Below are 56,393 nucleotides of genomic sequence, written 5' to 3' on the forward strand. Positions count from 1 at the left end.
CGGAGCGCCAACAGGCAGCGCGCAGTTATGGCCGGGTTCGCCGTGCGGCGGGTTCAGGGCAACGGCTTGCCCCGGGGCCTGCGCTGGCTGTGCCTGGTTTACACCGGCGGCGGGAGTGGCCGCTGTGGCAGCGTTCTCTTGTTCGTTGCTGGAGCATCCTGCCAGCAAAAGGGCCGAGGCTATAAGAAAAGTAGAAAGTGCGGTCTTCATGGTCTATAGTAATGGAGGTATGATTGCCTGAACATGGATTAATCCCACTTAAGTTTCCACGCAGGGCAGAAACAGCGTTTGGTTGTACTAGTTATACATTCCGCAGCTAAAGTGCAACATTTATACCTTGCTTCTGCCGAAGGACTTATCCGCCGGTGCTACTTTTCTGCTCAAAAATTTACGACCTTTGCATAAACTATAGACACAGAGTTTTATGCAAAGACCGCTGAGACTTGTACTGCTGGCAGGCCTGGCGCTGGTTGTTTTTTACTTCCTGCAGGATGCCATTTTTAACGACGACAACTACATAAAGCCGCTGCTGCAGGAGCGGGAGGAGAAAGACCTCTCGTTCAGGAGCCGCACCAACAGCCCCTTTGATGATGCCGGGCGCCGCGCCTTTAAGAACCTGGTGTACTACGAGCCCAACCTCGACTACCGCGTGAACGCCCGTGTGGAGAAACTGGCCAAGCAGGACACACTGCTCATGCCCCTGACCAACGGGAGCTATGAACCATACCTGCGCTATGGCACGGCTACCTTTAAATTGGAAGGGGAGGAGCTCCAACTGATGCTCTACCGGAAGCTAAGCGGGGAGAAAGAGCAGCTTTTCGTGCCCTTCACCGACAAGACCAACGGGTTCGAGACCTATGGCGGCGGCCGTTTTATGGATGTGCCCTTTGAGGAAGGCGATGAAAAAGTAGTGCTGGACTTTAACAGGGCCTACAGCCCTTTCTGTGCCTACAACCCGGATTACGTGTGCCCGCTGCCGCCTAAGGAAAACCGGCTGAGCATTGCGGTGCCGGCAGGGGAGAAGACCTACGAAGCTCACGAGTAAAGCGCAGGAGGCAAACCAAGGCTGTAAAGTATAATTGTTAGGTTAACTTTTGCCTTTAGCCATTCGTCTTTCCTCCCGTATCATAATTATCCTTAATTTTGGAAAAGATTGGTTTCCGGATCGGGAACCGAGAGAACACAACAACGAATAACATGCTGATTTCATTCGACTGGCTGAAACAACTCATACATACTGATAAAACCGCTGAAGAGATAGGAGTGCTGCTGACCGGCTCCGGACTGGAGGTGGAGGGAATCCATACGTTTGATGTGGTGCAGGGAGGACTGGAAGGCATCGTGATCGGAGAGGTGCTCACCTGTGAGCGCCACCCGGATGCCGACAAACTGAGCCTGACAACGGTGGATATTGGCACCGGCGAGCCGAGCCAGATCGTGTGCGGTGCGCCTAACGTGGCCGCTGGGCAGAAAGTGGTGGTCGCCACGGTAAACAGCACGCTGTACCCCACCGGGGGCGAGCCTTTCAAGATCAAGAAGTCCAAGATCCGCGGAGCTGTGTCGGAGGGGATGATTTGTGCCGAGGATGAGATCGGCATTGGGCAATCGCATGCCGGCATCATGGTGCTGGACACTGATCTGCCGAACGGAACGCCAGCCGCTGAGTTCTTCGGCCTGGGCTCCGACAAGGTATTCGAGATTGGCCTGACGCCGAACCGCGCCGATGCCGCCTCGCATTACGGCGTAGCCCGCGACCTGCAGGCGCTGCTGGATGCCAGGGCGCAGCTGCCAAGTATAGACGATTTCAAAGTAGACAACACCTCCCGCCCCATTGCGGTAGAGGTAGAAAACTCGGATGCTTGCCCGCGCTATGCCGGGGTAACGGTATCGGGTATAAAAGTAGGTCCGTCGCCGGAGTGGATGCAGAAACGCCTGCGCGCCATTGGCCTCTCGCCTATCAACAACGTGGTGGACGTGACCAACTATGTGCTGCATGAGCTGGGCCAGCCGCTGCACGCCTTTGATGCCGATAAGATTAAAGGCGATAAAATTGTGGTGAAGAATGCGGAAGCAGGCACTACTTTCAAAACGCTGGACGGCGTTGAGCGCAAGCTGAACCCAACCGATTTGATGATCTGCAACGCAGAGGAGCCCATGGCGATTGGCGGCATTTTTGGGGGCGAGGAATCCGGCGTGACAGACGCAACCACCAGCATCTTTATCGAGAGCGCCTACTTCTCAGCTAACTCTATCCGCCGCACAGGTATGGCGCATGGTTTAAAGACCGATGCCTCGTTCCGCTTTGAGCGCGGCACTGACCCGAACATGGTGCTAACGGCGCTGAAGCGGGCGGCCCTGCTGGTGCAGGAGGTAGCCGGAGGCGAGGTAAGCTCCAGAATCGTAGATGTGTACCCGCTGCCCATTCAAAATAACGAGGTGAAGCTGAATATTGAGCGTGCCCATACGTTGATCGGCCAGCACATCGGGGTGGAGCGCATCAAAACTATACTTACCGATCTGGGTATTGAGATCACCAACGAAACGGAGACGGACCTGACGCTGTCGGTGCCGCCGTTTAAGGTGGACGTGACCCGCGAGGCCGATGTGGTGGAGGAGATCCTGCGCATCTACGGTTTCAACAACATTGAGATGAGCGAGAACCTGGCCACCTCCTACCTGGCCAAGTTCCCGAACCCCTACGCCGAGGACGTGACGGAGACGATCATGAGCTACATCGCAGCCAACGGCTTCCATGAGATCATCACCAACTCCATTACCAACTCCAACTACTACAAACCGGCCGGTGAGGCGGAGGTAGCCACGCTGGTGAATGTGGTAAACTATAACTCCGAGGACCTGGACGTGCTGCGCAAGAGCATGGTGTTCTCTGGCCTGGAGGTGCTGCGCCGCAACATCAACCGCCGCCAGCGCGACCTGAAGCTGTTCGAGCTGGGCAAGGTATACGAGCTGCAGGACGGTGACTACCAAGAGAGCCGCCGCCTGTCGCTGTACATGACAGGCAACGGAACGGCCGAAAGCTGGAAGCAGCCAAGTATAAAAACCGCCTTTCACGATTTGGCTGGCGTGGTGCAGAACGTGCTGCGCAAGCTGAACGCCGGGGACTTTGAGGTGCAGAACCTGGAGGCAAACCCTTATATGCGCCAAGGCATCGCCTATGTGAAGAATGGCACCGTAGTGGCCGAGCTGGGTGTGCTGGATGCGGGCGTAACGCGCTTTATGGAGGTGAAGGAGCAGGTATGGTACGCCGAGCTGAACTGGGATTACCTCCTGAAGAAGTACAAAGACAAACTGGTGGCCGGGGAGCTGCCCAAGTTCCCGGAAGTGCGCCGCGACCTGTCGCTGGTGCTGGACAAGCATGTGACCTTCGACGAAGTGAAGAAGGTAGCCTTTAGAGTGGAGCGCAAGCTGCTGCAGGATGTGAATGTGTTTGACGTGTACGAGGGCGATAAGATCGAGGCGGGCAAGAAGGCTTACGCCCTGAGCTTTACCCTGCAGGACAGGCAGCAGACCCTGACCGATAAGGTGATCGACAGTACCATGAGCCGCCTGATGCAGCAATTTGAGAAACAACTGGGAGCTTTTATCCGCAAATAACGTTATGCCAAAGGAAAAGCAAGTACAACAACTCCGGCATATTGAAGATAAGCTGCGAAAATTAATCCAGCGCCATACCGAGGTGCAGCAACGGCTTGTGCGGGCGCAGGAGCAGGTAAAGCAGCTTGAGGGCCTGCTGGACGAGAAAGACCAGCAGATAAAAAATTTTCAAAATCAGGAGAATATTGTTAAAATTGTAGACGCGATAGCAGGAAACGCTGCAAATTCGACAGAGTTGAAGCTCAAGCTAAACGAATATATCAGGGAAATTGATAAGTGCATCGCTTACCTACAAGACTAAGTATGAGCCTGTAAGCAGCTCGGAAAGGCCGGTAAGCATGACCATAAACCACGCAACGGATGAGTGAATTATCGATCAAGATTCGCATCGCAGAACGCGAGTATCCGATGCGGGTGAAGGAAGAGGAAGAGGAAAGAATCAGAGCAGTAGGAAAGATCCTGAACGAGCGCCTGCGCTTCTACAAGGATCAGTTCGGTATACAGGACAAGCAGGATCTGCTGGCGATGGTGGCGTTTGAGACCATGGCCGAGAAGATGAAGCTGGAGGAGGAGAATGCCTCCCATGCCTCCGAGGTAAACCAGCAGCTCGACCTTCTGGACGATCTCTTATCAGCAGTGAATAAATAAACCGGAGGAGGCCTTTGCAGCCTCCGTTTATACTTTCGTTTAGGCCCAGAAGCCACACACCATGTCCCCCTTTGCAGGTGCTTGCTAAGCGTATTAAACAAACATAAACGCTATAGTTATGCCCGACATCCTTTATATTGTATTAACCGCTCTGGTGGCGCTCATTGTGGGCGTCGTAATTGGGCGTGTGCTCCTGCAAAAGGTTTTTAAGCAGCAGGAGGAAGAGGCGCGCCAAAGAGCCAAAAGCATCGTTCGCGAGGCTGAGCTTAATGCAGAGAGCATTAAGAAAGACCGCATCCTGGAGGCTAAGGAGAAATACCTGAAGATGAAAGCCGAGTTCGAGGAGGAGATGAACAAGAAGAAGAACATCATCATCCAGAACGAGAACAAGGTAAAGCAGCGCGAGCAGCAGGTGCAGAAACAGATGGAGCAGGCCAAGCGCCTGGAGACCGACCTGCACAAGGAGAAAGAGAACCTGCACGCAGACCTGGAGAAAGAAAAAAAGCACCTGCATGCCCAGCAGGAGCAGCTGAAGAAGCGTAAGGAAGAAGTGGAGCAGCAGCACGAGGAGGTTGTGAGCCAACTGGAGCGCATTGCCGGCCTAACCGCCTCTGAGGCCCGCGAGCAGCTGGTGGAGGCCCTGAAGAATGAGGCGCAGTCCCGTGCCTCGTCGCACATCAAGGATATTGTGGCCCAGGCCAAGCTAACCGCCACCAAGGAAGCCAAGAAAATCGTTATCGAGACCATCCAGCGTACGGCTGCCGAGCATGCCATTGAGAACTGCGTGTCGGTGTTCAACATCGAGAGCGACGACATCAAAGGCAAGATCATCGGTCGTGAAGGCCGTAACATCCGTGCCCTGGAGGCAGCCACCGGCGTGGAGATTATCGTGGACGACACGCCAGAGGCGATCATCATCTCTGGCTTCGACCCGGTTCGCCGCGAGATTGCGCGCCTGTCACTGCACCGCCTCGTAGCTGACGGCCGTATCCACCCGGCCCGTATTGAGGAGGTGGTAACCAAGACCCGCAAGAACATTGAGGAAGAGATTGTGGAGATAGGGGAGCGTACCGCTATTGACCTGGGTATCCACGGCCTGCATCCGGAGCTGATTAAGATGGTGGGCCGCATGCGCTTCCGTTCGTCTTACGGACAGAACCTGCTGCAGCACTCGCGTGAGGTAGCCAACCTTTGCGCCACCATGGCCGCCGAGCTAGGCCTGAACGTGAAGCATGCCAAACGCGCCGGGCTGTTGCACGATATTGGCAAGGTTACGCCAGACGAGCCGGAACTGCCGCACGCCATCATTGGTATGGAGCTTGCCAAGAAGTATAAAGAGCATCCGGACGTGTGCAACGCCATCGGTGCCCACCACGACGAGATTGAGATGACTGCGATGGTTTCTCCGCTGGTACAGGCTTGCGATGCCATCTCTGGCTCCAGACCAGGCGCCCGCCGCGAGATCATGGAGTCGTACATCAAGCGTTTGAAAGAGCTGGAAGAGGCAGCCGTGTCTTTCGACGGCGTGAACCAGTGCTACGCCATACAGGCCGGCCGTGAGCTGCGCGTGATGGTGGACGCCGATAACGTAACGGACGAAAAAGCACAGCAACTCTCTTTCGATATCTCCCAGAAGATAGAGAAAGAGATGCAGTACCCGGGCCAGATCAAGATCACGGTGATCCGGGAGATGCGCGCCATCAGCTACGCCAAGTAAGCTTTACATTTGATATTAAATAAGGTTGAACCGCCTGCTGCATCTGTGGCAGGCGGTTTTGTTTTACCTGTACTTTGTGGTGGGGTATTTATTAAAATAAAAGGTTTAATATTAATGTACTATCGGATTTATACTTATATTTATTCATGGAATAGTCTATAATAAGGTTGCGACTTGAAAGCACTAAGGGTTGCAAATGATTAGAGAGTAAGTAGAGATCGTGCTTCATCCCTACGAGTTGCTCCATGCCAAATAATTGATCTAATCGTTCAAGAAGATGAGAAAGAAGTTATCCGTATCTCTAGTTGCTTCCATTGCCTTATTGGCTTTCGCTTGTAATCAGCGCGAGGATGTAACCCAGTTTGCCCCGGTAGAGGTGTATCCCCAGGATTCGGTACTGAGTTCCCTGCCCACCAAGAAAGCCATGGTCATCGTTGCGCATGATGATGACATGTCCGCAATGACTGGTACAATCTCTAAGCTGAACAAGGAAGGATGGGAAATACGCGCTGTGAGCTTTCCCCAGACTCAGGAGCGCAACGAGGCGCATCTGAAGGCTTGCCAGAATATCCTGGATGCGGTTACATTCTTCGATTTGAAACAATCGCAGTACAGAAACGACCTCGATACGAATGAGTACCTGTACCAGGCCATTCCGAAAGAAGCTTTCTCGAAGGTCTTCAATTATGCGCCTGTTGAAAAAGAGCTGGTCGAGCACGTGAACGAGTTTCAACCTTCTGTCATTTTTACGCTGGACAATGAGATCGGAGCCTATGGCCACCCAGAACATGTTTTCCTCAGCCAAATGGTGCTAGATCTTACTACGTCAGCCTCCATCAAACCATCGTACATCTACCAGAACGTTTACACAGATCACATGGAAGCGACAATCATGGAGCGGCTGGGAAGGCTAATGCAGGAGTGGGGCTTTCCCGGGAACGGCTGGGAAGTCGCAAAGCAGTCGTACAAAGTAAACGGCATGCCGGAGCCATCGGTCCAGGTCAACATTGCGGATGAGGCGCAGGCGAAAATGGATTACCTCAAATCCTATAATGAAAGTGAAAGAAAGACAATCGGGCTATACATTCCTGCCTTCGAAGACTATTCAGCAGAGGAGTACTTCAGGATATTTGACAGAGAGTTCTTTCGAGTCATCAAAGTAAACTAGTGTTGGTGTTGTAGGTAACAATCTAGGGCAGAGAAGAACCCACTCTGCCGGTACCTGCGCCTAACGTTTAAATGACAAGCGCTGCGAAAGCATAAAGCCCCTGCAGAAACCGCAGAGGCTTTATAGGTAACTTAGCTATAGGTATTATTTTATGATCTTGCTCAGACCCACCACCACGGCAGCCACCCGGATGGCATCGAAGATGCGTGGCTCTGTAGTGCCCAACTGCATCACAGACGCCTCGTGCGAGGTAACGCAGCGCTCGCAGCCGTTGATGGCGGAGATGGCCAAGCTCATCAGCTCAAAGAACTCCTTGCCCAGCACCGGCTTCATCATGATGTTCATTTTGATGCGGGCAGGCTGCTGCTCGTACACCTCCTTGCCAGCAAAGTGGCGGAAGCGGTAGAGAATGTTGTTGGTGGCCAGCAAAGAGGCGCAGGCAATGGCCTCGGCTACCTCACCTTGCTCGGCGCCGTTCTCCAGCGCTTTGGCTTCAAATGCCTTCGCCAGCACGTCGTTCTCCTCGTTGGCCGCCGCCGCCAGGGCCAGCAGGTAGGCCTCTTTTATACTTAGCGTTTCGCCGCCCAGTGCGCTTTTCAGGTTCACGCGCAGGTCGCGCAGGTAGCGCGATTCGGTGTCTGTGAGTTTCTCCAGGGACGGGAAGGAGCTATCCTCCGCCAGGCCCAGGTCCTTCAGTAAATCTATCTTTGTTTCTTGTGTTGCAGTCAGCATATAAGGGTGATTTTAGTTTGCGTGGATTCAAAACTAAAACGAAGCATGGCGGCGGGCAGCCAGACAACAGGAGATCATTCCGGCCGCCCCGCCATACATCAGTCTAAATAAACTATATGAAAAGTGCGCAGTGCGCGTGAAGATTAGGCTTCGATGGTTTCCTCGCCTTTCTGCCAGTTGCAAGGGCAAAGCTCATCTGTTTGCAGGGCGTCCAGCACGCGCAGCACTTCGGCCACGTTGCGGCCCACGTTCAGGTCGTTTAGGCTCACCCAGCGGATGATGCCCTGCGGGTCCACGATATAGGTGGCGCGATAAGCTACTTTTTCCTCGGCCTGCAGAATGCCCAGCTCCTCAGCCAACGACTTAGAGGTATCGGCCAGCATCGGGAAGCGTAGGTTGCGCAGGTCCTCGTGGTCGCGGCGCCAGGCGGCATGCACAAACTCCGAGTCGGTGGAGGCCCCGATCAGCACAGCGTCGCGGTCGCGGAACTCATCGTAGTTCTTGTTGAACTCGGCGATCTCGGTAGGGCACACGAACGTGAAATCCTTGGGCCACCAGAACATCACCATCCACTGCTCGTTGTGGCGGTGCGTCTCGCTAGAGATTTCGTAAAACTCCTTGCCTTTTTCTATAGATACTACGGCCTGCTTCTTAAACTCCGGGAAAACCGAGCCAACGGATAAAATTCTATTTTCAGTCATTTTTAAAGTATAAAGGGTGAATTATGCATGAGTGAAAGTATGGCTGCCAGCGCAGCTTATACTTTAATGAAGTCTTATGTTCTTTGTCTAAGTTTTTAGCTCAGGAAAGCCTTTAGCATCCAGAGCGTTTTCTCATTTTCGTGGATGTCCTCGCTGATGAGGCTCACGGTGCCCTCGTCGCCGGTCTCGGCGGCCAGCTTCAGAATCTCACGCTCCAGGTCCAGCAGGGTGCTCAGGTTTTGGTGCGTGGCCGCCACTGTTTCTTTGCCGTCGCTCAGGTTGCCCGCCTCTTTTATACTTGACACGCGCAGGTACTCCGAGAACGCATGAAGCGGTTGTTGGCCAATGGTGAGGATGCGCTCGGCAATGGCATCTATCCTGCCGAGGGCAGTGTTGTAGAGTTCCTCAAACTTGCCGTGCAGCTGGAAGAAGTACACCCCCTTGATGTTCCAGTGGAAGCCGCGCAGGTTCTGGTAGTACAGGTGGTAATTTGCCAGCAGCTCATTCAGCTTCTCTGCTACTTGCTTGCTGTCTTCTTTCTGTAGTCCGATGTTCGATAGTTTTTCCATGTCTTATTTACTGCTGTTGTTCTGCGATCTTGTTATGACAAAGGTCCTGTTAATGGCCATATATATCAAATCGATTGTTTTTATACTTTGATAGATGAAGTTTATGATGTAGCTTTGTGTAGCCTGAAGCAAAAAGAATAGGCGCTGGATTTTGAATTGAGTACCTGATGACCTTAGTACAATTAGAATACCTGGTGGCCGTAGATACGCACCGCCACTTTGCCACCGCTGCCGAGCACTGCTTTGTAACGCAGCCCACCTTAAGCATGCAGCTGCAGAAGCTGGAGGAGGAGCTGGGCGTGCAGCTGTTCGACCGCAGCCGCGTGCCGGTGCGGCCTACCGAGCTGGGCAAGGAGATTATTGCGCAGGCACGCGTGGTGCTGGCCGAGAGCAAGAAGATACAGGAGCTGGTGCAGAACCAGAAGCTGGAGCTGAGCGGGGAGCTGCGCATCGGCGTCATCCCGACATTGGCCCCCTACCTGATCCCGCTGTTCATCACCAGCTTTTTGGAGAAGCACCCGCAGGTGCGTGTGGTGGTGCAGGAGCTGCTCACCGACGAGATTGTGGAGAAGCTGAACCATGAGCTGCTGGATGTGGGCCTGCTGGTGACGCCGCTGGCAACTAAAAGTATAAAGGAGCTGCCGCTGTTCTACGAGGCCTTTGTGGCCTACATCAACCCGAAGCACCCGCTGGCACAGCAGCCCCGCATTGCCGCCGATGAGCTGGACCTGAGCTCGCTTTGGGTGCTGAACGAGGGCCACTGCTTCCGGAGTCAGGTGCTCAACATCTGCAACCGCGGCGGCAGTGCCGACCCTGGTAGCCACCTCGACTACAAGAGCGGCTCCCTGGAGACACTCAAGCGCATCGTGGAGACGCAGCACGGCCTGACACTGCTGCCAGAGCTGTCGGTGCTGGAAATGCCGGAGGAGAAGCGGCGGCTGGTGCGTGCCTTTGAGGAGCCGCAGCCGCTGCGGGAGGTAAGCCTGGTGGTGCACCGCAGCTTCCTGAAGAAAAAGCTGATCGAGGCACTGCGCCAGGAGATCATCAATTGCATTCCGGAGAGTATAAGAGCCCGCGAAAAGGCCAAGGTGGTAGCGATAAAGTAAGATAAGGATAAAAGAACTCGCCGCGTCCGCTGCTCCTGCGACCGTGTGACAACTATAAATAGCTTAAACTATGAAAAAAGTTCGCTGGGGAATTATTGGCTGCGGCAACGTGACTGAGGTAAAAAGCGGTCCGGCCTTCAGTAAGATCGAGAACTCGGAACTGGTGGCCGTGATGCGCCGCGATGGCGCCAAGGCACGTGATTATGCAGAGCGCCACGGCGTGCCCAGGTGGTATGACAAGGCCGAGGATCTCATCCACGACCCGGAGGTAGACGCCGTATACATTGCCACACCCCCGGACTCGCATGCGGCTTATACCTTGCAGGTGGCCGCTGCCGGTAAGCCGGTGTATGTGGAGAAGCCCATGGCGCTGACCTATGCGCAGTGCCAGGAGATGATCGCTGCCTGCGAGCAGGCCCGTGTTCCGTTGTTTGTAGCCTATTACCGCAGAAGCCAGCCGGCTTTCAATAAGGTAAAGGAACTGCTGGATAGGAAAACGATAGGAGAGGTCCGGTTCGTAAACATTAAGCTGTACCAGCCCTTGCAGCCGCACCTTTACCAAGAAAACCCGCCCTGGCGCGTACAACCGGAGATCTCCGGCGGCGGCCTGTTCCACGACCTGGCGCCCCACCAGCTCGACATCCTGGACTTTATACTTGGGCCTATCCTTTCTGCCTCCGGGCAGGTAGCTAACCAAGCCGGTTTATACGAGGCAGAAGACTTGGTTACGGCGCAATTTACGTTTGAGAGTGGTGTGCTGGGCAGCGGCGTGTGGTGCTTTAGTGTGGCCGAGCAGCAGCAAACGGATAGTATAGAGGTTGTCGGAAGCTCCGGCCGGATCACGTTCCCGACGTTTGCCCAAGAGCCGATTCGCCTGGAGACTGCTGCGGGCACAGAGGAGTTCCTGCTCCCGCCGCCACAGCACGTGCAGCAACCTTTTATACAATCCATTGTGGAGGAGCTGACCGGGAAGGGGAAATGCCCGGGTTCTGCCGCCTCTGCCGCGCGTACCTCCTGGGTGATGGATCAGATCGTAGGCAGGGGCTAAAAAGACCTCGCAGCGCCCGAAAGCCTTAGTGTGCTATGAGAAGCAGCAGTCTTTTGCCACTAAGACACTCGCGGGGCTTGAGGGCACCGCGAGGTTGTGCTGCAGGTGGAGAGATGAAACAAAAGAGGCTGCCCCGACAAGGGCAGCCTCTTTTTATACTTGATTTATACTTAAGGAAGTATAACTACGCGTTGATGCCAGCTTCTTTCAGCGCCTGTACCATGGCGTCGCCGATCTCAGCAGGAGACTCCACTACATGGATGCCGTTCTCACGCATGATCTGCATTTTAGCGGCAGCTGTATCTTCAGCACCACCCACAATGGCACCAGCGTGGCCCATGCGGCGTCCTGGAGGAGCTGTTTGGCCAGCGATGAAGCCAACTACCGGCTTCTTGTTGCCTGTCTCGCTGATGTACTTGGAGGCCATGGCCTCATAGTTACCGCCAATCTCACCGATCATCACGATCGCGTCAGTCTCAGGGTCTTCCATCAACAGTTGCACGGCGTCTTTGGTAGGCGTTCCGATGATCGGGTCACCACCGATGCCGATAGCGGTAGAGATACCCAAACCAGCCTTCACGATCTGGTCAGCGGCCTCATACGTCAGCGTACCCGACTTAGAAACGATACCGATACGGCCTGGCTTGAACACGAAGCCTGGCATGATACCCACTTTCGCCTCGCCTGGCGTGATCACACCCGGGCAGTTAGGGCCGATCAGCGTTACGTCCTTGTCTTTCAGGAAGTTTTTAGCAGCTACCATGTCTTTCACAGGAATACCCTCTGTAATGCACACGATAACTTTGATACCGGCAGCAGCGGCCTCCATGATCGCGTCAGCGGCAAATGCCGGTGGCACGAAAATGATAGACACATCGGCTCCTGTCTTCTTCACAGCGTCTTCTACGGTGTTGAAAACCGGCAGGTCCAGGTGGTTGTTGCCACCTTTGCCCGGAGTAACACCACCAACTACGTTTGTGCCGTACTCAATCATCTGCGATGCGTGGAAAGAACCTTCCGAGCCGGTAAAGCCCTGCACGATCACTTTCGAATCTTTATTTACTAAAACACTCATGTGTATCTTTTTTAGGTTGTGTATAGACGGTACTACGATAAGGTTGTGCAAAAATAGGCTTTTTTGTGGCCTGTGCAAAAAATAGTTGCCGCTAATATAGGGTCACAGCCGGAACCTCAGGGCCTTTCGCGGGGTTATGAGGTGGCGGCATCAAACGCTGGCGGCACGTGCTGCATCTGCCAGGTATGGCAGGCCGATGATGTGGCTTATTTTCTTTACATTTGCACTCAAATCCAATAAAAACAGAACAGATGGCATATCTGAACCATATTACCGAGGCAATCGGTAACACCCCACTTGTAAAACTGAACAAGGTAACTGACGGCATCAAAGGCACTGTACTGGCTAAGGTAGAGTACGCCAACCCGGGTAATTCGGTTAAAGACCGCATGGCTATCAAGATGATAGAGGATGCGGAGAAGGCCGGTATCCTGAAGCCGGGCGGCACGATCATAGAAGGCACCTCCGGCAACACGGGCATGGGCTTGGCGCTGGCGGCTATAGCCAAAGGCTATAAGTGCATCTTCACGCTTGCCGATAAGCAGAGCAAGGAGAAAATGGACGTGTTGCGCGCCATGGGTGCAGAGGTGATTGTTTGCCCTACCAACGTGGCCCCTGATCATCCGGACTCTTACTACTCGGTGGCTAGGCGCCTGAACGAGGAGATTCCGAACTCGTTCTACCCGAACCAGTACGACAACGTGTCGAACACGGCGGCGCACTACGAGACCACCGGCCCCGAGATATGGGAGCAGACAGATGGCAAGATCACGCACTGGGCTGCCGGCGTGGGCACGGGCGGTACCATTTCCGGTACCTCTAAATATCTGAAGGAGAAGAAGCCAAACCTTGTAACGGTGGGTATCGATACCTATGGCTCGGTGTTTAAGAAGTATAAGGAGACGGGGGAGTTTGACGAGAACGAGATCTATGCCTACGCCACAGAAGGTATAGGCGAGGACATCCTGCCAAAGAACGTGGACTTCGACCAGATTGACACCTTTATCAAGGTAACGGACAAGGACGGAGCGGTGATGACACGCCGCCTGGCCCGTGAAGAAGGCCTGTTTGTTGGTTGGTCGAGTGGCTCGGCGGTGTATGGCGCGCTAGAGTATGCCAAGGAGCACCTGAAGGAGGGCGATGTGATGGTCGTGCTGCTGCCAGACCACGGCACCCGCTACCTGGGCAAGATCTACAACGACGACTGGATGCGCCAGCAGCGCTACATCGATTAAGTGAGCTAATTATAAAAGCAAAAGCCCGGCTGCCTGCCGGGCTTTTGCTTTTATGGCAACATCAGGCGTAATTTAAAGTATAAAACATGCGGCTATGGGCGATGCTGGATCGTATAGCATGCACAGGCGTGCCTGATCTGCTGCTGTTGCAATAAACGCTAAGTGGCAGAAGATGAAGCTTAAAGCGTGGACTAAATAGCGTGTTATTTTTACTCTTTATCCACAAGTTTGCCTACATTTGCAGAGAGCATTCCAAATTAACCTAGCAGCAGAGCATACGAGTGACAATAAAATTTATGAGAAAACTGTCTGGTATCTTACTTATTGACGACGACGACACCACGAATTTCCTGAACGAGCGCCTGCTGGACAGAATGGAGGTGACCGACCATATCCGCACGTTTGTGAATGGGAAGCAGGCTTTCGATTACCTGTACAACGTCAGTAACGGGAACTACGAGGCAGAAAGCAGTGAGTACTTTCAGCCGGAGCTTATTTTCCTGGACATTAACATGCCGGTAATGGATGGCTTTGAGATGCTGGACCTGTATGAGCGCCTGAACCCGCAGTTTCGGAAAAAGATTGTGATGGTCGTGCTCACGACCTCCACCCACCCGCAGGATACAGCCAACTCGCAGAAGTATAACGCAGAGTATATTATTAAGCCGCTTACTGCGGACAAGGTAAACAACCTGCTGCAGAAGCACTTTAAGCAGGACGAAAAGAAAGCATAGCACCGTATCAGCGTTCATAAAAAAGGCAGGCGCTACGACTATCGTGGCGCCTGCCTTTTTTATGAATGTCTTGCCTAATAGCAGAAGGTGCACTTACAGCGCCTTGTTGCTCCACCTACTCAGCCACCGGCACAAACTCGAACGTATCGCCGTTAAACAAGCCCTGGTCGCTGAGCTTGAGCGATGGGATAACGAGCAGCGCCATGAAGGAGAGCGTCATGAACGGCGACTCCAGCGTGCTGCCCATTTCTTTGCTCAGACGGTCTATGGCTGCGTAAGCCTCGGCCACTTTGTAGCCATCCTCCGCCGACATGATACCCGCCACCGGCAGCGGCAGCAGTTCCTCTTTGCCTTTACCCACGGCAGCCACGCCGCCTTTCGCCCCGATGATCAGGTTTACGGCCCGGGCCATACTTTCATCATCCACCCCCACGGCAATGATGTTGTGCGAGTCGTGGCCTACGGAGGAGGCGATGGCGCCCTCTTTTAAGCCTACATTCTTGATAAAGGCCACGGCCGGGATCGTGTTCTGGTAACGGTTCACCACAGCGATCTTGAGCACGTCCTGTGCCACATCCGCAAGTATGAATCCGTTCTCCGCGCGTGGCGTTGCCCATACTTGCTTCGTGATCAGTTGCCCGTCAAACGCCTCTATCACGCGTATCCTGCTGGCATCGCCCACCGGCACCTCAAACTGCTGGGCCACCTTCACATCGGTGTCGAAATTATTGATCTCCTCGCTTGGCGTAAAGGGTATGTTAGATTTGCCATTCTCCGCCACCAGCTCCCCGTTGATGTAGGTAGCCAGCACGTTAAAGCTCTCCGGGTTATCGATCAGTATAAAATCGGCGGCATCGCCCTCGCGCAGCAGGCCTACCTCCAGTTTGTAGTGCTCCACCGGGTTCACGCAGGCCGCCTGCAGCACCTGGAACAGGTCATTGCCCTTGGCCAGTGCGCGTTTCACCAGCAGGTTGATGTGGCCTTCCACCAGGTTGTCGGGGTGCTTATCGTCGGAGCAGAACATGATGTTCTGGTAGTGCTCGGGCAGCAAAGGTATAAGTGCCTCAAAGTTTTTGGCGGCGCTCCCTTCCCGGATCAGGATCTTCATGCCCACAGCCAGTTTGTCCAGGGCCTCCTCGGCGGTAAAGCACTCATGGTCGGTGGTGATGCCGGCTGAGGCGTACTGCTTTGCCTGCTCGCCCATGAGCCCCGGGGCGTGCCCATCCACGGCTTTGCCATACTTCTTTGCCAGCTCGATCTTCTCCATTACCTGCGGGTCGCGGTTCAGCACGCCCGGCCAGTTCATCATCTCGGCCAGGTACTTTATCTCCTCCCGCTGGAACAGTTGCTCGATGTCGGCAGCCGTTATCTCGGCGCCGGCGGTCTCGAAGGGCGTGGCCGGAACACAGGACGGCGCACCGAAGTAAAACTTGAATGGCACTTTCTTACCGTTCTCCACCATGTACTCCACGCCCTTGACCCCCAGCACGTTTCCGATCTCGTGCGGGTCCGACACGGTGGCCACCGTGCCATGCGGCACGGCCAGGCGGGCGAACTCGCAGGGTACCAGCATGGAGCTCTCCACGTGCACGTGGGCGTCCACAAATCCCGGCAGAATATAATTCGTGCTGTCGGTGGCCTCACGAACTATTTTAGAAACGCGGCCGTTTGAAACATGAACCGTGCCCTGGAAAATCTCCTGGTGATGGATGTCGATGATGTGTCCGGAAACAGTATGATCAGTCTGCATGGGTTGTATCGTTTAGAACTTAAAATTGCCCGACAGGGGTGGGCTTAAACCAGCAAATTACCTTATATTTGCGTTAAATTCAGTCGTTTTGAGAAAGTTAATTTCATACATCGTTTTAGCAAGCCTCCTGGCCACCGGCACGTTGGCTGGCTGCTCCGGCAAAACGCCGCAGCAGAAAAAGACGGCTAAATACCTGAAGAAAAGCAAGAGCGGCAACATGCCCTGCCCCTGCGACTCTAATTAAACTCCCTTTTTGATTCCCCTGTTATGAAGAAAATCGTAATCGCGCTCGACGGGTATTCCTCCTGCGGTAAAAGCACCACGGCCAAACTGGTAGCCGCCGAACTTGGCTACGCCTATATTGATACCGGAGCTATGTACCGTGCGGTTACACTATACTTTTTGCAGCACCATGTGTCGCTTACGAATCCGAAAGAGATAAAGGAGGCGCTACAGAACATAGAGATCGAGTTCCATTACAACCCGAAGAAGCAGCGCAACGAAATATTCCTGAATGGCCTGAATGTTGAGGATGAGATCCGTAAGATGTATATCTCCGACATGGTGAGCGAGGTAAGCGTGATACCGGAGGTGCGCCGCGCCATGGTGGCCCAGCAGCAGAAGATGGGCAAAAAGCGCGGGGTGGTGATGGACGGCCGCGACATTGGCACCGCCGTGTTCCCGGATGCGGAGGTGAAGATCTTTATGACGGCCGATGTGGACACCCGCACCAAGCGCCGCCAGGAGGAACTGCTGGCCAAAAAGCAACTGGTAAACTATGGCGAGATACGGGAGAACCTGCTCAAGCGCGACCACATCGACTCTACCCGGGCCGAGAGCCCGCTACGGCAGGCCGACGATGCCCACCTGTTAGATACCTCGCACATGACAATAGATGAGCAGGTGGAGTTTGTGATGGAGCATGCCACGGCACAGCTGCTACGAAGCGAGTACGCAGCACAACAGAACTGAAGAGAAATGAACGTAACCATAGACAAGAATTCCGGCTACTGCTTCGGCGTAGAGTTTGCCATACAGATGGCCGAGGATGAAATGGAAACCTGCGAGGAGCTGTACTGCCTCGGCGACATTGTGCACAACAGCATGGAGGTGCAGCGCCTCTACGAGAAGGGCCTGCGCATTATAGACCGTGAGCAGCTGAAGGAGCTGCGCGACTGCAAGGTGCTGATCCGTGCACATGGCGAGCCGCCGGAAACATACAAGCTGGCGCTGGAGAACAACATCGAGCTTATCGACGCCTCCTGCCCGGTGGTGCTGAAGCTGCAGAACCGTGTAAAGCATGCCTTTGATGCGGGCAAGCCCAGCGACGCGCAGGTGGTGATCTATGGCCAGGTGGGACACGCAGAGGTGATTGGGCTGGCTGGCCAGACCCGCGACGAGGCCATTATCGTCACCACCGAGGAAGACCTGGAGAAGATCGATTTCACGCGCCCGGTTACGCTCTTCAGCCAAACCACCAAAAGCACCAAGGGTTTTTACCATATCAAGTCGCTGATAGAGGAGCGCCTGCAGCAGGCTAACCAGGACAGCAAGGCAGTGCCGGGCTTTGACGCCAATGATAGCATTTGCCGCCAGGTATCCAACCGTGAGCCGCAGTTGGCCAGGTTCTCCACCGAGCACGATGTGATCGTATTTGTGAGCGGCAAGAAAAGCTCCAACGGAAAAGCACTATATAGCGTATGTAAGCAGCATAACCCCAACAGCTACTTCGTGGAGAACGAGCAGGAGCTGCAGCGCGAGTGGTTCGACGGAGCCGGTAGCGTGGGTATATGCGGGGCTACCTCCACGCCAATGTGGCTGATGGAGCAGGTAGCAGCCAGTATAACGGCCCTGGAGGCAGAGCAAGTATAAATATTAGCATCTTACTATAAAAGCTTTTTGCTAATTTGGGCTTTGCTTCGGCAAAGCCTTTTTTATGCACATAACAACATGAGAACCCTTTTTCGCTATTTTTTAAATGGCCTCCTGATCATTGCCCCAATCGCCATCACTGTGTTTATCGTGGTAGGGATCATAGATTGGTTGGACAGTATCTTTGACCTGGGCATTCCCGGCCTGGGCATCCTGCTGATGGTGGTGCTGCTGACGTTGGTGGGCTTTATCGGGTCCTCGTTCTTTGTGAAGCCTTTCCTGGTGGCGGTGGAGACGCTGGTGCACAAAGTGCCGCTGGTGAGCATCATTTACTCCAGCATAAAAGATCTGTTCGATGCCTTTGTGGGCGATAACCAGAAGTTCAACCGCCCTGTGATGGTGAAGATGGGCGAAGACTCGGAGAACCATAAACTAGGCTTCGTGACGCAGGACGTGCTGTTGCAGCTGAACATAGAAGACAAGGTGGCGGTATACTTCCCGCACTCCTACAACTTCTCCGGCGAGCTGTTCCTGGTGCCCAAGCGCAACGTCACCTACATCGACCTGCCAAGCTCCGAGGTGATGAAATTCATCGTGTCGGGCGGCGTATCGAAACTGTAACAGGTTAGTGGGGTTATAGAGAGAGCTAGCGAGTGACGCAAAGGTGGATTTATACTTGACCGCATGGTGCAGCCTGCTTATACTATGTTTCTTGGCTCCAGCTCTTAAACTTGTAAACTCCTAAACTCTCTAACACCCATGCCCTATATCATTCAGGACAGATCAAAGCTGCACTACCGTGTGATCGGGCGCGGGCGACGCGTTATGCTGGCCTTCCATGGGTATGGGCAGAGCAGCAGCTATTACCTATCGATGGAGCGGGCGCTGGGAGAGGATTATACTATCTACGCTTTCGACCTGTTCTTTCACGGGCATAGCCACCTGCACAAGCACAACATGCCGCTCGCCAAGGAGTTTCTGACGGATTTTATCCAACGCTTTCTGGAGAAGCAGGGGATAGCCGAGTTCTCGCTGATGGGCTTTAGCATGGGGGGCAAGTTTGCTCTGACGCTGGTGGAGTGCATGCCGCAACGCATCCGGGAGCTTTTTCTCATTGCCCCGGATGGCATCAAGACGAGCTTCTGGTACAACATTGCCACCTATCCCGGCTGGCTGCAGCAGCTCTTCAAGCGCACCGTCATAAAGCCAGAGTTCTTCTTTAAGTTCCTGCGGATGCTGCACCGCTACAACCTGGTGCACAAAAGCCTGCTGCGCTTTGCCCACTACCAGATGGACAGCATGCCGAAGCGCCTGCGCGTGTACCGCAGCTGGATCGGCTTCCGCGACCTGAACTTCGACATCCGTAAAATCGTGCAGCTGCTGAACCAGCATGGTGTGGCCGTCACCATGTTCCTCGGCGAGTACGACGAGATCATCTCTCCGAAGCGGGTGGCAGTGTTTATGGATGCCCTGCATAAGGGCGAGCTGGTGATACTGAAGGCCGGGCACTCTTACCTGCTGCAGGAGGTGGCGGAGCTGCTGCACCGGAAGCGCGGTTCATAAGCAAGGTTATATACCCTGCCGCCCGTACTCCGCCCATGACGCTGCTTACTGCAGCGTTCCTTAGTACTCCTCAGGCAGGCGCAGCGGTGGCAGGAGATAGTAGCGTCCATCCAGGCGTGCGGCGTTAAAATGGACCTGGAAGGGCATACCCGTGGCGGTGCTAAGGTGCAGTTGAACCGGAATGACAATGGCGTTTTGGGTAGGGGAGGTGTCGGCAAATATAGCTTCCCGGATATAGGTGGTAGGCCAGTTTACCTCCAGCGTTACCCCATCCTGGATCACCTGCCCGAAATCTTTTTGAAAATCCATCAGCAGGTCGGTGGGGGAGTAAAGCAGGAGCATTTCACGCACAGGAGCGGTGCCGAGCTGCATCAGCTTGTCGTATACCTGTTTATTTACCAGTTGCTGTCGGATGGTGTCGAAGTTGTTGGTTTGCAGCGCCTGGTGCACCAGCAGCGTCAGTAGTTCTATTTTTTCCGCACCAGCCTGCTGGTTGTGCTGCTGCCGCTGCACCGCCAATGAGTCGGGGTGCTGTGCTGCGGCGCTATTGGTTACCACTGCGGCCAACACCAGCATCACAAACAAGAATTTATACTTTGCCATGTACCTGCTGCTTTAAACATTGTGCCTCTACTGGAGTATACGTATCGTAAAACTTGCGGGGCTCTTGCCCTGTTTCTTAACCATCAAATAAATAATCCGCTACACATGAAAAGAACACTACGCCTGCTGTGTATGGGGCTTGTGCTAAGCACCCTCAGTATGAGCTGCGACTCTGGCAACGGCAACACGGAAACCACCAAAACAGGGCCTACTGAGAACGAGCAGGCCGATGATGATGGCATAAGCCTTCCTACCGGGCCAATAGACAAAGACCTGGAGCGAATAAAACTGCCTGAAGGCTTCCGAATCGACTACTATGCCAAGGATGTAGACAATGCCCGCTCCATGGTGATGAGCCCGTCAGGTATACTGTTCGTAGGCACGCGCGGCGATGACAAAGTATACGCTGTGGTGGATGAAAACAAGGATGGCAAGGCCGATGAGGTGGTCGTGGTGGCGTCGGGGCTAAACATGCCGAACGGCGTGGCGCTCCGCAACGGGGAGTTGTATGTGGCCGAGGTAAGCCGCGTGATCAAATTCCCGAACATCGAGCAGACGTTCCGGGACATGCCAAAGTATGAGGTGGTAAATGATAAATTTCCCTCCGAAACGCACCACGGCTGGAAATACATCGCCTTCGGACCGGATGATAAGCTCTACGTGCCGGTGGGGGCACCCTGCAACATCTGCAAAGAAGAGAACCCGATTTATGCCAGTATTGCGCGCATGAACCCCGATGGTTCGGGCGTAGAGGTATATGCCGAGGGGGTGCGCAATACCGTGGGCTTCGACTGGCATCCGGAAACCAAGCACCTATACTTTACCGACAACGGCCGCGACATGCTGGGCGACAACATGCCGCCGGACGAGCTGAACCGCGCCACCGAAAAAGGCCAGCACTTTGGCTACCCTTACTGCCATGCCGGCACCATCTCCGACCCAGAGTTTGGCAACCAGGCCAACTGCAACGATTTTGTAGCGCCCGTGCAAAACCTGAGCCCGCATGGGGCAGCGCTTGGCATGAAATTCTACACTGGCAAGATGTTCCCGGCCGAGTATAAGAACCGCATCTTTATTGCTGAGCACGGCTCCTGGAACCGCTCCCAGAAGATAGGCTACCGTGTGATGCAGGCCATTACCGACGGCAGCGGCAACATAACGAGCTATGAGCCTTTTGCCGAGGGCTGGCTGGAGGGTGAGGACGACTGGGGTCGCCCGGTAGATGTGCTGGTGATGAAAGACGGCTCGCTGTTGGTGTCTGATGACAAGCAGGGGGCTATCTACCGCATTACGTACGCTAGCAAGTAATTAACCGCAGCGTAGCTCTGAGGGGCAGTGCCGGGTCTAACCACCCCTGCCCCTCAGAGCTACGCTCGCTACCTTCGAACTTGCGTTGGGAGCTATACCTGCTACTTTTTCTGTCATCTCGAGCAGAGCGAGAGATCTATCTGGAATTCTAAAGAGATCTCTCCTAAAGGTTCGAGATAACAAATAGCTGTGGCTACAGAAATGATTCCCAGTCTTTGGGTTGAGCGCCTTCTAGATTTCCGGTGCCACAGGCAGCCCGAGGTACGAGGGCAGGAAATGTACACCGCGCGATGCCCTTATCGAGGGCCCCTACCCCCAAGGCGAGCCCTCTCGGGCTTGGCAGAAGTATAATATACAGCTCAAGTATACAACTGGCTCGTAGGGCCAGTCGGGTTGCAAACCCAACAAATAAAAAGGCACGAGTTGCAAACTCCCGCCAGCGGGAGGCTTGTGTCAAGATGCAGGGAGCAGCGGCGGCAGGAAAATAGCTGAAGTATACTTTACGCGGATGAGGAAATCCGCGGCAGACAGTTTGCGGACAAGGCTATACGAAACAGCAGGATACCCAAAGTATAAACTACCGCCTTTGAAGCCAACCGGGACCCAGGCTCTATACCGTAGTAGGTTACAAGGCGGTAGACTTGCGCCAGAAAGGAAGTATAAAGTATAAAAACAGTCGCTGCCGTGAACCAAAAGCCGTACTTTATACTTTGTTTAAATTCATGAGAGGAAGTGCGTAAATCCTGATTATCGCACTATCTTTAGCCGCTGATGAAAGAGGAAAAACTAAATAAACCCAAGCCGGAAAAAAAGCTGATCGGGCGACGCGAGCTGGTCTCTTTCCCGGAGCTGGATATTGAGGAGATCGAAGCCAAAGTAGACACCGGCGCGTACACCTCCGCTATCCACTGCTCCGACATCCACGAAGAGGTCAGGCCAGACGGCACCAAGGTGATCGCCCTGGACCTGCTGGACCCATCGCACCCACAGTACAACCATAAAAAGCTCGAGTTTACAGAGTATGAGCTGCGCGAGATAAAAAGCTCGATAGGGGAGAAGCAGGAGCGCTACGTGATTCGCACCAAGATCAAGATCTTCGAAGAGGAGGTAGAGGCCGAGTTCTCCCTCTCAGACCGCAGCGACATGAAGTACCCGGTGCTGATTGGCAGAAAGCTGCTGCAGGGCCGCTTTATAGTGGATGTGGCCAAGAAAAACCTGGCTTACAAGTATAAGATCAAACATAAACAGAAATAAAGAGCATTTATGAAAATTGCTATTCTCTCCCGTAACCCAAAGTTGTACTCTACCCGCCGTCTGGTGGAGGCAGCGGAAAAGCGGGGGCACGAGGCCGTGGTACTGGACCACCTGCGCTGCGACCTTGTGATAGAGCAGGGAGACCCGCACATCCTCTACAAAGGAGAGCGTCTGACGGATGTTGATGCCATCATTCCGCGCATCGGTGCATCCGTTACGTTTTACGGCACGGCCGTGGTGCGCCAGTTCGAAATGATGAAGGTGAAGAGCGCCGTTGACTCGCAGGCCATCGTGCGCTCCCGCGATAAGCTGCGCTCCTTGCAGATTCTGGGCCGCGCCGGGTTAGGCCTTCCTAAAACAGCCTTTACCAATTACTCCAAGAACACCTCGGAGCTGGTGAAGGAGGTTGGCGGCGCGCCGCTGGTGATCAAGCTGCTGGAGGGCACGCAGGGTCTGGGTGTGGTGCTGGCCGAAACCCGCAAGGCGGCTGAGTCAGTGATAGAGGCGTTCCATAACCTGAAGGCGCGCATCATTGTGCAGGAGTTTATCTCGGAGGCCGGTGGCGCCGATATCCGTGCCTTTGTGGTGAACGGAGAGGTAGTGGGTGCCATGAAGCGCCAGGGCAAGGAGGGCGAGTTCCGCTCCAACCTGCACCGTGGCGGCAAGGCCGAGCTCATCAAGCTAAGCCGGCAGGAGAAAGCTGCGGCTTTGCTGGCCGCCAAATCGCTGGGGCTGGGCATAGCCGGCGTAGACCTACTGCAGTCTAAGCGCGGGCCACTCATTTTGGAGGTTAACTCCTCGCCGGGCCTGGAGGGCATCGAGAAAGCCACCAGCAAGGATATTGCCGGCAAGATCATACAGTACGTGGAGCAGCTGCCCGTAAAGGTCTCCAAAAAGAAAGTAAGCGAGTAGCATGCCCGAAACGATTGTTATCAACGGTAGAAGTATAGACCGTGGAGAGAAGGTGCTGACAAAGCTGGTGATCAGCAAACTGCCCAGCGGCACCGTGATTGAGATTCCTGCTTATGTTTTCCGCTCGGTGAACGACGGGCCGGTGGTGTTGCTAATGGCCGGCATGCACGGCGACGAGGTGAACGGCACTGAGGTTATCCGGCGCATGCTGACGCGCAAAATACTCTACCCGCTCAAAGGCACCATTATTGCCGTGCCGGTGCTCAACATCTATGGCTTCCTGAACTTCTCCCGAGAGGTGCCGGACGGCAAGGATGTGAACCGCAGCTTCCCGGGTAACCGCGATGGCTCGCTGGCCAGCCGTGTGGCGCACCGCTTCATGAAAGAGGTGATGCCGTACGTGGATTATGGCCTCGACTTCCATACCGGCGGGCGCAGCCGAGCTAACTACCCACAGGTGCGGTGCGTGCTCAACGATTACCGAAATGAGGAGCTGGCCAAGGCCTTTGCCCCGCCGTTTATCCTGAATGCCTCCTACCGGCAGGGCTCTTTAAGAAAAGAAGCCGGTAAATTAGGCAAATCCATACTGGTTTACGAAACAGGCGAGAGCCTGCGCTTTGATGAGAAAGGGATAAAAATGGGCATAGAGGGCACCTGCCGTGTGCTGCACCACCTGGGAATGATCGCCAACTGCTCAGAGCCCACGGAGCCCACTGTTGTCTGTATGAAAGATATTTGGCTCAGAGCCAAAAATGCAGGCCTCTGGCGAACTTCCATCAACATAGGGGATTATGTGAAAAAGAACCAGCAGGTAGGCAGCATCACCGACCCCTATGGGGAGATGGAGGTACGCCTGAACGCCCCGGCCACCGGCTATGTGGTGGGACTGAACAATATGCCTGTGGTGAATCAGGGTGATGCGCTGCTGCACATTGCCTTTTAAGTTCGAGCCAAAAGCAGTATAGCAAGGCAGGGGGCAACCGCGTTTGTTGCTTCCTGCCTTTTTTATATAGAATAATATAAGTATATTAGTGTTCTTCTACCGGCACAACTGCGTCTCGATTCAAACATGGAGCAGAGCAGTGGTGACTTAAAACTTACTTCTGAACAAGGAAAAACGCTATGAAACTAACTTCTGAGAAATTGATGAAAAGCTTTACGAGCGCCCTGAACAAACCCTCGCTGCTCGTAATTGCGGCTGCCTTGGTGATAACCTTTTATGCAGGTGTGACGGTAGGAAAGTCAATAGGTGAGTTAGTCTATAACCTTACGCACTAACAGCACTACGTATGAGGCTAGTAAAATTCTGTCAGGGCGATGAGTGCAAAACCTCCCTGCCCGTAGTAGCAGCTGCCGCCTTTATCCTGTTCATGTACTTTGCAGGAGAGGCAGCAGGCGAGTTCCTGTACTACATCTCTCACTAAAAGTAACCGGGGTTATCGGATCTTCTTTAAATCAAACGAGCGACTCAATGACTGTCAAGGCGAGAAAGCTGGTGACCGTGATAGCCTTCGCAGGTTTTATCGTGGGGCTGTTGGTAGGGGCTGGTATCGCCTCCAAACAGGCAACCTCGGGTAAGGCAGTGGTAAAGTTGCGTTAGCGGAAGCTACTGGAGTAAACAAGATCGCCCCTGCTATACCTTAGCAGGGGCGATCTTGTTTTATACTATGTTTCTGGTTTATACCCAGCGCTTTCGCTCACTAAAGTGATTGCACCCGAATTGGGCACCCGTTATCATTTCAAATTTTTTAGGCTTCAGGTCGTTGGATGCCTCGTGCACCAGCGGCAGCACGTAAGACGGCTCCAGCGCATGCTGTCCTGTCAGCTCGTCGCAAACGCCAAAATCATTGCTCTGCAGCTGTACTTTATTGGGGTCCTGCTCCCAGTGGGTGCAGTGGTTACATGTTGCTTCCATAGGTCTGTCAGTTTTAGTTTATACTTTACCTATACTTGCCTTCAGATGCGGAGGTTGATGTAAGCGTTCGATTTCGGAGAAATTTAGAATCAGGCTAAATAAGCAACGGCACAGGCTAGTCTACAAAACGAAAGGCCCCGCTCTATCTGAGCGGGGCCTCTGTTATACCTTTGCTTGCTGCTTCAGGAGTTAAAATACGTAGCGCACGTGCAGGGCCGTGTCCCAGAAACCGCCCCCGCGCGGGATGTTGATATACGGCTTGATGTCGGCACCGATGGTGAACGGGATATCGCGGATGTAGTACTCCAAACCCAGGATACCGTCGATACCCACGCCTACCACATCGTCGTGATAGTGGTCGTGACCGCGGTCATAGTAGTGGCGGCCTTCCCAGAAACCAATGTGGCCACCAATGCCATAGTACCACTGCAGGCCGGCAGCATCAAAGGCCGGTGCGTGTTTCTCGTACAGCACGGTCAGCGCGGTACCCCTGTACTTAAAGCTGGTGCTCAGGATGCCCTCAATGGCGGCATCGCTCTTAATAAAGTGCTTTACCGTAAGGCCGGATGCGGCACCACCTCTCAGGCCGATGCCTGTAGAGTAGCCACTCTGTGCCTGTGCGCCAATAGCGGCAAACAGCACAAGCGCCAGTGCAAATGTCAGTTTTTTAAAAGTTCTCATTGGCTTTAAAAGTTGAAATAAAGTCGCGAACCAGGGCGGGTAAGGAGCCATGGCTGCCGCGAAATTACAACTTCTAACGAGCTTTGAAACTGTTTTTGTATGGTAGGGGCTACTTTTTGCCTCTGTGCAATAAGTTTAACCGAGGGAAATCGATGTGCTTCTTCAAATCGGTGTAGTAATATACTTCTAAAGTGGTATATTACTATATTCTTCAAAGCGAAGAATTTCCTTCTTGCCAGACTCTACTCACATACTTTTATGAAAACAAACACGCAAACCTGTTTACAGCTGCTAAAGATGTCCTTCGGATTTCTGTTCTTTTTAAACAGCTGCATCCCGTCTACAACTTATACTTCCTCTGTCGGAGGATGCCCTAAGGCTTTCAAGTCAGGGGAGCGGGTGCTGATGGGAGAAGCGACAGGCATATCCCCCCATCAATCTTACAGGCTCTACCAGCAGTTTGCAGACGAGGTTAAGGAGGCGGGCTTGGTGCCATCCTATGCAGTGGAGCAGGAAATGGTCCTTCGGATGCACGGCATACAGCCCGGCATGGCTGCCGACTCAAGCAGCCTGTCTGTAATGCAGCGTTTGGGGTATAATTATTTTATCAAAGTACATGTTGGAAACACAGCATCAGGAACAGGCTATAACAGCGTGAGCGCCGCCGAACAAAGGGAACTGCAGGCCGGGTACGGCACACAAGCAGAAGATGAAACGAAGGCTTCCGTGACTTTTGAGCTATACGCTACGGGCAGCAGGCAGCGCATCTACACGTTGGCTGCTACAACAAGTATGGGAGGAGTGACACTTCCGAACAGAGACACGGAAAACGGTTATCGTGGAAGCAAATCTGCCAACCTATCCTCCGTTACGCAAGCCATTGACATGGCATTTAAGAAAGGCGTCAAAAAGGTATTAGAGGAGTGCCGGTAGGCTTGCCTGGGAGCAGGGGCTATGTTTTGCCCTCGGCTTTGTAATCCTGGAGGTAAGCGGTTTTCTTAGTGCGGCGCCCGATCAGCTTGAAGAAAGATATAAAGCCCTGCTCATCAAGTTGAAGGGCCTTGGCAAAGGGGTCTTCCTCATCGGCCTCCTCAAAGTCCTGGATATAATGCTTCCGCACCAGCTCCGCCTCTTGTAGCTCCTGGGCCACCTCTATGTGCACCAGGCCGGTTTTCTCCCAAAGCCTGCGCCACCAGTCTAGGGTATGAATAAAGTACCAGTAGTGCTGGTAATCCTCCCGCAAAAATTCCGGCACCTGCTCCAGCGACTCAATCTCTTTGGTAAAGCACACATCCACAATGGCAATATGGCCGCCGGGCTTCAGAAAGCGGGCAATGTAAGGCAGGTACTTCTCGTCGGTGCCGAAGTAAGTATAAGAGTCCACCACGATCACGGCATCGAAATACTCCTGCGCAAAGGGCAGGGCACGGGCGTCGGCTTCCAAGGGAATCACCTTATCCTGGCAGTTCTCATGGCAGATGCGCTGGTAGTTATCGCTGGCTGATACGGCCTCATCCACGGCATACACCGTAACGCCAAACTCCTTCGCCAGAAAGATAGAGCTGATGGCCTTGCCGCAGCCTAAATCAAGCACACGCATGCCCGGCTTCAGCTGCAGCGACTTGGTGAGGCTCTCCAGGTTAAAGAGCACGTTCTCGCCCATGGAGTAGCGGCGCACCCACTCTGGGTCGTAGCGCATCGCCTTCGGGAAAACATGTTGCAGTTTGTTGCTGGCCATAGGTCAATTTATACATGCTAAAAAAGCAGCATACGCGGCGGCAGGAGCGAAAGTTAGCGGCCCATGCGGGCAATCTCGTCTGAGGGGTGGATGTGCTTGCCGGGTCTCTCGGCTTTGGCAGCTTCCAGCATGGCACGGGCAACGGTTTCGCCCGCTATGGGCTTGTACTTTTGCAGCGGCCCGATCATGAGCCCGCTCAGGGGCCTCATCACCTTACTGGCAAAATCCTCGCCAGCACGCTTTTCCTCCCGCTCGCCCAGCAGCAGCGAGGGCCGGAAGATGTGGGTAGACGTAAAGGCTTGCTGCTGCACGTCGCGCTCCATCTCGCCTTTCACTTTGTTGTAGAAGACCAAAGAGCCGGCATCGGCGCCCATGGCCGACACCACTAAAAACTGCATCGCGCCTTTCTTGGCCGTTATCTCCGCCAGCTGTGTCACATACGTGTGGTCAACCTTGTAGAAGTTCTCCTTGGAGCCAGCCTTCTTGATGGTGGTGCCAAGGGTGCAAAACACGTCGTCGGCCACCATGTCAGAGGCATAGTCCTTCATCTTATTGAAATCGATGACCTGCTGGTCCAGCTTGGGGTGGATCAGGGGCAACTCGTGGCGGCCAATGGAAATAACCTGGCTATAGCGTTCGCTCCTAAGCAGCAGGGACAGCAGGTGCCCCCCTACTAGCCCGCTGGCTCCGGCTATCAGTGCGGTTCGTACTTTCTGCATATAGTTTTTTGCTTATGCAGAAAGTACGTTCCTAAGCGCTACATAGTCTATAAAGTATAGCAGTTTCACTGAGAAATTATTGTTCTGCGGCACGGCAAAGGTGTTGGAGAGGTTATCGAAGTAGCGGTTCTCCACCTGGTTTGCTCTGTCTTCGATAAAGTTCTTCCAGACCACGCGCAGCTCGCTGCCCGGGGCAAAGCGCCAGCTGTATACCAGGTCCATGGTAAAGGTGTTGTAGTTGATGTCGTGTATGGCAGCGGTATGAATTTCCTGCTCCGCTGAGGTTGGCTGCAGCAGTCCTTTCCTCGTCAGCTCAAAAAACTCCTTGTATGCCGCCCTGGACCAGTAGTGGCGCATGTTCAGCGTCAGGCCGGAGCGCTCGTTAAAGATGTAGGCGCTGCTGATGGTGGTGCTCAACGTGGTAAGGGTGCGGTCGCCGAAGAGGGTGTGCTTTTGCTGCTGCGCGTCCTCATACTTGCCGGCATAGCCAATGTTGCGCTTGTCTATGCTGTAGCTGTTGCCGTTCGCAATAGAAAACTTATCGTTTATGCGGAAGCGCGGCGAGAGGCTGAACGACCAGCTGTTCTGGTCGTAGCGGCGGGAGCGCCAGAAGTTGGTGCTGGCATCCAGGGCAAAGCGCCTGCGGTAATCGCTGCTGAAGCCGATGTTGGAGCTGACAGCCGGGGGCTGCACAAACACCTGCGGAAAAGCACGCGCCTCAAAGTAGTTGTACCGCTCGCCGGGGCGCACGCTCACGCCTCCCCAAAGGCTGTTAAAGTTACGGAAACGCACACTGGAGCTGGCGTTAAAATCCATGGCGATGAACTTGCTGGGGGCATAAAGCATGCTGTGGCCCACGCTGAAGCTGTTGTTCCAGGACAGGAACTTCCAGACCGGCTGGTAAAAGTTGTAGCTGACGCTGGCGCTGGTGTATATTTCGTTGTTGTTGCTCAGAAAGCCCAGGTCGTTGATGTCATACGTGTCAGACTCCACGCTGTGGCTGATGCCGTAGCGCAGGTTGCCGCTGATCTTACTCAGGTTCACCGAGTACTGGTGCCCCAGCTTCACGCCGTTCTCCTCGTCCTTCCCATACTGCTGGCTCAGGTTGCCGCCGGTGGTCAGGGCGAACATGTTGTTCTTATCGGCAAAGCGCATGCGCAGGCCGGTTACGTTGGCGTCGTAGAAGCCGCTGGCGCGGGTAACGTTGGTGTTGGTAAAGGTTACGTAGGAGTTGCGCGGCAGTGTCTGGTCCAGCACAAACACGTTGTAATTGGTAAACGGGTCGGTGAGTACCTCGCGGGTGTTGCCCAGGGAGTCCTGCACGGTGGCGTAAGTGTTACCGGTAAAGGCGTTGAACAAACCGATGCCCAGCCCGCGGCGCGTGCGGCCCGATATTTTGGCGGCGTTCAGCAGCTGCGTCTCTGCCGGGTTGCGGGTGATTTCCTCACCATCCCTTAACTGCTCCTCCACCAGGTCACGTCCCACCGGGCGGGCGCCGATGCGGCGGGAGTAGAACAAGCCTGCCTTGTTGAAGAGCTCGGTGCCCTCGGTGAAAAACTGGCGGTTCTCGCTATACTTCACCTCAAAGGGCCCCAGGTTCAGCACCTGGTTATCCGACTGCGTTTGCCCAAAATCAGGGATCAGGGTCACGTCCAGCGTAAAAGCATCGTTGATGCCGTACTTCACGTCCATGCCACCGTTAACGGAGTGGGTAAGGTCTTTGGCCTCGCTCTCGTCATCCTGGTTGGTGTAGTGGTTCACGTAACCCGATACGTAAGGCATAAACTGCAGCCGCACCGGCGACTTCACTCCTTCAATGCCGATCACGCGGCCGGCCTGGTTGATGAGGCCGCTTACCGAATTGTCTACATGGCTCCAGAAGGATTTCTCGCGGTTGCGGCGGATCACGCGCATGTAGTTCACGCCCCAGGTCTGCACCTCGGCCTCCGGAAAGCGGATGGCGCTGTAAGGTATGCGCATCTCCACGGTCCAGCCCTGGTCGTGGGTTTTTACGCTGCTCTCCCACACGGCATCCCAGTTCCAGTCCTCGCTCCCCTGCGAGTGCTTGACATCGGTTTGCACACCGGCTGCGGACACCAGGAAGGCGAAGGCGTTCTGCTTGTCGTTGTACGTATCGAGGTACACCCCAAACATATCGGAGTTATTCTCGCCGGAGTCGCGCTGGCCCAATTGGGTAAGCACTGAGTCGGGGGCGGTGTCATAAAGTATGGCCCCGATGTACACGGCATCGTTGTCGTAGAGCATGTATACTTCCGTCTCCTGGGAGGAGGGCCTGCCGTTGAGCGGGTCGTAGCGGTAGAAGTTGCGGGCAGGCTGTACCTGGTGCCATACCTCAGGCTCCAGGTCTCCGTCCAGCACGGGGGCCACCTGTGTGCGGGTTACCTTGGTGGTTTTGCTGGCTTTGCTCTTTTCTGTTTCTGTGTCGTTGTTTCCGTGGGCCTGTGCTCCTCCTGCGCACAGGCCAAGTATTAGCGCGAAAGGTAAAAGTCTAGTAAGCATACGTCAGGGCCGCACCTGGTCAGGGCGCGACAGGTTTTAAAAGTGAGAACGTCAGGTTATGTAGTATATAGGGCGTATGCGGGTGGCGGAGAGGCGGGTGTTAGCTTTTCCGCAGCCGTATACTGTCAGGTTCAATGGTAATTTTGCCGGCCTTGTACAGGCCGCCTATGGCGCGCTTAAAGGTTTTCTTGCTCATGCCCAGCGTCTGGTAAATATCCTCTGGCGAGCTGCTGTCGGAGAGGGGCATCCAGCCGCTGCCCTGCTGCAGCAGGCGCAGGATCTTGTCGGCAGCCTCGTCCTTCTCCTCCAACTGGTTCACGCCCGGCTTCCGCAGGGTCACGTCGATCTTGTTGTCCGGGCGGATCTGCTTGATATAGCCGGTGGCCTTGTCGCCGATGCGCAGGTCCTGGAATACCTCATTTTTATAAAGGATGCCCATGTAGGCGCTGTTGATGATAACCTTGATGCCGATGTCGGTGAGGCCGGCCACCAGCAGCTGTACCTCGTCGCCTTCGTTTAGTTGGATATCCTCATTGTGCAGGTACTTGCCAAGCTTGGAAGTGGCTACCACGCGGTCGGAGCTCTCATCCAGGTATACATACACGCAGTACTTGCGGCCTACCTGCATCTTGTTCTTCTGGTTGTTGAGCGGCACCAACAAATCCTTCTCCAGTCCCCAATCCAAAAACGCGCCGAAAGGGGTAACATCGGTACAGGTGAGGCCGGCAAACTCATTTACAGTAGCATAGGGCTCCAGGGTAGTGGCAATCATGCGGTCCTCGGAGTCGCGGTACACAAACACGCGCAGCCTGTCGCCCACTTTTGCGCCTTCCGGCAGGTACTTGCCCGGCAGCAGAATGTCTCCGTCGTCTGAGGAGAGGTACACGCCAAAGTCCACTTCACGCGCTATCTCCAGCTCGTTGTAATTACCTAAATCTACCATGTTCTATTGCTTACGGGGTGAATGGGGCAGAGGCTGTACTCCCCTTACAAATCTACTAAAAAGCAGGCGGGCTTGAAAGTTGCAACAACAGATATTAGGAATAAAGTATGCTTGTTGTTGATAAGTCTACGTTTGAGCAGGGTGTTTTATGAATTAAGGGATGAAGCAGGCATTGTGAATACTTGGCTATACTTTTATACTTCCCGCTTCTGGCGCAAGTCTTCAGACTTGTGTCCTGCTGTGGTGTCGAGTCTCTGACTCGACTGGCTTAGGAAAGCCAACTTTATACTTAGGCTATACTTTTATACTTGGTTCTTACTTTCGCTGGCGCAAGCATCCGCCTGTGTCTTTTTATACTTGAGTTATACCTTTTATACTTGCTGGCTTATACTTCCATGAGCCGCCGCTTCCTGCATTTTGACACAAGCTATCCTTGTTAGCTGCCGCTGATCCTCTAGTTCCCACAAACCTACTGTTGCATTTCATACTTTGGTGCTCTCCAGCCCGAGAGGGCTCGTCCTCGGGCATCGCGCTGTGTACATTTCCTTTGCTGTCGCAATGCCGCCAAGGCGGCACCGTAAATCTACAAGGCGCTCAACCCAAGGACTGGAAATCGGTTCGATAGCCACAGCTTTTTTGTCATCTCGAGTGAAATGAGAGATCTCTTTAGAATTTCGGATAGATCTCTCCCAAAGGTCGAGATGACAGGGAAAGGAGTAAGTATGGCTCCCCTCCTTGGATAAGGAGGGGCAGGGGTGGTTGGACCAGGTGCTACAGAATTCCCCTCTTGGGAGGGGTTAGGGGTGGGTTTATACTTGTAGGGACAGGTCGCGACCTGTCCGCGCAACGGCAACAACTATGAAACTTATACTTCAGCAGCAGCAGTTACACAGCTCCCTCTCCTGTTCTTAGGAGAGGGCCGGGGTGAGGTGAATACATGCCAGGAGTTTACCACCTCCTGCTTCAGGGTAAAGGCTACAAGTATAAAGTATAAAGTATAAACCCCGACAGCTCTCGCCATCGGGGTTTATACTTTATACTTGTTCGTGCCATGTTAAGCCTTCGCTTTCTTTTTAGATTTTGATTTAGACTCCTCTGCCTCGCCATCCTCCAGGATATCACCAGGCAGGTGCACCAGGCCGATTGAAAGGCTGTCTTCGCCCAGGAAGTGCTCAATGTGGTGGCAGCGGTCTTCCGTCTTCAGCAGAATGCCCTCCAGTAGCGATTTGGTGGCAAAGTCTTCCAGCTCAAAAGCTTTCTTGATAGACTTGCGCAGCTCCACGGCAATGGTCTTCTCATCGTCCATGTCTTTGTTTAGCATCTCCCGGATGCGGAACTCGCCTTCTTCCTCGTGCTCCAGGTAAGCAATCTTCAGTTGGTTTGCCGGGTGGCAGGTAGGGCAGTAGCCCATTACGGTCAGGCGCTCGGCAATGGCGTCGTACTGTTCGTGTATCTCGTTGTAGTGCTCCTCAAAGAACAGGTGCAGGTCGCGGAACTGCGGGCCCTCCACCAGCCAGTGGTGCTTGTGGTATTGGTGGTATAGTACAATAAAGGAAGCCAGGTGGCGGTCTAGTTCTTTGGCCATGGCCGTAGCCGTCTCTTTCGTCAGTCCTACCGGGTTGCCTTCGTATTCGTTCTTCTCTCTTACTTTTTTCATAGTCAATATATGCGTTTCGTTTTAGGGTTACTTCCCTATAAACAGGTAAAGAGACCAAAAAGATACATGCAGGTTAGTGAAACTCGGCCACGCCGGGGCGGTCGAACTGGAAGTTGCGGAAGTCGTAGAACGGCGCCGAGGACTCGTACAGCCTGAAATCGCGCATGTTGCTGTTGGGCGGGAGCTGCGGATAGTAGCCCAACGTTATTTGTATCGTGCTGAAAGAAGTAAATTCGTTTCTGACCCTAAACCCAAGGCCAAAGCTGCTGTAAGGCTTCTCCTGGAAAGGCGAGCTTTGGTTGCCGTAGGAGAGCCAGGCCAGGTCAGCGTAGAGAAAAGTGGCGAAGCGGAAGCCGAGCAGCGAGAGCGGCGTGTACAGGTTCGCCTCGTAGTTGATGGATGCCCGGCGCGTGCCCCGCACCAGGTCTGAGCGGAAGCCCCGGATACCGCTCTCGTTGTTAATAGAGAGCAGCTCCTCGGGGTAGCGGTTAATCCCGAACGTGCCCCGGCCCAGCAGCTTGTGGCGCAGCTTCCAGTCGCCCCACTCGGCCAGCCGTGTCATGTACAGCGCCTCCACGTCCAGCACCCCTTGCTCCCAGCGGTCGTCCCGGATAAAGGAGCCGTAGCCTACCCGGCTGTAAAGGTAGCCAAAGCTGGTGCCGTACCTGGCAAACGAGAGTGAGGTGCCAAAGTACTGCCTGTCTAACGTGGTGCCGTTCTGGTAGCCGCCAGTAAAGGAGAAGAGTGTGCCCACAGGAATGTCCTCAGTTCGGCCGAAGCCGAAGATGTAGCGGTCTTTATAGTACTTCCGGATGCTGTAGCCCACGCTGCCCAGCAGCAGCAGGTTGTCCTGGAAATTGCTGGTGGGCACTGTGTGGTAACTGGTGTTGATAGCACGTGCCCCAAGTATGATCCTGCCGCGTGGCTCATAGCCCAGCAGGTAGGTTTTGGGTTTCAGGGCCCGGCCCAGCCACACATCCTGGCGGGCGTAGCCTACATTGCCGAACCGGGCCACCGAGTCGTCGGGCTGCGCCGGCAGGAGAAGACGCTCATCGATCCAACTGGCTCCCACGGCCCCGGCATACTTGGTGTTGAGGGAGAAGAAGTCGCGGTGTAGGGAAAAGCTCTTCTCCTTATAGTAATTCTCATCTACATAAGCCACATCGGCTGATATGTAGGTTCTGCCGATGTTCTCGATCGCGTAATAGCCGGCAGCCTCCCAGGGGCGTGGCCGGTTCGGGTTAAACTTATAGGTGCCCTCTATCTGGTGCCCCTGCCCCAGGAAGTTAAGTTCCCGCAGGGTAATGCGCCCCCGGCCCGAGGAGGGGGAGTAGGAGCCCGAGCCACCCAGGCTGAAGATATCGCGGGTAATCACAAACACGTCCACGCTGTCGTTGGTGGTGGTTTCCTCGTTCACAATGATGCGGGCGTCCAGGATGTGGCGCGTCTGGCGCAGCAAACGCTCCGACTCGGCCAGAGCCAGCGGCTCCAGCGGTTCCATTTTCTGGAAGAGCAGCTTGTTGCGCACCTCCCCACGGCCCGTCTTGATGTGGAGGGAATTGCCCGCCTTTTCGAAGAAGTTCCGGGGCACGCGCGAGGTGTCGTTGATGGAGTAGCCGAAGGGGTCCAGGGTTATGATGTCGATGTGGCGCACTATTTTATAGCTGTGCAGCTCATACTCTTTCTGGATCAGTTCCGCATCCAGGCCATATTCCTCCTCCTCGCTCCTGTCAAAGTCCAGCAGCGCCTTTAGCAGCTTGCCCATGATGGTCTTCCGCTCCGACATCTGCTTTAGGTTCTGGATCATGCGCTCGTTGAATGTCTGGCGAACAGAGTCTTGCAGGGTGGGGTGCTGCTGCATTGCAGTGTCCTGCGGCTGCACCTGCGCTATTGCCCGGGGCATGCCCATGTAAAGCACCAGCAGGCATAGCAGGCACGCCAGCGAGAGCGGTTTACATATAGGGTGCAGGTAGGGCATAAGGCGTTTGGGCGAGTAGAAGGTGTACTTCAACCTCCTAATATAACGCTTTCTGCAGCCAGAAGTAGCGGCACGGGCTTATAAAATAGCTATAGAGGCATGTATGAGAGTATTTGGAAGGATACGTGTTCGTAGTTTTTGCTAATCATATTAGTTTATCAACAGCTGTAGATAAGCCTGTGGATAAATTGGTGCTAAAAATATTGGTTTATTGTTCCTTTTGCTCGTATCTTTAACCCGTTCAAAGCACAGAAGTACAGCGGTATGGAGAATAGGTTGATGGAGAAGCTAACTATTTTAGCAGATGCTGCCAAGTATGACGTATCCTGCTCCTCCAGCGGCGGGAAGCGCAAGAACGAGAACAAGGGCTTGGGCAATGCCGAGGGGATGGGAATCTGCCACAGCTACACAGAGGATGGCAGATGCGTATCGCTGCTGAAGGTCCTGCTCACTAACCATTGCATCTACGACTGCGCCTACTGCGTGACCCGCAGGAGCAACGATGTAAAACGCGCTGCCTTTACCGTGGAGGAAGTGGTGGACCTGACAATTAACTTTTACCGCCGCAACTACATTGAAGGGCTGTTCCTGAGCTCCGGGATATTCAAGAATGCCGATTATACCATGGAGCGGTTGGTGCGGGTGGCCAAAAAGCTGCGGCAGGAGCACAAGTTCAACGGCTATATCCACCTAAAGACCATACCCGGCGCCAGTGAGGAGCTGATAAAGGAGGCGGGGCTGTATGCCGACAGGCTGAGCGTGAACATAGAGCTGCCTTCTGAGGTGAGCCTGCAGCAACTGGCGCCGGAGAAGAACTACAAAGAGGTGCTGGAGCCAATGGGTAAGATCAAACAGCAACTGGTGCAGGCAAAGGAGGAGAAGAAGCTGTTTAAGGCGGCGCCGAGTTTTGCCCCGGCAGGGCAGAGCACGCAGCTGATCGTGGGAGCCTCTGCCGAGAATGACCACGAGATCCTGCAGCTCTCGAGCCAGTTGTACAAGGGCTATGGCCTAAAGCGGGTGTACTACTCAGGTTACGTGCCTATCAGCAGCGACAGCCGCCTGCCAATCATCACGGAGACGCCCATTATCCGGGAGAACCGCATTTACCAGGCCGACTGGCTGATGCGCTTCTATGGGTTTGAGGCGAAGGAGATTGTGGATGAGCAGCATCCGCACCTGGACCTGGACATAGACCCGAAGCTGGGTTGGGCGCTGCGCCACCGCCATGTATTTCCGGTGGAGGTGAACACGGCAGACTATGAGCTGATCCTGCGGGTGCCGGGCATCGGCATCAAGAGTGCGCAGAAAATCGTGTCGGCCAGAAGATTTACGCCGCTGAGCTTTGAGCACCTGCGGCAGATGGGGGTGGTGCTGAAACGGGCCAAGTACTTTATCACCTGCCAGACCAAAAGCCTGCAGCGCCAGGACTTCGAGTCAGAGCTGATACGGAGAAAGATACTGTTTGGCGAGGGGTCGGTGCGAAGTGCCCTGCTCACGCAGCAGCTGGACCTGTTTAAGCAAGTGGGGTAACCAATTAAAAGGGAAAGGGAAACGGCATGACAGAGCGAAAAAAGAAATCATCTATACCAAGTTATACTTCCAAATCTATCCAACCTAAGAAAGTGTTAGTCATGAGAAAGAACCAGAAAGTAGCCCGTGTATCGCTATACTGCAAACTGAACATGCTGGTGCCGCAGCTGCAGAGCCTCTCGGCCCGCGTGCAGGCCGAGGCGGCAGAAAAAGGCCGTAACGCAGGCAAGTAAGGCCTCCTTCGCCTCTAACTCCTATACATTAAATGCACTTTTATACTTACGACGGCACCTTCGAGGGACTGCTGACGGTGGTGTTCGAGGCGTTTGAGCGCAAAGCCTGGCCCACCAGCATTCAGCAGGAGCACCTGGCGCAGCCTAGTATGTTTGGGGAGCATATTGCGGTGGTAACCGATGAGGAGAAGGCCAGCCGGGTGTGGCAGGGGCTGCAGAAGAAGTTAAGTATAAATGCGCAGCAGGCGCTGTACCATACTTACCTATGGGAGCAGCCGGGCTTCGAGCAAACTATTTTCGACTACATCAAACTGGTTTTTAGCTCCCCGCAGAACATAGAAGGTAACTTTGCTGCCCCCTGTGTGCTGCAGGTGCAGCAGGCGGCTAAACAAGTTCACCGCGAGAAGCACCGCATGGAGGCGTTTGTCCGTTTCCAGAAAGCCGCAGACGGCCTGTTTTTTGCCGCCATCTCGCCAGACTTTAACGTGCTGCCGCTGATCGTGCGCCACTTTGAGAAGCGCTATGCCGACCAGCGCTGGGCCATTTACGACACAAGCCGCCTCTATGGCGCCTACTATGACCTTAGCCAGGTATCCTTGGTGAGCCTGGAACTGCCGCCGCACCAGCGACACACTTGCCTTACCCCGGAAATAAAGGATGCGGCTGAAGACAACTACCAGCAACTGTGGCAAGTGTATTTCGACAACGTGAACATTCCCGAGCGCAAGAACCCCCGGCTACACCTGCGCCACATCCCCAGGCGCTACTGGAAATACCTCTCCGAAAAGCAACCGCGGCAGCTCCAGCAGGCACAATAAGCAGCAAGGGCTGGCGTTGTACTAAAACAAGAGAAGGATTGTACTTGTTATGCAACCTTTTCCGGGTTTAATACGTTAATAGGTATATATATCATTTCAGTAGTAGTGCAGAGGAAGGTGTCTTAAAGCTGTTTACCGCTTTAGGAGCTGATCTGCGTAACCCCAAATTTTTGCACCAATGAATTCACGCGTACGAAAGAAACTCATTCAAGTAGCTCGCGGCAGAGCACATCTGATGTCTTTTCAGAACCTTATCTACGAAGCCGAACTAGGTCTAAATCTTGAGAATACTCACGAGAAGTCGCTGCTCTCCGAAGTGATCGACGAAATCTCGGAAAGAGAGTTTAAAGCAGGAAGGCCCCTGCTAAGCTCCCTTGTGCAGGTAAAAGGACAGAAGAACCAGGGGGATAGCTTTTTCAGGATGTGTGAGCGCCTGGGCTATGGCAACTGGAAAGAGCTGAAGAAGAACTCAAAGTTTATAGAAGAGCAGCGTGAGGCCTGTCGTGAATTTTGGTCTGATAAAAAGAATTTTACCCAATATTTATAGTAACACAAGTTATTGAACCCCTGCCTTGATAACAGCCCCGGCTGTATACAAAGCGGAGTGGCAGCCCTAGTTTACCTCTGGCTGCCACTCCGCTTTTTGTTTTGGGGCTGCTCATTTCCGCATGGGCCTGCCCAAGGCTCCTTCCCATCCGTAGTTTAGCTGGTATATAAAAGGAGAGATGCCTCGCATTTCAAGGGCTAAAGCACCAGTTCTGCCGTTATAGGCATAAGCTCCTCTTCCTGCTGCTCCCGGCCGGTACAAAGTCTGCCCATTCTCCTGATTTAAGAAACCAAGCCAGCGTAAGCGCCTTTTTGCGTATAGTGTCTGCGCGCACCGTGCTTACCCCTGCCTAGGCGCAAATACTTCCAAAGCTCTCGCAGGTATTGCAGCCTTGGCATATGCTGGAAAACAAGGCTAAGGCTTGTCCTATTGTTATGGCGCCATTACCAAACAGGGGCAAGGTGAGTGTAGCAGAAGTATACCCAAGGGCTGTGAAGTATGGCCTGCTCCAGCCGATAGTCTGCTTTCGTAGCTTTTTTGCGGTTACCTGCTGGTGCTGCACATTGCCTGGACGTAAGGGTATAACAAAGGAAGCACGGCCGGTACAGCACAAGTTTTCTCATAGCTTGCTGGCCTATCGCAAGTATGTTAAAGCACAGCAAGCCAATATAAAACAACCTGCTGCTTCAAAGGCCACTAAGGGAGTATCTGCAGAAGAAATTGTCAGAATATTATTTAATGCTTTTGTATATATAGTAGAATATGCTTTTCTTTATAGGAGATTTTAGCACAGGATTATCCTGTAATATTGCTATGTAGAGTGTGCTAGATGTCTGATGTTCAGGATGCATGCTCTTCTGGTTGCGCATTAAATACACTTATTTATAATTCCTTGCCTATGAAAGCAAATTTTACAAAACTGTTCCTGCTGGCCCTGATGTTGGCAGGCTTTTCCCACAACGCAGCTGCACAAGACTTTAAGTTCGGAAAAGTATCCGAAGAGGAGCTTAAAATGAGCGTGTACGACAAAGATACCGCTGCGGCTGCCGTTATATTGTCCGACTATGGCTTCTCCCGCTTTGAGTACATGGGGGAAATGAAAGTAGTGTTCGAGCGGCAGGTGCGCATCAAGATCTTCAAGAAGTCAGGCTACGATTGGGCTGATGTGGTGGTGCCTTATTACCAGAAAGGCACCGGCAAAGAGCGGGTGGGCTCCATAAAAGGGTACACCTTTAATCTGGAGGATGGTAAGATACAGAAGGACAAGCTGGAGGGGAGCAGCGTTTTTGATGAGAAGACCTCTGAGTACTGGTACGCCAAAAAGTTCACCATGCCCAACGTAAAGGAGGGCTCTGTGATCGATGTAAGCTACACGATTACCTCCGATTTTGTCTACACCCTCCGCGACTGGGAGTTCCAGCACAGCATCCCGGTGGTGCGGAGCGAGTACCGCGCCCGCATCCCCGAGTATTTCGACTACAAGTTCCTGATGCAGGGCTACCACGCCCTGTACAGCAACGAGAGTAACAAAGAGGCGGCTACCGGCTCCTCCAAGGCGTCGCCGGACATGCTGAACAATGCCTATGTATGGGTTATGAAGGATGTGCCGGCCCTGAAAGAGGAAAAATACATCACCACCGTTCGTGATTACCAGTCGAAGATCGAGTTTGAGTTGCAGCGCGTGCATTTCCCAGGCCAGGCCTCCCGCACTATGACCGGCGATTGGCAGAAAGTTACCTCAGACCTGATGACACAGGACAAGTTCGGTGTGCAGCTGAACCGCAGCGGGTTCTTTAAAGATCAGCTAGCCATTATCCAAAGCAAGTATAAAAGCCAGCCGGAGCAGCTAGCCGCCATATTTGATCTGGTGAAGAGCCGCATGAAGTGGAACGGCATCAACAGTACCTATGCCAACACCACCATTCGAAAAGCCTGGGACGAGCGTACCGGAAACGCCGCCGACATAAACCTGCTGCTTACCTCCATGCTGCTGGAGGCTGGGTTTGATGCTGCCCCCGTGCTGATCAGCACCCGGAACCATGGCCGCATCAACACCGCCATGTCGCCGATGGTAACAAAGTTCAACTACGTGATAGCGCACGTGAAAGTAGGGGAGACGGAGTACCTGCTGGATGCCACTGACCCGCTGGTGACCGTTGGCGTGCTGCCAACCCGCTGCCTGAACGGCCAGGGCCGCCTGATCAAGAAAGGAGCAGATCGTTGGGTAAGCCTTACACCGGCAACAAACTATTCCAAGCTTTTCAGCGCCACCCTAATAATGAATGGCGAAGGCGAGATAGTTGGCACTGGCCGCGAGTCGGCGGGTGGTTACGGTGCCATTAACCTGCGCCGGGCCATACTGGAGGAAGGCGAGGGCAAGTATACCGAGCGCCTTGCCAAGGAGGTAGGGGATTTCAAACTCACCAAGCCGGAGATCAAGAACCTGAATGACCTGGGCAGCTCGCTGGACATCACCTATAACATCAATGTGAACGGCAGCGGCCGCGCTCATGATATTATTTACCTGAACCCCATGCTGGGCCGCGGCGAGAAGGAGAACCCGTTCAAGCTGAACGAGCGCCTGTATCCGGTTGATTTTGGCACCCCAATAGATGAGACGTACATCTTCAGCTTTACCATCCCAGAAGGCTACGAGGTAGAGGAGGCCCCGCAAAGTATAGCGCTGAACCTGCCCGAGAGCGGCGGCCGCTTTATGTACATGGTGCAGCAGCAGGGCAACATGCTGCAGGTAATGAGCAAGCTCAGCATCAACAAGCCAGTGTTCTATGCAGAGGAGTATGCCAACCTGAAAGAGCTCTACAACCGCATTATTGCGAAGCATGCCGAGCAGGTCGTTCTAAAAAAGATAGCGGCAAAATAACCTATAGTATGGCTGCGAGGCGGCCTCTGCTGTGGCAATAAGCTCCGGCAGAGGTTGCCCGACAGCGGCCTTTACCTTTTACAGATGACCGATTGGCTATGTTACGGATAAGTACAATGTATAATTGGCTGGGTGGCCTGCTGTGCTGGCTGCTGCTAAGCCCGCAGGTGTTCGCCTCTGCAAGCACAGGTTTGGCAGAGCTGAGCAACGAGGCAAATGCCATCATACGCTACGAAGAGACGGTTTTCACCGTCAACTCCATCAACAGCGGCACGCTCCGCTTTAAAACCAAGATCACCATCCTGAACGAGAACGGCGACCACCGGGCTACGCTCTACGTGCCTTACAACAAGCTGAGCAAGGTGACTAGCATCAGCGGTACTTCTTACGACAGGAACGGCAACCGGATAAAGAAGCTGAAGAACAGCGATATCAAGGACATTAGCGCCATCAGCAGCATTTCGGTGTATGAGGATAGCCGCGTGAAGATTGCCAGCCTGGAGTACAGTGTGTACCCTTACACGGTGGAGTTCGAGTATGAGGTGTCGCAGTCTAACATGATGTTTTACCCGCGCTGGTACCCGCAGGATGGGGAGAACCTGGCCGTGGAGCGGGCAAGCCTGCAGGTGCAGGTGCCCCTCAACAGTAAGTTACGCTACCTGGAGAACAACATCACGAAAAAGGTGGAGGTTAGCAGCAGCCCCACCCACCAGGTTTATAAATGGGAGGTTAGCAACCTGTCGCCAGTGAACCGGGAGCCTTACGGGCCAGGTTTCGGAGAGTTGGTGCCGATGGTGCTGACGGCCCCTGATGCGTTTGAGGTGGATGGCTACAAAGGCAGCATGGAAACCTGGAAAGAGTTCGGCCTCTGGATCAGCAAGCTGAACGAGGGGCGCGACAAGCTTCCGGCGGAAACGGTAGCCAAGCTGCAGCAGCTTACCGCCGATGCCAAGACCACCGAGGAGAAGGTGAGGCTGGTGTATGGCTACATGCAAGGCAAGACGCGCTACGTGTCTATACAGCTGGGCATCGGAAGCTGGCAGCCTTTTGAGGCAAGCTTTGTGGATAGCAAAGGCTACGGCGACTGCAAAGCCTTGTCTAACTACACCCAGGCCATGCTAAAGGCAGTGGGGGTGGATTCCTACTATGCGCTGATAAACGCCGGGGAGGGCACCCCTGACATCAAGACAGAGTTCCCGAGCAGCCAGTTTAACCACGTGATCCTTAGCGTGCCGATGGCGCAGGACACCATGTGGCTGGAGTGCACGAGCCAGACCGAGGCTGCCGGCTATAACGGCAGCTTCACCGGCGACAGGCACGCGCTGCTTATTACGCCGGAGGGGGGCAAGCTGGTTAAAACCACCTCCTACGGTGCCGGCGATAACCAGCAGGTCAGGAAAATCATTGCGAAGCTAGACGAGAAGGGCAGCGGCACCGCTTTAATTAGCACGCGCTACACCGGCATCCAGCAGGAGACCCGCAACCAGGTGATTACCAACCGCAAGCCGGAAGACCAACGCAAGTGGCTTTATGAAAACACGTCGGCTCCACCTTTCGAGATCAGCAGTTATAGCTTCGCGCAGAAGAAGGAGCGCGTACCAAGTATAACCGAGGAGTTGGAGCTGAGCCTGCGCCAATGCGCCACGCTTAGCGGCAAGCGCATGTTCCTTAACCCGAACCTGATGAGCAAGTGGACGCATGTGCCAAACCAAAAGGAGACACGGCTTACCGATGTGGTGCGCACCATGGCCTACCTGGATGTGGACACGGTGGAGATAGAAATGCCTAATGGCTATTCTGTGGAGTACCTGCCGCGCGAGGTAAAGCTTGCATCCGTCTTTGGGGAGTATACTGCCTCGGTGAAGGTAGACGGGCAGCGCGTGACTTACATGCGCCGCATGCAGATGCACAAGGGCCGTTTTGCCCCTGACACTTACAGCCAGTTGGTGGAGTTCTATAACAAGGTGATAAAGGCCGATGCCGAGCAATTGGTTTTTGTGAAGAACCTGCCATAAGTATGAAAGCGGCTTTACTTCGGAGGCGATGAAAAAGATCATACTTGCATTGATCGTGATAGGCACCTGTGCCGGCTGCATGCACCAGAACAGGCTTGGCGAGTTTGCCGAACGGAGCGGGCGCGTAGAGCTGAGTAGCAGAGGGTTTAACCAAGATTACCGGTACGGCGACTGCTTTCTTTATCAGGAGCAGGGTGAGCGGTATTTACTTCTCGTAACTGGCGTGCACCCGGGGGAGTTCACCACTTTTCTGCCTGTGGCCGTGCCTGCCGTGGATAGTATAGATGAGTTCTCGGTGGGGAAGTTCATGGTTAATTACTACTCCCGCGAACCCGGGCTTCTGGACAAGCTGCTCGGAGGAGAGGCGCAGTATGGCGGCTTTGGTTTCTCTGTTTTTCCAGAAGACCTGCCATCCCTCGCCGGCCACCTGGAGTATTTGTTCACCGTGAACCTGAGCCCTGACAAGATGAAGGAGTTTGGCGGAACAGCCCTTGCCACAGATCACCCGCTCAGCTACACCATCCGGTTCTGCCTGGACTTTGAGGGCATGCAGCGCAACTCCCCTGATAAACCTCTGGTGGCCAAGCTGCCCCTGGAGAGCCTGTGCATGTAAGCGCTTTAAAATGTAGGCTCCCGCTGAAGGGGGCACTTCAGAAAAGCGCTGCCAATGCACTTTCATGTGCGTTAGCAGCGCTTTTTTAATGGCAACTTAAAATAATTTTATCAAAGCTGCGTCTTTTCAGAGGTGGCCCCGTCATCAGGGTGTAACAAGAACAAAACACCTTAAGAGACAGAGCCATGAAAAGATTTCACGTAAACGTAAGAGTAAAAAACCTGCAGGAGTCCACTGCGTTTTATACTGCCCTGTTTGGGGCTGAGCCGACCGTGCTGAAGCCCGACTACGCCAAGTGGATGCTGGAAGACCCGCGGGTAAACTTCGCTATCTCCCATCACCCGGAAAACGCCGGCATTGAGCACCTGGGCATACAGGCTGAGAGCGAGGAGGAACTGGGCGAAGTATACGGCCGACTGAAAGAAGCCAAAGGGGCTATCCGGGAGGAAGGCAAGTGTACCTGCTGCTACGCCAAGTCGGAGAAGTCGTGGATAACAGACCCGCAGGGCGTGGATTGGGAAGCGTTTTATACCTTCGGGGAATCCACAGTGTATGGAGAGCCAGCCAGCCAATGCTGCCCTGAAGTTACCGATGCCATTTAGTACAGAATAGACTACGGAAAACAAAACCAGCAGCAGGTATACTTTCATACTTGCTGCTGGTTTATATTTACTCCTGCTATAAGATTTATGGAAACCGCAACTCAACACGCTGTGCTGCTAACAGAGATGCTGCCGGAGCATTACCCGCAGGTAAGGGAAATTTACGAACTGGGCATTGCCACCAACAACGCCACCCTGGAAACCAAGGCTCCGGCCTGGGAAGAGTGGGACAGCAAGTACATGAAGAGCTGCCGCCTGGTGGCGCTGGCTGAGGATGGCCGTGTGGCAGGCTGGGGTGCGCTTACGCCGGTGTCGGGCAGGTGCGTGTACAGCGGCGTGGCCGAGGACAGTGTGTACATCCACCCGAAGTATAAAGGCAGAGGCATTGGCAGACTGCTGTTGCAGCGGCTGGTGCAGGAGTCGGAGCAGGCGGGCATCTGGACCCTGCAGGCAGGTATACTCAAAGAGAACGAGGCAAGTGTAAAACTGCACGAGCAATGCGGGTTCAGAGTAGTGGGAGTGCGCGAGCGGCTGGGGCAACTGCACGGGCAGTGGCGCGACGTTTGCCTGATGGAAATAAGAAGTAAGATCGTTGGTGTATAAAATATGAAGAATTGCTGCATCACCCCCACTACCCATTTGCTGCAGGATAGCTGCGCGTCTGTGGCCCCTGTGTTTTTAGCATACGAGGCGCAGCTGCGAGGTTTTGTGCAGAAGCGTGTAAAGGATAAGGAGGAAACAAACGAGATTCTGCAGCAGCTCTACCTGAAGCTCTACAAAAACTGCGAGCAGCTGCAGGGCGTGCACAACCTGAAGGCCTGGCTCTACCAGATCACCCGCAACGCGGTGCACGATTTTTTCCGGGATAACAGCCGCCGACAACCGTTGGAAGATGGGGCAGAGTTTCCTGAACCGGAGGAGCTAACAGAGCGGAACCGGCAGGAGGTGGAGGAACTGGTGGAGCCACTGATTAGCTTACTACCCCCCGAGTATGCGGAGGCGCTGCGCCTGAGTGAGTTGGAAGGCGTAAGCCAAAAAGAGATTGCTGAGCGGCTAGGGATTTCCTACTCCGGCGCCAAGTCCCGAGTACAACGAGGGCGCGAGAAGCTGAAGCAGTTGTTTCTGGAGTGCTGCCACCTCGAACTAAGCCACGATGGGCAGTTGCTGGGAGCAGAAGTAAAGGCTGACTGTAAGGCGCTGCAGGGGCCGGAGAGTTGCTGCGAAAAGTAATCAAGTTATACTTCATTATGGTACCAGCGTCCGCTTGTGCCTCCTATACTTTCACAAAAGCTGGCTGCAGGGATGGTGGCAACCTGTCCTTATAAGTGTAAACCCACCCCTAACCCCTCCGAGGAGGGGAATTAACCTCTCCCCAGCCCTCTCCTAAGAACAGGAGAGGGAGTTTCTCATTACCGGGTCCAACCACCCCTGCCCCTCCTTAGCCAAGGAGGGGAGCTCTGTTCAAGCTCCTCCAGCTGAGGCTATCGAACTGATCCCAGTCCTTGGGTGGAGCGCCTATGCGAGTTTTTCCGGTGCCCGGAGGGCATTGCGACGTAGGAGCAAAGGAAAAGCTCCCAGCGCGATGCCCGAAGACGAGCCCTCTCGGGCCTGAGAGCACCATAGCCAGAGATGAAACAATAGATATATAAGTCTGGAGGATCAGCAGTAACTATAAAGGATAGCTTGGTTCCAGTTGCTGGAAGCAGGGCAATGCAAGTATAAGTATGGCTTCCCAAGCCAGTCGAGTTACAAACTCGACCTCATAGAAAGGCACGAGTTGCAAACTCGCGCCAGCGGAGGGTGTAGTAATTATGCCTTCACGCTTAACAACCCACAACTAAAACTTATACCTTACCTGCACCTTCACATCCGACCTCCTCGGTCCTTCAATCGTCTCTAGACCGCTGCCTATACTTTCCCGGTCTCGGAAATGCGTGAGGCCATACTTTACCCACACATCCAGGTCGCGGAGCGGGCGAAGCTGTAGCAAGGTATAAAACCTGGTGCCCCGGCCGCTGAAGGCGGGAATGGAGAAGGCGTAAAGCACATCGCGTTCATAGGCATACTGGCGGGTATCGTAGCTGTCGGTGTCAAAGAGGGCGTAACGGGTACTGAGGCGGATCCTGTCAAACGTAAAGTTTACATCCTGCGAGAGAAAGTACCCTGTCTGCTGTGGCGACTCCTGCTCATAGGTGCCAAACTGCACCCGCGTCTTCAGGTTTAGCGTGCGGGTGGGTGATGTCTCAAAGTATAACAGATAGTTCCGCCGCTCGGCCTGCGCCACATAGTCCATGGCGGTGGTATTGCCGCTCCGGTTACGTCCCTTGCTTTCGTACCGCATCTGCGCGTAAAAACTGCTCTGCCGGCTGGGCCGGAAGTATAAGCGCACCAGGTACTCCTCCCCATGCGAGGGCGCATCCACCAGGTAGCGCAGCCACGGAAACCTGAAGCGGTCGTAGTAGGCGGTGATTTCCCACTTCGGCAGCGGCCTGATCTTGATGCCGGTGTAAAAGCCCTGCTCGTTGATGTTGCGGGTACTCTCGCCAAAGGCACTGCCATAGAAAGTATGGAAATCACGGGCGTAGTAACGGTACAGCATCGAGAGCTCCACATGGTTGGAGAGGTTGGCGATGAGGCCGTTTATACTTCCAAGGCCGCCACTCTTGCTCATGGCCGTCTCCCCGAACAGGTAGATATTCTGCCAGGTATAACTGTAGTTGGTGCCCAGGTTGTAGTTGTGGGTGCCTGCGAACTCGAAGCGCTGGTAAGGTGCCCCGGCTTTCTGTATGGCGGCGCTATAATGGGTGCCCAAGGCAGTGACACCTAGCGTAAGCGCTTTGTCTGTGGATTGGTACTGGGCGCTGCTGCCGTATACTTGCTCGCGCACGGCGTCTTTGTTAGCCAGCTCGGTAGGGGTGCGGTGAAAGCCAGTGGTTTGAATGCCGGAAAAAAAACGCTGCTCCGTGTCCAGCGTGTCGAGCTGCGTCTGCAGGTTGGCGTCTATGAGTTTGTTCGAGTAGAAGGCTGTTACATCCACCTTACCCAACGCATAGGTTACGGCCCCTCCGCGCAGAAAGGCGTACTCCAGTACCGAGCTGTAAGGCCGGATGCCCAGGTTCGGTCTGCTAACGGTGGTGATCGTTTCGCTGCCCTTGCCCACGCTGTAGCCTGAGGAGAGCAGCAGCCCCTGCCCGAACTGCAGCTGGTAGTCGCCTAAGGCAATGGTTTTAAAACGCCCTTTGTTGTAGAGCTGCAGGTGCGCCGTATAGAAATCGAAGCCATAGCGGCGGGTACCGGGGCTCCAGGTAAAAGCTTCGCCGGCGTCTTTCTCGGCGGTGAGGCCAAAGCTGTAGTCGCGGGCGTGACTGGTGCGGTAGCGAAGGAAAAGCTTCTCCGGCGAGCCCAGATAGCGGGTGGTGGAGCGGCTGCTGGTGTCTACAGGCATGTAGCCGCGGCGCTGCTGCAGGGTGCGCTCGTACCGAAGTATAAGCGCGTTGTTATCCTCCCCAACCATGCGCTGCCACAGCGGCCTTGCGTCAGCCTGGAGCCCCGCATCGCGCACCTGCACAAAAGGCAGCAGCCGGTAAATGGTAGGCAAATCGAAGCCCGTGATCGCCTGCAGCTCGTAAATACTCAGCAACTCCCCGTTCTCCTGTACATAGTCAAAGTAAGAGGCTATCTGCGCACGGGACAACAGGTAGAGCGAGGCAAGCTCCTCAGGCGTGGTGCGGCTTAGATTGATGGGGCGCTGGTAGTACTGGAATAGTGTTTCGTAGAGGTCCTCGTAGCTGATGTTCTCATCGTCCTGCTCGGCAAAAAGCTCCTGCACCAGCAGGTCCAGGTCTATGTTCTGGCGCGGGTAGTCTTGCGCCAGCAGCGGCGGAAACCAGAACAACACCAGCCAACACATGAGCAAGCCTCTTTTCATAAACAACTAAAAGCTTGAATTATAGTATCAGAATATTGTCATACTTAACATGGCAGCATAAAGTTGAACGAACGCTAGCACTATGGAGGTCTTTCACATTTTCTCGGCCATACTGGTCATCTCTGCCATCTTTGCCTATATCAACCAGCAATACATTAAGTTTCCTGGTGCCATAGGGCTGCTGCTGGCCGGGCTGTTGCTGTCTGTGCTGGTGCAGGGGGCGGGTGCTCTGTCGCCCCAGTTCGAGGCGCTGGTGGAAGGGCAGCTCAAGGAGCTTAACTTTTCGGAAATCCTGCTGGAGTTTATGCTTAGCTTCCTGCTGTTTGCCGGTGCCCTGCACACCGACCTGGAGAGGCTGCGGCAGAGCAAGTGGCCCATCCTGATCTTCGCCACCGTGGGTGTGCGTATTTCCACTGCCGTGACAGGTACCTTGTTTTATTACCTGCTGCTGTTGCTGGGCCAGCCGATCGGCTACATCTACTGCCTGCTGTTCGGGGCGCTGATCTCACCCACCGACCCCATTGCCGTGCTGGGCATCCTGAAGAGAGCCAAGATTCCGAAGTCGCTGGAGGTGAGCATAACGGGCGAGTCGCTGTTTAACGATGGGGTAGGCGTGGTCGTGTTTATTTCCATTTTCCAGGTCGCGCAGATGGGCCTTGCCAACATAGAAGGCTCCTTTATAGCAGAGCTTTTCATCAAAGAGGTGGGTGGCGGCATAGGGCTGGGCCTGCTGATCGGCTACATTGCGTTTCATTTTATGCGGCGCATAGACCATTACCAAACCGAGGTTATCATCTCGCTGGCCGTGGTGATGGGGGGGTACAGCATAGCGCAGATGCTCCATTTCTCCGGCCCCTTGGCCATGGTGGCCGCCGGCCTGCTGATTGGCAACCAGGGCACCAAACTGGCCATGAGCGAGCAAACCGCCGATTACCTGACCAAGTTCTGGGAGATGGTGGATGAGATAATGAACGCAGTACTTTTCGTACTCATCGGCCTGGAACTGATGGTGGTGGAGTTTAAGTGGGAATATGCGCTGATAGGGGCCATCACCACCCTGATTGTGCTGGCTGTGCGATACGTGGCGCTGGCGGTGCCGAGTTACACGCTGGGCCTGCATCGCACTTTTGCGCCCGGTGCCCTGTCCATCATGACCTGGGGAGGTTTGCGTGGGGGCATTTCCATAGCGCTGGCGCTCTCGCTTACCCCAGGCATGTACCGCGACGAGCTGGTGGCCATCACCTACACGGTGGTACTGTTATCGTTGGTAATACAGGGGCTTACTATTGAAGCCTTCATCAAGCGGGTATCAGGCAGGATACAGGTATAAGGTACGGACTGCTATTCGGCGAAAGAATAAGCTACAGAAAGGTAATGGCTGTTGCCGATGGGGGTGGTGGAGCCAAAGGCGTAGTCTACCTGCAGCTGGCGTGCCTTAAAGCCAACCCCAAAGCTCAGGCTGCTGGTAAGGGAGCTGAAGCCGGTACGAACTAAGAATTTCTCCTGTAGCAGAGCATACTCAGCGGCAGCCTTAAAGTCGGCATCATAATCTATGTTCTTCTCTGTTTCGGCGGCTAATAGAAAGCGGGGTGTGGGGCGGTAGGATAGGCCCGCCTTCATCACGGTGGGCAGGCGCTCGTCTTCAAAGGAAGCTAGCTTAGCTTGCGTCAGGTTATAGGCAAAGGCACCGAAGTATAGCTCCGGGACCACCTCTCCCTGCACGCCGGCCGAGAAAGCCACTGCTTTCTGGCTGCCGTATTCCCGTACCGCCACCTGCCACACATCAGCCTTAATGCCCAGGCTAAACTGCCCCAGCTTATGCGCTGCCCCCAGGCCGGCATGCTGCTGGTTAAAAAGCGCATCGCCAAAGCGGCTCACACTTATTCCATAGGTGCCATGCCTGGCGGTGGGGTAAACAGCTTGCAGGGCAACTGTAGTGAAAGCCTGTTCCCTAAACCTGTTCTGCGCAAATACCCCAATGGCTGGTGCCCTTAGGCTGGCTATGCCTGCCGTGTTGTTGCTCAGGGCCCACACATCAGCCACTGTTACAGAGGCATTTGCCATGCCTGCCGCGCGTGCGCCGAAATTGCACAGATTTTGTCCTTGGGCTCCCGTCAAACCCGATACGAAGACCACAAAAAGTATAACCGTGTGTTTGTACCTCATGGCTGCAAGAGCAGTAGCAAGCTTATTCTCATTAAGTGCTATAGTCTGCTATACGAACTGTTTAATATTGGATTATAGGTATTTACGCTTGTACGGGGAGCTGCCTTAAATGATATGTAAATTTTAGTTATCGCAGAATTAGTTGCACACGTTTACTGGCTAAAGAAATTGGTGTGTTGACATTGATTTTTGGTTTGCTGGTATCGATTTATTATAAAATTGTATTATTAAGATAGAAGAGCATGGCTAGAAGTACGTAGAACTAAGCTGTAACAGTTTGTTCAACAGCTAAAAACGTGCTTATGAAAAAGGTTCTACTACTTAGTCTGATGCTGGCGTTGCTTTTGCCCCTGTCAGGCTATTCTCAAGGAGCCAGAACGGTGACGGGCCAGGTAACCGACCAGGAGTCCGGGCAACCCTTACCAGGTGTGGCGGTAATTGTACAAGGAACAACTGTTGGTACCACAACGGGTGCCGGTGGGGAGTACACGATCAACGTTCCTGCCAATTCCAATACGCTGGTGTTCCGCTTCCTTGGGTATTCCGACGTGGTAAGGCAAATAGGGAACGCCGCCACCATTGATGTAGCCATGGGCATAAATGCAGAGCAGCTACAGGAGGTGGTGGTAACAGCCCTTGGCAGGGAGGAAGAGGAGAGAACGTTAGGCTATGCCACACAGCAGGTAGGCTCGGAGCAGCTCACGCAAGGCCGTGAGCGCAGCGTGGCCAACGCGCTGCAAGGCAAGGTAGCCGGCGTAAACATCCAGAGCCAGGGCGGTGGCCCAGGCGCCTCTACCCGTGTGGTAATACGGGGAGCCAAGTCAATCTCGCAAAGCAACCAGGCGCTGTTTGTGATAGACGGCATACCTGTGGATAACAGCAGCAGCGGCACCGGGGATGACCTGAATGCCGGTGTGGACGTAGGTAACAGGGCCAACGACATCAACCCCGATGACATCGAGTCTATCAACATCCTGAAGGGACCCGCAGCGGCAGCGCTATACGGTGCCCGTGCTGCCAACGGTGTGATCATGATCACCACGAAATCAGGCAGGGGTGCTACTAAGAAGGCGGAAATCACTTACCTGTCCTCTTATACCGTGGAGGATATTCTGCGCTACCCTGAGCTGCAAAACCGCTACGGGCAGGGCTTCTTTGGGGCGCCGGACCCGAAAGAAAACACCAGTTGGGGCCCTATATTTACTGGTGAGCTTCGCCCTTGGGGGCAAGTTATTGACAACCAGCAGCGCGTGAAGCCCTATGTGGCGCTGGAGGACAACATCAAGGAGTTCTTCAACTATGGCTATAACTGGACGAACACGGTTTCGCTGTCCGGGGCTGCCGAGAACGCCACCTACTACGCGTCCTACTCCAATACACAGCAGGAGGGCGTGGTGCCGACCACGGAGTATAGCCGCCATTCTCTTGCGCTGAAGGGCTCTACAAAGCTGCTCAATAAGTTTAACTCCTCGGTATCCATGACCTATACCAAGTCGGGTGGCGACTTTGCCTTAACCGGCCAGGGTAACTCAGTATTTAACCAGATCATCCAGACGCCGCGCGACATTCCTGTGCGTGAGCTGGAAGACCTGGATAGCCCCTTTAACGATGAGGCAGGTTTCTACTCGCCATACACCATTAACCCCTACTGGTCTTTAAGGAATCAGACTTATGAGAATGAGGTGGACCGCCTGTTCGGCAACATCACCCTGGGGTATGACATCATGGAGGGCCTTAACGTCACCTACCGAATCGGCACAGACTTTTATACCGACCGCCGCAAACAGTTCATGGCCATTCGGGATGTGGAGGGGCAAAATGCTTCCAACAACGACAATGGCATGTATGCGGAGCGGCAGATCTACTACAGAGAGGTTAACTCAGACCTTATTGTAAGCTATAACAGGGACCTGTCCGAAAACCTGACGCTGGATGTGCTGATAGGCAACAACATCAACCAGCGGGAGAACGACGACCTGACGGCCATCGCCGATGCCTTGGCCAACAATGAGTTCAGGTCGTTGAGCAACATCATCGGTACGCCGCTCACCACCAGTTTCCGGGACAAGAGAAGGCTTGTTGGTGTCTATGGCTCTGCAAAGGTGGGCTACCGTAACTTCCTTTGGCTGGAGGTGACAGGCCGTAACGACTGGTCCTCTACGCTGCCTATAGACGACAACAGCTTCTTTTATCCGTCCGTGAACCTGGCCTTTGATGCAGCAGAAGCCTTTGGGCTGGCCGAGACTACCCCTATCAGCTTCGCCAAGTTCAGGGCCAATTATGCCAACGTAGGTAACGATGCGCTGCCCTACAGCACACGTTCTGTGTTTGTATCAGGCAACATCAGCGATGGCTTCGCAGGCACTGATCTTAATTTTCCCTTTGCCGGGCTGCCTGGTTTTGAGGTAAGCAACGTCATCGGCAACGCGAACCTGCAGCCGGAGAATACAAGCTCCTGGGAGGTAGGGGCCGACATGCGCTTCTTTGGAGAGCGCATGCGAGTGGATGCTGCCTACTACAACTCCAAATCGACAGACCAGATCATCAACGTGCCGCTTTCCTACGCCACGGGCTTCGGCTCTGCCTTCCTGAACGCAGCCACGATCAGGAACGAGGGCATCGAGTTGCTTGTCGGCGGTATTCCGATCGAGACCAATGACTTTAGCTGGGACATCAGCGTGAACTTCACTAAAAATGAGAACACGGTTGAGGACGTAGCTGGGGAAAATGAAATCTCGCTTGGTGGCTTGGCATCGGCTGCGCTGGTCATCTCTGAGGGCAGGCCATATGGCACGTTCCTGGCGGAGGACTACCTGCGCGACCCACAGGGCCGTATCGTGGTGAACGCATCGACCGGGCGCCCACGCCTGTCTACAGAGCAGACCTACCAGGGCAGCATTCAGCCAGACTGGCAGGGCGGCCTGGTAAACACGTTCCGGTACAAGGGCCTGAGGCTATCAGTAGTTTTCGATACCCGCCAGGGGGGCAAGATCTACTCCAGAACCAGAGGCACGCAACGCTTTGCTGGTACCGCCCCGGAAACGCTCTTTAACGACCGTCAGCCCTATATCATACCTAACTCTGTAGTACAGGTAGGCACCAGCGATGAGTATGTAGAGAACACTACGCCTCTCACCAACACCAACCTGTACGAATACTGGGGTAACCTACCCGAGGGCACCAATATTATTGATGCCTCCTTCACCAAGCTCAGAGAGGTGAGCCTATCTTACAGTTTACCGGAGTCTATCGTGGACAAGACCTTCTTCGGAAACATTGAGGTTGGCTTCTCTGGCCGTAACCTGGTGCTGTGGACTCCGGATGAGAACACTTACATTGATCCGGAGGTGAACAGCTTTGGTAACGGTAACCTACAGGGCTATGAGTTCAGCAGTTACCCCAGCACCCGCTCCTGGGGTGCCAACATCAGAGTTACTTTCTAACATACCGAAGCCGAGACAATCATGAAAAAGCAACATATAAGAGTGCTGGCTGTACTATTTGCCTTTCTTGGCTTTACAGCTTGCGACGACTACCTTGATATAAACGTGGACCCCAACAACCCGCCAACCTCGACGCCAGCCCTCACGCTGCCGGCGGCGCAGGGCGAGCTGGCCTATGTGCTGGGCAACCAGTTTCAGTTCCTGGGCAACTTCTTTGCCCAGCACTGGACCCAGGCCGGTGCCGCCAACCAGTACTGTGATTTAGAGCTGTATCAGATCACCTCTTCCGACTACGACGCACGCGTGTGGGGCGAGCTGTATGCTGGCGCCCTGGAGGACTTCAGGTTTGTGAGCGAACAGGCCAGAGAGGACGAAAACCAGAACGTAGCAGCGATCGGGCGCATTATGGAAGTATACACTGCCCAGATTATTACCGATGCCTGGGGCGATGTGCCCTACACCAGTGCGCTGGCAGGCCTGGAGAACCAAAACCCGGAGTACCAGGCGCAGCAGGAGATCTATGACCTGCTGGTTGTGCAGCTGGATTCCGCTTTGATGCTGATTGATGAAGGAACCTCATCTGAACTGGGAACCTCAGACCTGGTGTATGGAGGGGACATGGGGCTATGGCGCCGGTTTGCCAACACGCTTAAGCTGAGAATATACCTGCGTCAGGCGTACGTAAGGCCAGATGTGGCCCAAAGCGGCATACAGGCCATGTATGCTAGTGGAGCGGAGTTCCTGCAGCGCGGAGAAACGGGCGATGTGGAGTTCGTCAACCAGACACAAAACCGTAACCCTTTCTACCAGACACAGGTGGTTTTCAGGGGTGGTGTTGACGTGGTAGCCAGTAACACCTCCTTAAATTACCTGCAGGACACGAATGACCCACGCCTTAACGAGTTCTATGCACCGGCAGAAACAGGGGCGGGCGCTGGCAACTTCATAGGGGTGGACCAGGGTGTGGAGTGTACCCCGGAAAGAACCGGAGACCAGTCAAACACAGTGTCTAAGCCGGGGCCTGCCGTGGCAAGCCCTACAACAGCTGTTCCTTTCATCACGGCGGCCGAGAGTTTCTTTTTGCAGGCAGAAGCCGTAGCCCGGGGCTGGACAGGCGGCGCTGGCGGAGATGCCAGCGAGCTGTATGCAGAGGGTATCAGAGCCTCCTTCGATTACCTGGGAGAGGATGTGGCGCTGGTGGACCAGCTTTTGGAGCAGCCGGAAGTGGCTTACCCTGTTGGCGCAGACGTGGAGACGCAAGTAGAGCAGATTATCACCCAAAAGTGGGTATCCTTTAACGGGGTGCAGGGCTTTGAGTCCTGGACAGAGGTTAGAAGAACCGGTTACCCAAGCTTTATAGAGCCTTCAGCGGCGTCTACCCTTGGTGCAGATCTGATACCGAAGCGCCTGGTGTACCCAAACACAGAGGCCATCAGAAACCAGAATTACCCTGGGCTGATAGAGATAAACGTGCCGGTTTGGTGGGATGTGAAGGACTAATGTAGAACATAAAATTCTGAAAAGATGAGAACTATAAATAAAACCTTCACGGCAGTCGTGCTCTTTGCGACAATACTTCTTTTGGCTGGCTGTGAGAAAGACGACGAAACGGCGAACGTTTCGTTCGTGACAACCTATCCTACGGTGGCCCTTATCGGAGACCAATGGGAAGTGGTACAGGTAGGGGAAAGCTTTACAGACCCGGGGATAGAGGCCTTTGAGGGTGAGACAGCTATAGAGTACACCACTTCCGGTACCGTTGATACCAGCGTGCCTGGTGTTTATGTGCTTACCTACACGGCCGTTAATCAGGACGGATTCTCTGCCTCGGCCACAAGGTACGTGGGCGTGATCAC

General features: G+C 54.2%; 55 protein-coding genes and 1 pseudogene (2 of these 56 only partly in view). 38 read left to right on the forward strand and 18 right to left on the reverse strand.

Going from position 1 to position 56,393, the window contains the following annotated elements:
- Positions 1–210, reverse strand: partial view of a YgdI/YgdR family lipoprotein gene (locus PXG97_RS17100; protein WP_276499020.1) — the 5' portion only. It extends 150 nt beyond the left edge of the window; only the first 210 of its 360 coding nucleotides appear in the window; the start codon lies at positions 208–210; the stop codon falls past the left edge of the window.
- A 214-nt stretch (positions 211–424) separates the two neighbouring features.
- Between PXG97_RS17100 and PXG97_RS17105 the strand changes: the two genes are divergently transcribed.
- From PXG97_RS17105 to PXG97_RS17130, 6 genes are all read left to right on the forward strand, one after another.
- A complete protein-coding gene (locus PXG97_RS17105; protein ID WP_276499021.1) occupies positions 425–1,045 on the forward strand; it encodes a DUF1684 domain-containing protein in 621 nt (206 codons plus the stop codon).
- Between the two features lie 152 nt (positions 1,046–1,197).
- Positions 1,198–3,615, forward strand: coding sequence for a phenylalanine--tRNA ligase subunit beta (pheT, locus tag PXG97_RS17110; RefSeq protein WP_276499022.1), 2,418 nt, complete (start codon positions 1,198–1,200; stop codon positions 3,613–3,615).
- Between the two features lie 4 nt (positions 3,616–3,619).
- The gene (locus PXG97_RS17115) at positions 3,620–3,916 is read left to right on the forward strand and encodes a hypothetical protein (protein ID WP_276499023.1); all 297 of its coding nucleotides are present in this window, start codon (positions 3,620–3,622) and stop codon (positions 3,914–3,916) included.
- Positions 3,917–3,975: 59 nt separating this feature from the next.
- Positions 3,976–4,263, forward strand: a complete 288-nt coding sequence (locus PXG97_RS17120; protein WP_276499024.1) for a cell division protein ZapA — start codon at positions 3,976–3,978, stop codon at positions 4,261–4,263.
- Positions 4,264–4,381: 118 nt separating this feature from the next.
- Positions 4,382–5,980 carry a ribonuclease Y gene (rny, locus tag PXG97_RS17125; protein ID WP_276499025.1) on the forward strand — a complete coding sequence of 533 codons (1,599 nt, stop codon included), beginning with the start codon at positions 4,382–4,384 and terminating at the stop codon, positions 5,978–5,980.
- Positions 5,981–6,257: 277 nt separating this feature from the next.
- Positions 6,258–7,148: a PIG-L family deacetylase gene (locus PXG97_RS17130; protein ID WP_276499026.1), complete on the forward strand. Its 891-nt coding sequence runs from the start codon at positions 6,258–6,260 to the stop codon at positions 7,146–7,148.
- A 144-nt stretch (positions 7,149–7,292) separates the two neighbouring features.
- Here the strand turns inward: PXG97_RS17130 and PXG97_RS17135 are convergent, their stop codons facing one another.
- From PXG97_RS17135 to PXG97_RS17145, 3 genes are all read right to left on the reverse strand, one after another.
- Complete coding sequence (locus PXG97_RS17135; RefSeq protein WP_276499027.1) at positions 7,293–7,880, reverse strand: carboxymuconolactone decarboxylase family protein; 588 nt, start codon at positions 7,878–7,880, stop codon at positions 7,293–7,295.
- A 143-nt stretch (positions 7,881–8,023) separates the two neighbouring features.
- Complete coding sequence (locus tag PXG97_RS17140) at positions 8,024–8,581, reverse strand: peroxiredoxin (protein WP_276499028.1); 558 nt, start codon at positions 8,579–8,581, stop codon at positions 8,024–8,026.
- Positions 8,582–8,676: 95 nt separating this feature from the next.
- Entirely contained in the window at positions 8,677–9,150 is a 474-nt protein-coding gene (locus PXG97_RS17145) for a Dps family protein (RefSeq protein ID WP_276499029.1), read from the reverse strand.
- A 167-nt stretch (positions 9,151–9,317) separates the two neighbouring features.
- Between PXG97_RS17145 and PXG97_RS17150 the strand changes: the two genes are divergently transcribed.
- Together PXG97_RS17150 and PXG97_RS17155 are read left to right on the forward strand one after the other, a co-directional pair.
- Entirely contained in the window at positions 9,318–10,256 is a 939-nt protein-coding gene (locus tag PXG97_RS17150; RefSeq protein ID WP_276499030.1) for a hydrogen peroxide-inducible genes activator, read from the forward strand.
- Positions 10,257–10,326: 70 nt separating this feature from the next.
- Positions 10,327–11,304: a Gfo/Idh/MocA family protein gene (locus PXG97_RS17155; RefSeq protein ID WP_276499031.1), complete on the forward strand. Its 978-nt coding sequence runs from the start codon at positions 10,327–10,329 to the stop codon at positions 11,302–11,304.
- A 184-nt stretch (positions 11,305–11,488) separates the two neighbouring features.
- On the opposite strand, the gene sucD is transcribed toward PXG97_RS17155, so the two are convergent.
- Positions 11,489–12,379: a succinate--CoA ligase subunit alpha gene (gene sucD, locus PXG97_RS17160; RefSeq protein WP_276499032.1), complete on the reverse strand. Its 891-nt coding sequence runs from the start codon at positions 12,377–12,379 to the stop codon at positions 11,489–11,491.
- Positions 12,380–12,630: 251 nt separating this feature from the next.
- Between sucD and PXG97_RS17165 the strand changes: the two are divergent.
- Positions 12,631–13,611, forward strand: a pseudogene (locus PXG97_RS17165) (PLP-dependent cysteine synthase family protein); the annotation flags it as partial.
- 299 nt (positions 13,612–13,910) lie between these two features.
- The gene (locus PXG97_RS17170) at positions 13,911–14,348 is read left to right on the forward strand and encodes a response regulator (protein ID WP_276499034.1); all 438 of its coding nucleotides are present in this window, start codon (positions 13,911–13,913) and stop codon (positions 14,346–14,348) included.
- Positions 14,349–14,463: 115 nt separating this feature from the next.
- On the opposite strand, the gene ade is transcribed toward PXG97_RS17170, so the two are convergent.
- Positions 14,464–16,098 carry an adenine deaminase gene (gene ade / locus PXG97_RS17175; RefSeq protein ID WP_276499035.1) on the reverse strand — a complete coding sequence of 545 codons (1,635 nt, stop codon included), beginning with the start codon at positions 16,096–16,098 and terminating at the stop codon, positions 14,464–14,466.
- 88 nt (positions 16,099–16,186) lie between these two features.
- Between ade and PXG97_RS17180 the strand changes: the two genes are divergently transcribed.
- From PXG97_RS17180 to PXG97_RS17200, 5 genes are all read left to right on the forward strand, one after another.
- Positions 16,187–16,342, forward strand: coding sequence for a hypothetical protein (locus tag PXG97_RS17180; protein WP_276499036.1), 156 nt, complete (start codon positions 16,187–16,189; stop codon positions 16,340–16,342).
- A 23-nt stretch (positions 16,343–16,365) separates the two neighbouring features.
- On the forward strand, positions 16,366–17,070 hold the full coding sequence (gene cmk, locus PXG97_RS17185) for a (d)CMP kinase (protein ID WP_276499037.1): 705 nt from the start codon (positions 16,366–16,368) through the stop codon (positions 17,068–17,070).
- Between the two features lie 6 nt (positions 17,071–17,076).
- Positions 17,077–17,970, forward strand: coding sequence for a 4-hydroxy-3-methylbut-2-enyl diphosphate reductase (locus tag PXG97_RS17190; RefSeq protein ID WP_276499038.1), 894 nt, complete (start codon positions 17,077–17,079; stop codon positions 17,968–17,970).
- Between the two features lie 78 nt (positions 17,971–18,048).
- Positions 18,049–18,591 (forward strand): DUF502 domain-containing protein, encoded by a 543-nt coding sequence (locus PXG97_RS17195; RefSeq protein WP_276499039.1) that lies wholly within the window; start codon positions 18,049–18,051, stop codon positions 18,589–18,591.
- Positions 18,592–18,729: 138 nt separating this feature from the next.
- Positions 18,730–19,533, forward strand: a complete 804-nt coding sequence (locus PXG97_RS17200; RefSeq protein ID WP_276499040.1) for an alpha/beta fold hydrolase — start codon at positions 18,730–18,732, stop codon at positions 19,531–19,533.
- Between the two features lie 60 nt (positions 19,534–19,593).
- Here PXG97_RS17200 and PXG97_RS17205 read toward each other — a convergent pair whose 3' ends face one another.
- Complete coding sequence (locus PXG97_RS17205) at positions 19,594–20,136, reverse strand: hypothetical protein (protein ID WP_276499041.1); 543 nt, start codon at positions 20,134–20,136, stop codon at positions 19,594–19,596.
- A 105-nt stretch (positions 20,137–20,241) separates the two neighbouring features.
- Between PXG97_RS17205 and PXG97_RS17210 the strand changes: the two genes are divergently transcribed.
- The 7 genes from PXG97_RS17210 (at position 20,242) to PXG97_RS17240 (ending at position 25,210) form a co-directional block, all read left to right on the forward strand.
- Entirely contained in the window at positions 20,242–21,444 is a 1,203-nt protein-coding gene (locus PXG97_RS17210; protein WP_276499042.1) for a PQQ-dependent sugar dehydrogenase, read from the forward strand.
- Positions 21,445–22,215: 771 nt separating this feature from the next.
- Positions 22,216–22,698 (forward strand): ATP-dependent zinc protease family protein, encoded by a 483-nt coding sequence (locus PXG97_RS17215; RefSeq protein ID WP_276499043.1) that lies wholly within the window; start codon positions 22,216–22,218, stop codon positions 22,696–22,698.
- Between the two features lie 9 nt (positions 22,699–22,707).
- Positions 22,708–23,610 carry a 30S ribosomal protein S6--L-glutamate ligase gene (gene rimK, locus PXG97_RS17220; protein WP_276499045.1) on the forward strand — a complete coding sequence of 301 codons (903 nt, stop codon included), beginning with the start codon at positions 22,708–22,710 and terminating at the stop codon, positions 23,608–23,610.
- A gap of 1 nt (position 23,611) precedes the next feature.
- Entirely contained in the window at positions 23,612–24,553 is a 942-nt protein-coding gene (locus tag PXG97_RS17225; protein WP_276499046.1) for a succinylglutamate desuccinylase/aspartoacylase family protein, read from the forward strand.
- Between the two features lie 179 nt (positions 24,554–24,732).
- A complete protein-coding gene (locus PXG97_RS17230; protein WP_276499047.1) occupies positions 24,733–24,888 on the forward strand; it encodes a hypothetical protein in 156 nt (51 codons plus the stop codon).
- Positions 24,889–24,899: 11 nt separating this feature from the next.
- On the forward strand, positions 24,900–25,034 hold the full coding sequence (locus PXG97_RS17235) for a hypothetical protein (protein ID WP_276499048.1): 135 nt from the start codon (positions 24,900–24,902) through the stop codon (positions 25,032–25,034).
- Positions 25,035–25,081: 47 nt separating this feature from the next.
- The gene (locus PXG97_RS17240) at positions 25,082–25,210 is read left to right on the forward strand and encodes a hypothetical protein (RefSeq protein WP_276499049.1); all 129 of its coding nucleotides are present in this window, start codon (positions 25,082–25,084) and stop codon (positions 25,208–25,210) included.
- 78 nt (positions 25,211–25,288) lie between these two features.
- Here the strand turns inward: PXG97_RS17240 and PXG97_RS17245 are convergent, their stop codons facing one another.
- Positions 25,289–25,525, reverse strand: coding sequence for a hypothetical protein (locus PXG97_RS17245; protein ID WP_276499050.1), 237 nt, complete (start codon positions 25,523–25,525; stop codon positions 25,289–25,291).
- 189 nt (positions 25,526–25,714) lie between these two features.
- Complete coding sequence (locus PXG97_RS17250; protein ID WP_276499051.1) at positions 25,715–26,206, reverse strand: hypothetical protein; 492 nt, start codon at positions 26,204–26,206, stop codon at positions 25,715–25,717.
- A gap of 297 nt (positions 26,207–26,503) precedes the next feature.
- Between PXG97_RS17250 and PXG97_RS17255 the strand changes: the two genes are divergently transcribed.
- Positions 26,504–27,139: a hypothetical protein gene (locus tag PXG97_RS17255; RefSeq protein ID WP_276499052.1), complete on the forward strand. Its 636-nt coding sequence runs from the start codon at positions 26,504–26,506 to the stop codon at positions 27,137–27,139.
- Positions 27,140–27,158: 19 nt separating this feature from the next.
- Here the strand turns inward: PXG97_RS17255 and PXG97_RS17260 are convergent, their stop codons facing one another.
- The 7 genes from PXG97_RS17260 to PXG97_RS17290 all read right to left on the reverse strand — a co-directional run bounded on the left by PXG97_RS17260 (position 27,159) and on the right by PXG97_RS17290 (position 35,794).
- On the reverse strand, positions 27,159–27,944 hold the full coding sequence (locus PXG97_RS17260; protein WP_276499053.1) for an SAM-dependent methyltransferase: 786 nt from the start codon (positions 27,942–27,944) through the stop codon (positions 27,159–27,161).
- A gap of 53 nt (positions 27,945–27,997) precedes the next feature.
- Positions 27,998–28,663 (reverse strand): oxidoreductase, encoded by a 666-nt coding sequence (locus PXG97_RS17265; protein WP_276499054.1) that lies wholly within the window; start codon positions 28,661–28,663, stop codon positions 27,998–28,000.
- A gap of 12 nt (positions 28,664–28,675) precedes the next feature.
- Positions 28,676–31,183: a DUF5916 domain-containing protein gene (locus tag PXG97_RS17270; RefSeq protein ID WP_276499055.1), complete on the reverse strand. Its 2,508-nt coding sequence runs from the start codon at positions 31,181–31,183 to the stop codon at positions 28,676–28,678.
- 100 nt (positions 31,184–31,283) lie between these two features.
- Positions 31,284–32,126, reverse strand: coding sequence for a CvfB family protein (locus PXG97_RS17275; RefSeq protein WP_276499056.1), 843 nt, complete (start codon positions 32,124–32,126; stop codon positions 31,284–31,286).
- A gap of 865 nt (positions 32,127–32,991) precedes the next feature.
- Positions 32,992–33,147, reverse strand: a complete 156-nt coding sequence (locus tag PXG97_RS17280) for a hypothetical protein (protein WP_276499057.1) — start codon at positions 33,145–33,147, stop codon at positions 32,992–32,994.
- Positions 33,148–33,180: 33 nt separating this feature from the next.
- On the reverse strand, positions 33,181–33,783 hold the full coding sequence (locus PXG97_RS17285; protein WP_276499058.1) for a Dps family protein: 603 nt from the start codon (positions 33,781–33,783) through the stop codon (positions 33,181–33,183).
- Between the two features lie 73 nt (positions 33,784–33,856).
- A complete protein-coding gene (locus PXG97_RS17290) occupies positions 33,857–35,794 on the reverse strand; it encodes a hypothetical protein (protein ID WP_276499059.1) in 1,938 nt (645 codons plus the stop codon).
- 231 nt (positions 35,795–36,025) lie between these two features.
- Between PXG97_RS17290 and PXG97_RS17295 the strand changes: the two genes are divergently transcribed.
- From PXG97_RS17295 to sigZ, 11 genes are all read left to right on the forward strand, one after another.
- Positions 36,026–37,291, forward strand: a complete 1,266-nt coding sequence (locus PXG97_RS17295; protein WP_276499060.1) for a putative DNA modification/repair radical SAM protein — start codon at positions 36,026–36,028, stop codon at positions 37,289–37,291.
- A 101-nt stretch (positions 37,292–37,392) separates the two neighbouring features.
- Positions 37,393–37,524: a hypothetical protein gene (locus PXG97_RS17300; protein ID WP_276499061.1), complete on the forward strand. Its 132-nt coding sequence runs from the start codon at positions 37,393–37,395 to the stop codon at positions 37,522–37,524.
- A gap of 32 nt (positions 37,525–37,556) precedes the next feature.
- Positions 37,557–38,342: a TIGR03915 family putative DNA repair protein gene (locus PXG97_RS17305; protein ID WP_276499062.1), complete on the forward strand. Its 786-nt coding sequence runs from the start codon at positions 37,557–37,559 to the stop codon at positions 38,340–38,342.
- A 178-nt stretch (positions 38,343–38,520) separates the two neighbouring features.
- Positions 38,521–38,889 carry a hypothetical protein gene (locus tag PXG97_RS17310; protein ID WP_276499063.1) on the forward strand — a complete coding sequence of 123 codons (369 nt, stop codon included), beginning with the start codon at positions 38,521–38,523 and terminating at the stop codon, positions 38,887–38,889.
- A gap of 398 nt (positions 38,890–39,287) precedes the next feature.
- The gene (locus PXG97_RS17315) at positions 39,288–39,677 is read left to right on the forward strand and encodes a hypothetical protein (protein WP_276499064.1); all 390 of its coding nucleotides are present in this window, start codon (positions 39,288–39,290) and stop codon (positions 39,675–39,677) included.
- A gap of 110 nt (positions 39,678–39,787) precedes the next feature.
- Complete coding sequence (locus PXG97_RS17320; protein WP_276499065.1) at positions 39,788–41,770, forward strand: DUF3857 domain-containing protein; 1,983 nt, start codon at positions 39,788–39,790, stop codon at positions 41,768–41,770.
- A 116-nt stretch (positions 41,771–41,886) separates the two neighbouring features.
- Complete coding sequence (locus PXG97_RS17325) at positions 41,887–43,785, forward strand: DUF3857 domain-containing protein (protein WP_276499066.1); 1,899 nt, start codon at positions 41,887–41,889, stop codon at positions 43,783–43,785.
- Between the two features lie 28 nt (positions 43,786–43,813).
- Positions 43,814–44,398, forward strand: coding sequence for a hypothetical protein (locus PXG97_RS17330; protein ID WP_276499067.1), 585 nt, complete (start codon positions 43,814–43,816; stop codon positions 44,396–44,398).
- A 185-nt stretch (positions 44,399–44,583) separates the two neighbouring features.
- A complete protein-coding gene (locus PXG97_RS17335; protein WP_276499068.1) occupies positions 44,584–45,000 on the forward strand; it encodes an ArsI/CadI family heavy metal resistance metalloenzyme in 417 nt (138 codons plus the stop codon).
- A gap of 87 nt (positions 45,001–45,087) precedes the next feature.
- Entirely contained in the window at positions 45,088–45,603 is a 516-nt protein-coding gene (locus tag PXG97_RS17340; protein WP_276499070.1) for a GNAT family N-acetyltransferase, read from the forward strand.
- A 3-nt stretch (positions 45,604–45,606) separates the two neighbouring features.
- On the forward strand, positions 45,607–46,230 hold the full coding sequence (sigZ, locus tag PXG97_RS17345) for an RNA polymerase sigma factor SigZ (RefSeq protein ID WP_276499071.1): 624 nt from the start codon (positions 45,607–45,609) through the stop codon (positions 46,228–46,230).
- A 607-nt stretch (positions 46,231–46,837) separates the two neighbouring features.
- On the opposite strand, the gene PXG97_RS17350 is transcribed toward sigZ, so the two are convergent.
- Positions 46,838–48,928 carry a ComEA family DNA-binding protein gene (locus PXG97_RS17350; protein ID WP_276499072.1) on the reverse strand — a complete coding sequence of 697 codons (2,091 nt, stop codon included), beginning with the start codon at positions 48,926–48,928 and terminating at the stop codon, positions 46,838–46,840.
- 82 nt (positions 48,929–49,010) lie between these two features.
- Between PXG97_RS17350 and PXG97_RS17355 the strand changes: the two genes are divergently transcribed.
- Positions 49,011–50,258, forward strand: a complete 1,248-nt coding sequence (locus PXG97_RS17355; protein ID WP_276499073.1) for a cation:proton antiporter — start codon at positions 49,011–49,013, stop codon at positions 50,256–50,258.
- Between the two features lie 11 nt (positions 50,259–50,269).
- On the opposite strand, the gene PXG97_RS17360 is transcribed toward PXG97_RS17355, so the two are convergent.
- The gene (locus PXG97_RS17360; RefSeq protein ID WP_276499074.1) at positions 50,270–51,094 is read right to left on the reverse strand and encodes a hypothetical protein; all 825 of its coding nucleotides are present in this window, start codon (positions 51,092–51,094) and stop codon (positions 50,270–50,272) included.
- Between the two features lie 302 nt (positions 51,095–51,396).
- Here PXG97_RS17360 and PXG97_RS17365 point away from each other — a divergent pair, with 302 nt between their 5' ends.
- The 3 genes in view from PXG97_RS17365 to PXG97_RS17375 are tightly spaced (at most 24 nt apart) and all read left to right on the forward strand, a layout consistent with a single transcriptional unit that may run on beyond the window.
- On the forward strand, positions 51,397–54,537 hold the full coding sequence (locus PXG97_RS17365; RefSeq protein ID WP_276499075.1) for a SusC/RagA family TonB-linked outer membrane protein: 3,141 nt from the start codon (positions 51,397–51,399) through the stop codon (positions 54,535–54,537).
- 21 nt (positions 54,538–54,558) lie between these two features.
- Positions 54,559–56,037, forward strand: a complete 1,479-nt coding sequence (locus tag PXG97_RS17370; RefSeq protein WP_276499077.1) for a SusD/RagB family nutrient-binding outer membrane lipoprotein — start codon at positions 54,559–54,561, stop codon at positions 56,035–56,037.
- Between the two features lie 24 nt (positions 56,038–56,061).
- A protein-coding gene (locus PXG97_RS17375) for an immunoglobulin-like domain-containing protein (RefSeq protein ID WP_276499078.1) crosses the window boundary here: on the forward strand, positions 56,062–56,393 show its 5' portion. Its footprint extends 313 nt past the window's final position; only the first 332 of its 645 coding nucleotides appear in the window; it begins with the start codon at positions 56,062–56,064; the stop codon falls past the right edge of the window.

The organism is Pontibacter litorisediminis (genome assembly GCF_029360645.1).
Classification (GTDB): domain Bacteria; phylum Bacteroidota; class Bacteroidia; order Cytophagales; family Hymenobacteraceae; genus Pontibacter; species Pontibacter litorisediminis.

What these genes read in the sequence shown, in the direction of transcription:
- PXG97_RS17130 (WP_276499026.1), top strand. Translation starts at nt 6,258, where the DNA reads ATGAGAAAGAAGTTATCCGTATCTCTAGTTGCTTCCATTGCCTTATTG.
- PXG97_RS17205 (WP_276499041.1), bottom strand. Translation starts at nt 20,136, where the DNA reads ATGGCAAAGTATAAATTCTTGTTTGTGATGCTGGTGTTGGCCGCAGTG.
- PXG97_RS17225 (WP_276499046.1), top strand. Translation starts at nt 23,612, where the DNA reads ATGCCCGAAACGATTGTTATCAACGGTAGAAGTATAGACCGTGGAGAG.
- PXG97_RS17320 (WP_276499065.1), top strand. Translation starts at nt 39,788, where the DNA reads ATGAAAGCAAATTTTACAAAACTGTTCCTGCTGGCCCTGATGTTGGCA.
- rimK (WP_276499045.1), top strand. Translation starts at nt 22,708, where the DNA reads ATGAAAATTGCTATTCTCTCCCGTAACCCAAAGTTGTACTCTACCCGC.
- PXG97_RS17135 (WP_276499027.1), bottom strand. Translation starts at nt 7,880, where the DNA reads ATGCTGACTGCAACACAAGAAACAAAGATAGATTTACTGAAGGACCTG.
- PXG97_RS17145 (WP_276499029.1), bottom strand. Translation starts at nt 9,150, where the DNA reads ATGGAAAAACTATCGAACATCGGACTACAGAAAGAAGACAGCAAGCAA.
- sigZ (WP_276499071.1), top strand. Translation starts at nt 45,607, where the DNA reads ATGAAGAATTGCTGCATCACCCCCACTACCCATTTGCTGCAGGATAGC.
- PXG97_RS17295 (WP_276499060.1), top strand. Translation starts at nt 36,026, where the DNA reads ATGGAGAATAGGTTGATGGAGAAGCTAACTATTTTAGCAGATGCTGCC.
- PXG97_RS17235 (WP_276499048.1), top strand. Translation starts at nt 24,900, where the DNA reads ATGAGGCTAGTAAAATTCTGTCAGGGCGATGAGTGCAAAACCTCCCTG.
- PXG97_RS17195 (WP_276499039.1), top strand. Translation starts at nt 18,049, where the DNA reads ATGAGAACCCTTTTTCGCTATTTTTTAAATGGCCTCCTGATCATTGCC.
- PXG97_RS17350 (WP_276499072.1), bottom strand. Translation starts at nt 48,928, where the DNA reads ATGAAAAGAGGCTTGCTCATGTGTTGGCTGGTGTTGTTCTGGTTTCCG.
- PXG97_RS17330 (WP_276499067.1), top strand. Translation starts at nt 43,814, where the DNA reads ATGAAAAAGATCATACTTGCATTGATCGTGATAGGCACCTGTGCCGGC.
- rny (WP_276499025.1), top strand. Translation starts at nt 4,382, where the DNA reads ATGCCCGACATCCTTTATATTGTATTAACCGCTCTGGTGGCGCTCATT.
- PXG97_RS17335 (WP_276499068.1), top strand. Translation starts at nt 44,584, where the DNA reads ATGAAAAGATTTCACGTAAACGTAAGAGTAAAAAACCTGCAGGAGTCC.
- PXG97_RS17150 (WP_276499030.1), top strand. Translation starts at nt 9,318, where the DNA reads ATGACCTTAGTACAATTAGAATACCTGGTGGCCGTAGATACGCACCGC.
- PXG97_RS17280 (WP_276499057.1), bottom strand. Translation starts at nt 33,147, where the DNA reads ATGGCGAGAGCTGTCGGGGTTTATACTTTATACTTTATACTTGTAGCC.
- PXG97_RS17355 (WP_276499073.1), top strand. Translation starts at nt 49,011, where the DNA reads ATGGAGGTCTTTCACATTTTCTCGGCCATACTGGTCATCTCTGCCATC.
- PXG97_RS17105 (WP_276499021.1), top strand. Translation starts at nt 425, where the DNA reads ATGCAAAGACCGCTGAGACTTGTACTGCTGGCAGGCCTGGCGCTGGTT.
- PXG97_RS17360 (WP_276499074.1), bottom strand. Translation starts at nt 51,094, where the DNA reads ATGAGGTACAAACACACGGTTATACTTTTTGTGGTCTTCGTATCGGGT.
- PXG97_RS17250 (WP_276499051.1), bottom strand. Translation starts at nt 26,206, where the DNA reads ATGAGAACTTTTAAAAAACTGACATTTGCACTGGCGCTTGTGCTGTTT.
- PXG97_RS17325 (WP_276499066.1), top strand. Translation starts at nt 41,887, where the DNA reads ATGTATAATTGGCTGGGTGGCCTGCTGTGCTGGCTGCTGCTAAGCCCG.
- cmk (WP_276499037.1), top strand. Translation starts at nt 16,366, where the DNA reads ATGAAGAAAATCGTAATCGCGCTCGACGGGTATTCCTCCTGCGGTAAA.
- PXG97_RS17305 (WP_276499062.1), top strand. Translation starts at nt 37,557, where the DNA reads ATGCACTTTTATACTTACGACGGCACCTTCGAGGGACTGCTGACGGTG.
- PXG97_RS17315 (WP_276499064.1), top strand. Translation starts at nt 39,288, where the DNA reads ATGCTGGAAAACAAGGCTAAGGCTTGTCCTATTGTTATGGCGCCATTA.
- PXG97_RS17365 (WP_276499075.1), top strand. Translation starts at nt 51,397, where the DNA reads ATGAAAAAGGTTCTACTACTTAGTCTGATGCTGGCGTTGCTTTTGCCC.
- PXG97_RS17300 (WP_276499061.1), top strand. Translation starts at nt 37,393, where the DNA reads ATGAGAAAGAACCAGAAAGTAGCCCGTGTATCGCTATACTGCAAACTG.
- PXG97_RS17255 (WP_276499052.1), top strand. Translation starts at nt 26,504, where the DNA reads ATGTCCTTCGGATTTCTGTTCTTTTTAAACAGCTGCATCCCGTCTACA.
- PXG97_RS17310 (WP_276499063.1), top strand. Translation starts at nt 38,521, where the DNA reads ATGAATTCACGCGTACGAAAGAAACTCATTCAAGTAGCTCGCGGCAGA.
- PXG97_RS17170 (WP_276499034.1), top strand. Translation starts at nt 13,911, where the DNA reads ATGAGAAAACTGTCTGGTATCTTACTTATTGACGACGACGACACCACG.
- PXG97_RS17210 (WP_276499042.1), top strand. Translation starts at nt 20,242, where the DNA reads ATGAAAAGAACACTACGCCTGCTGTGTATGGGGCTTGTGCTAAGCACC.
- PXG97_RS17215 (WP_276499043.1), top strand. Translation starts at nt 22,216, where the DNA reads ATGAAAGAGGAAAAACTAAATAAACCCAAGCCGGAAAAAAAGCTGATC.
- PXG97_RS17370 (WP_276499077.1), top strand. Translation starts at nt 54,559, where the DNA reads ATGAAAAAGCAACATATAAGAGTGCTGGCTGTACTATTTGCCTTTCTT.
- PXG97_RS17200 (WP_276499040.1), top strand. Translation starts at nt 18,730, where the DNA reads ATGCCCTATATCATTCAGGACAGATCAAAGCTGCACTACCGTGTGATC.
- sucD (WP_276499032.1), bottom strand. Translation starts at nt 12,379, where the DNA reads ATGAGTGTTTTAGTAAATAAAGATTCGAAAGTGATCGTGCAGGGCTTT.
- PXG97_RS17265 (WP_276499054.1), bottom strand. Translation starts at nt 28,663, where the DNA reads ATGCAGAAAGTACGAACCGCACTGATAGCCGGAGCCAGCGGGCTAGTA.
- PXG97_RS17270 (WP_276499055.1), bottom strand. Translation starts at nt 31,183, where the DNA reads ATGCTTACTAGACTTTTACCTTTCGCGCTAATACTTGGCCTGTGCGCA.
- ade (WP_276499035.1), bottom strand. Translation starts at nt 16,098, where the DNA reads ATGCAGACTGATCATACTGTTTCCGGACACATCATCGACATCCATCAC.
- PXG97_RS17140 (WP_276499028.1), bottom strand. Translation starts at nt 8,581, where the DNA reads ATGACTGAAAATAGAATTTTATCCGTTGGCTCGGTTTTCCCGGAGTTT.
- PXG97_RS17115 (WP_276499023.1), top strand. Translation starts at nt 3,620, where the DNA reads ATGCCAAAGGAAAAGCAAGTACAACAACTCCGGCATATTGAAGATAAG.
- PXG97_RS17340 (WP_276499070.1), top strand. Translation starts at nt 45,088, where the DNA reads ATGGAAACCGCAACTCAACACGCTGTGCTGCTAACAGAGATGCTGCCG.
- PXG97_RS17245 (WP_276499050.1), bottom strand. Translation starts at nt 25,525, where the DNA reads ATGGAAGCAACATGTAACCACTGCACCCACTGGGAGCAGGACCCCAAT.
- pheT (WP_276499022.1), top strand. Translation starts at nt 1,198, where the DNA reads ATGCTGATTTCATTCGACTGGCTGAAACAACTCATACATACTGATAAA.
- PXG97_RS17230 (WP_276499047.1), top strand. Translation starts at nt 24,733, where the DNA reads ATGAAACTAACTTCTGAGAAATTGATGAAAAGCTTTACGAGCGCCCTG.
- PXG97_RS17155 (WP_276499031.1), top strand. Translation starts at nt 10,327, where the DNA reads ATGAAAAAAGTTCGCTGGGGAATTATTGGCTGCGGCAACGTGACTGAG.
- PXG97_RS17275 (WP_276499056.1), bottom strand. Translation starts at nt 32,126, where the DNA reads ATGGTAGATTTAGGTAATTACAACGAGCTGGAGATAGCGCGTGAAGTG.
- PXG97_RS17285 (WP_276499058.1), bottom strand. Translation starts at nt 33,783, where the DNA reads ATGAAAAAAGTAAGAGAGAAGAACGAATACGAAGGCAACCCGGTAGGA.
- PXG97_RS17120 (WP_276499024.1), top strand. Translation starts at nt 3,976, where the DNA reads ATGAGTGAATTATCGATCAAGATTCGCATCGCAGAACGCGAGTATCCG.
- PXG97_RS17240 (WP_276499049.1), top strand. Translation starts at nt 25,082, where the DNA reads ATGACTGTCAAGGCGAGAAAGCTGGTGACCGTGATAGCCTTCGCAGGT.
- PXG97_RS17260 (WP_276499053.1), bottom strand. Translation starts at nt 27,944, where the DNA reads ATGGCCAGCAACAAACTGCAACATGTTTTCCCGAAGGCGATGCGCTAC.
- PXG97_RS17190 (WP_276499038.1), top strand. Translation starts at nt 17,077, where the DNA reads ATGAACGTAACCATAGACAAGAATTCCGGCTACTGCTTCGGCGTAGAG.